This window comes from Nonomuraea sp. NPDC059007, assembly GCF_042740555.1.
GTDB lineage: Bacteria > Actinomycetota > Actinomycetes > Streptosporangiales > Streptosporangiaceae > Nonomuraea.
This window is the reverse complement of record NZ_JBHYJD010000032.1, coordinates 36,438-92,031: the sequence shown is the minus strand read 5'-3', so window position 1 is coordinate 92,031 and position 55,594 is coordinate 36,438. Positions and strand designations below refer to the sequence as shown.

At 68.1% G+C, this 55,594-nt stretch carries 55 protein-coding genes, 2 tRNA genes and 2 pseudogenes (1 of these 59 running past the window's edge); 30 read left to right on the top strand and 29 right to left on the bottom strand.

Translation table 11 applies throughout. The annotated features are described in order from the left end of the window. From ACFWY5_RS39145 to ACFWY5_RS39130, 4 genes and pseudogenes are all read left to right on the top strand, one after another. Nucleotides 1–297: the final stretch of a helix-turn-helix domain-containing protein gene (locus tag ACFWY5_RS39145; protein ID WP_379637797.1), read on the top strand. The gene continues 1,155 nt to the left of window position 1, outside the view; the window shows 297 of its 1,452 coding nt (coding positions 1,156–1,452); its start codon lies beyond the left edge, outside the window; it ends in the stop codon at nt 295–297. A 16-nt stretch (nt 298–313) separates the two neighbouring features. Further along, the gene (locus tag ACFWY5_RS39140) at nt 314–1,207 is read left to right on the top strand and encodes a phosphotransferase (RefSeq protein WP_379637796.1); all 894 of its coding nucleotides are present in this window, start codon (nt 314–316) and stop codon (nt 1,205–1,207) included. A 444-nt stretch (nt 1,208–1,651) separates the two neighbouring features. Further along, nucleotides 1,652–2,005: a hypothetical protein gene (locus tag ACFWY5_RS39135; protein WP_379637795.1), complete on the top strand. Its 354-nt coding sequence runs from the start codon at nt 1,652–1,654 to the stop codon at nt 2,003–2,005. Then, nucleotides 1,924–2,910 (top strand): annotated as a pseudogene (locus ACFWY5_RS39130) (recombinase family protein); the annotation flags it as partial. The gene ACFWY5_RS39135 and the pseudogene ACFWY5_RS39130, both read left to right, overlap by 82 nt. Nucleotides 2,911–3,754: 844 nt before the next feature. Here the strand turns inward: ACFWY5_RS39130 and ACFWY5_RS39125 are convergent. Further along, a tRNA-Arg gene (locus ACFWY5_RS39125) sits at nt 3,755–3,827 on the bottom strand. Between the two features lie 940 nt (nt 3,828–4,767). Between ACFWY5_RS39125 and ACFWY5_RS39120 the strand changes: the two genes are divergently transcribed. Beyond that, nucleotides 4,768–5,871, top strand: a complete 1,104-nt coding sequence (locus tag ACFWY5_RS39120; protein WP_379637794.1) for a D-alanyl-D-alanine carboxypeptidase family protein — start codon at nt 4,768–4,770, stop codon at nt 5,869–5,871. Here the strand turns inward: ACFWY5_RS39120 and mscL are convergent. From mscL to ACFWY5_RS39105, 3 genes are read right to left on the bottom strand one after another with little or no spacing between them, the layout of a single operon-like run. Continuing rightward, nucleotides 5,868–6,266 (bottom strand): large conductance mechanosensitive channel protein MscL, encoded by a 399-nt coding sequence (gene mscL, locus ACFWY5_RS39115; protein ID WP_379637793.1) that lies wholly within the window; start codon nt 6,264–6,266, stop codon nt 5,868–5,870. The genes ACFWY5_RS39120 and mscL overlap by 4 nt on opposite strands. Nucleotides 6,267–6,289: 23 nt before the next feature. Continuing rightward, the gene (locus ACFWY5_RS39110; protein WP_379622258.1) at nt 6,290–6,832 is read right to left on the bottom strand and encodes an SAF domain-containing protein; all 543 of its coding nucleotides are present in this window, start codon (nt 6,830–6,832) and stop codon (nt 6,290–6,292) included. Continuing rightward, nucleotides 6,829–7,629 carry an S-methyl-5'-thioadenosine phosphorylase gene (locus ACFWY5_RS39105; RefSeq protein WP_379637791.1) on the bottom strand — a complete coding sequence of 267 codons (801 nt, stop codon included), beginning with the start codon at nt 7,627–7,629 and terminating at the stop codon, nt 6,829–6,831. Before ACFWY5_RS39105 ends, ACFWY5_RS39110 begins: the two co-directional genes overlap by 4 nt. A 129-nt stretch (nt 7,630–7,758) precedes the next feature. On the opposite strand from ACFWY5_RS39105, the gene ACFWY5_RS39100 reads away from it, so the two are divergent. Further along, nucleotides 7,759–9,726, top strand: coding sequence for an MFS transporter (locus tag ACFWY5_RS39100; protein ID WP_379637790.1), 1,968 nt, complete (start codon nt 7,759–7,761; stop codon nt 9,724–9,726). On the opposite strand, the gene ACFWY5_RS39095 is transcribed toward ACFWY5_RS39100, so the two are convergent. The 3 genes from ACFWY5_RS39095 to ACFWY5_RS39085 form a co-directional block, all read right to left on the bottom strand. Next, a complete protein-coding gene (locus ACFWY5_RS39095) occupies nt 9,727–10,023 on the bottom strand; it encodes an FmdB family zinc ribbon protein (protein ID WP_379637789.1) in 297 nt (98 codons plus the stop codon). 66 nt (nt 10,024–10,089) lie between these two features. Continuing rightward, entirely contained in the window at nt 10,090–11,595 is a 1,506-nt protein-coding gene (locus ACFWY5_RS39090) for a potassium/proton antiporter (RefSeq protein ID WP_379622266.1), read from the bottom strand. 22 nt (nt 11,596–11,617) lie between these two features. Next, nucleotides 11,618–12,187 (bottom strand): 5-formyltetrahydrofolate cyclo-ligase, encoded by a 570-nt coding sequence (locus tag ACFWY5_RS39085; protein WP_379637788.1) that lies wholly within the window; start codon nt 12,185–12,187, stop codon nt 11,618–11,620. 24 nt (nt 12,188–12,211) lie between these two features. On the opposite strand from ACFWY5_RS39085, the gene galU reads away from it, so the two are divergent. The 8 genes from galU to ACFWY5_RS39045 all read left to right on the top strand — a co-directional run bounded on the left by galU (nt 12,212) and on the right by ACFWY5_RS39045 (nt 17,130). Next, on the top strand, nt 12,212–13,114 hold the full coding sequence (gene galU, locus ACFWY5_RS39080) for a UTP--glucose-1-phosphate uridylyltransferase GalU (protein ID WP_379622268.1): 903 nt from the start codon (nt 12,212–12,214) through the stop codon (nt 13,112–13,114). Then, on the top strand, nt 13,101–14,288 hold the full coding sequence (glp, locus tag ACFWY5_RS39075) for a gephyrin-like molybdotransferase Glp (RefSeq protein ID WP_379637787.1): 1,188 nt from the start codon (nt 13,101–13,103) through the stop codon (nt 14,286–14,288). The genes galU and glp overlap by 14 nt, the downstream gene beginning before the upstream one ends. Beyond that, nucleotides 14,285–14,752: a cyclic pyranopterin monophosphate synthase MoaC gene (gene moaC / locus ACFWY5_RS39070; protein WP_379622270.1), complete on the top strand. Its 468-nt coding sequence runs from the start codon at nt 14,285–14,287 to the stop codon at nt 14,750–14,752. The genes glp and moaC overlap by 4 nt, the downstream gene beginning before the upstream one ends. After that, nucleotides 14,749–15,225, top strand: coding sequence for a molybdenum cofactor biosynthesis protein B (locus tag ACFWY5_RS39065; protein ID WP_379637786.1), 477 nt, complete (start codon nt 14,749–14,751; stop codon nt 15,223–15,225). Before moaC ends, ACFWY5_RS39065 begins: the two co-directional genes overlap by 4 nt. Before the next feature lie 40 nt (nt 15,226–15,265). Next, nucleotides 15,266–15,910: a GNAT family N-acetyltransferase gene (locus ACFWY5_RS39060; protein WP_379622274.1), complete on the top strand. Its 645-nt coding sequence runs from the start codon at nt 15,266–15,268 to the stop codon at nt 15,908–15,910. Nucleotides 15,911–16,046: 136 nt separating this feature from the next. Beyond that, nucleotides 16,047–16,649 carry a hypothetical protein gene (locus tag ACFWY5_RS39055; protein ID WP_379622276.1) on the top strand — a complete coding sequence of 201 codons (603 nt, stop codon included), beginning with the start codon at nt 16,047–16,049 and terminating at the stop codon, nt 16,647–16,649. 49 nt (nt 16,650–16,698) lie between these two features. Continuing rightward, nucleotides 16,699–16,772, top strand: a tRNA-Ala gene (locus tag ACFWY5_RS39050). Nucleotides 16,773–16,830: 58 nt separating this feature from the next. Further along, nucleotides 16,831–17,130 (top strand): hypothetical protein, encoded by a 300-nt coding sequence (locus tag ACFWY5_RS39045; protein WP_379637785.1) that lies wholly within the window; start codon nt 16,831–16,833, stop codon nt 17,128–17,130. A gap of 261 nt (nt 17,131–17,391) precedes the next feature. Here the strand turns inward: ACFWY5_RS39045 and ACFWY5_RS39040 are convergent. The 7 genes and pseudogenes from ACFWY5_RS39040 to ACFWY5_RS39010 form a co-directional block, all read right to left on the bottom strand. After that, nucleotides 17,392–18,333, bottom strand: a pseudogene (locus ACFWY5_RS39040) (recombinase family protein); the annotation flags it as partial. 62 nt (nt 18,334–18,395) lie between these two features. Beyond that, nucleotides 18,396–18,722 carry a helix-turn-helix domain-containing protein gene (locus ACFWY5_RS39035; protein WP_379637784.1) on the bottom strand — a complete coding sequence of 109 codons (327 nt, stop codon included), beginning with the start codon at nt 18,720–18,722 and terminating at the stop codon, nt 18,396–18,398. Nucleotides 18,723–19,057: 335 nt separating this feature from the next. After that, complete coding sequence (locus ACFWY5_RS39030) at nt 19,058–20,686, bottom strand: cell division protein FtsK (RefSeq protein WP_379637783.1); 1,629 nt, start codon at nt 20,684–20,686, stop codon at nt 19,058–19,060. A 154-nt stretch (nt 20,687–20,840) separates the two neighbouring features. After that, nucleotides 20,841–21,182 (bottom strand): hypothetical protein, encoded by a 342-nt coding sequence (locus tag ACFWY5_RS39025; RefSeq protein ID WP_379637782.1) that lies wholly within the window; start codon nt 21,180–21,182, stop codon nt 20,841–20,843. Between the two features lie 19 nt (nt 21,183–21,201). Next, nucleotides 21,202–21,390, bottom strand: coding sequence for a hypothetical protein (locus ACFWY5_RS39020; RefSeq protein WP_379637781.1), 189 nt, complete (start codon nt 21,388–21,390; stop codon nt 21,202–21,204). A gap of 164 nt (nt 21,391–21,554) precedes the next feature. Then, nucleotides 21,555–21,767: a hypothetical protein gene (locus ACFWY5_RS39015; RefSeq protein ID WP_379637780.1), complete on the bottom strand. Its 213-nt coding sequence runs from the start codon at nt 21,765–21,767 to the stop codon at nt 21,555–21,557. A gap of 7 nt (nt 21,768–21,774) precedes the next feature. After that, a complete protein-coding gene (locus ACFWY5_RS39010; protein WP_379637779.1) occupies nt 21,775–22,125 on the bottom strand; it encodes a hypothetical protein in 351 nt (116 codons plus the stop codon). Nucleotides 22,126–22,294: 169 nt separating this feature from the next. On the opposite strand from ACFWY5_RS39010, the gene ACFWY5_RS39005 reads away from it, so the two are divergent. Further along, the gene (locus tag ACFWY5_RS39005; RefSeq protein ID WP_379637817.1) at nt 22,295–23,050 is read left to right on the top strand and encodes a GntR family transcriptional regulator; all 756 of its coding nucleotides are present in this window, start codon (nt 22,295–22,297) and stop codon (nt 23,048–23,050) included. Nucleotides 23,051–23,278: 228 nt separating this feature from the next. Here ACFWY5_RS39005 and ACFWY5_RS39000 read toward each other — a convergent pair whose 3' ends face one another. The 4 genes from ACFWY5_RS39000 to ACFWY5_RS38985 form a co-directional block, all read right to left on the bottom strand. Further along, the gene (locus ACFWY5_RS39000; protein ID WP_379637778.1) at nt 23,279–23,542 is read right to left on the bottom strand and encodes a hypothetical protein; all 264 of its coding nucleotides are present in this window, start codon (nt 23,540–23,542) and stop codon (nt 23,279–23,281) included. A gap of 53 nt (nt 23,543–23,595) precedes the next feature. Beyond that, on the bottom strand, nt 23,596–23,892 hold the full coding sequence (locus tag ACFWY5_RS38995) for a hypothetical protein (RefSeq protein WP_379637777.1): 297 nt from the start codon (nt 23,890–23,892) through the stop codon (nt 23,596–23,598). Further along, the gene (locus ACFWY5_RS38990; protein ID WP_379637776.1) at nt 23,885–24,400 is read right to left on the bottom strand and encodes an ATP-binding protein; all 516 of its coding nucleotides are present in this window, start codon (nt 24,398–24,400) and stop codon (nt 23,885–23,887) included. Before ACFWY5_RS38990 ends, ACFWY5_RS38995 begins: the two co-directional genes overlap by 8 nt. A gap of 108 nt (nt 24,401–24,508) precedes the next feature. Beyond that, complete coding sequence (locus ACFWY5_RS38985) at nt 24,509–25,717, bottom strand: helix-turn-helix domain-containing protein (RefSeq protein WP_379637775.1); 1,209 nt, start codon at nt 25,715–25,717, stop codon at nt 24,509–24,511. Between the two features lie 124 nt (nt 25,718–25,841). On the opposite strand from ACFWY5_RS38985, the gene ACFWY5_RS38980 reads away from it, so the two are divergent. Next, nucleotides 25,842–26,564 carry an HAD family hydrolase gene (locus tag ACFWY5_RS38980; RefSeq protein WP_379637774.1) on the top strand — a complete coding sequence of 241 codons (723 nt, stop codon included), beginning with the start codon at nt 25,842–25,844 and terminating at the stop codon, nt 26,562–26,564. Nucleotides 26,565–26,575: 11 nt separating this feature from the next. On the opposite strand, the gene cutA is transcribed toward ACFWY5_RS38980, so the two are convergent. Next, nucleotides 26,576–26,845 carry a divalent cation tolerance protein CutA gene (cutA, locus tag ACFWY5_RS38975; protein WP_379637773.1) on the bottom strand — a complete coding sequence of 90 codons (270 nt, stop codon included), beginning with the start codon at nt 26,843–26,845 and terminating at the stop codon, nt 26,576–26,578. Between the two features lie 529 nt (nt 26,846–27,374). After that, on the bottom strand, nt 27,375–29,303 hold the full coding sequence (locus ACFWY5_RS38970) for a hypothetical protein (RefSeq protein ID WP_379637772.1): 1,929 nt from the start codon (nt 29,301–29,303) through the stop codon (nt 27,375–27,377). Between the two features lie 457 nt (nt 29,304–29,760). Between ACFWY5_RS38970 and ACFWY5_RS38965 the strand changes: the two genes are divergently transcribed. Then, nucleotides 29,761–30,069: a hypothetical protein gene (locus tag ACFWY5_RS38965; RefSeq protein ID WP_379637771.1), complete on the top strand. Its 309-nt coding sequence runs from the start codon at nt 29,761–29,763 to the stop codon at nt 30,067–30,069. Here the strand turns inward: ACFWY5_RS38965 and ACFWY5_RS38960 are convergent. Then, the gene (locus tag ACFWY5_RS38960) at nt 30,036–30,287 is read right to left on the bottom strand and encodes a hypothetical protein (protein ID WP_379637770.1); all 252 of its coding nucleotides are present in this window, start codon (nt 30,285–30,287) and stop codon (nt 30,036–30,038) included. The two genes, ACFWY5_RS38965 and ACFWY5_RS38960, sit on opposite strands and share 34 nt — an antisense overlap. A gap of 136 nt (nt 30,288–30,423) precedes the next feature. On the opposite strand from ACFWY5_RS38960, the gene ACFWY5_RS38955 reads away from it, so the two are divergent. The 5 genes from ACFWY5_RS38955 to ACFWY5_RS38935 all read left to right on the top strand — a co-directional run bounded on the left by ACFWY5_RS38955 (nt 30,424) and on the right by ACFWY5_RS38935 (nt 34,369). Next, entirely contained in the window at nt 30,424–30,954 is a 531-nt protein-coding gene (locus ACFWY5_RS38955; protein ID WP_379637769.1) for a hypothetical protein, read from the top strand. Nucleotides 30,955–31,017: 63 nt separating this feature from the next. After that, entirely contained in the window at nt 31,018–31,362 is a 345-nt protein-coding gene (locus ACFWY5_RS38950; protein WP_379637768.1) for a hypothetical protein, read from the top strand. Between the two features lie 249 nt (nt 31,363–31,611). Further along, the gene (locus ACFWY5_RS38945) at nt 31,612–32,337 is read left to right on the top strand and encodes an ABC transporter ATP-binding protein (RefSeq protein WP_379637767.1); all 726 of its coding nucleotides are present in this window, start codon (nt 31,612–31,614) and stop codon (nt 32,335–32,337) included. After that, complete coding sequence (locus tag ACFWY5_RS38940; protein ID WP_379637766.1) at nt 32,334–33,650, top strand: FtsX-like permease family protein; 1,317 nt, start codon at nt 32,334–32,336, stop codon at nt 33,648–33,650. Before ACFWY5_RS38945 ends, ACFWY5_RS38940 begins: the two co-directional genes overlap by 4 nt. Nucleotides 33,651–33,760: 110 nt before the next feature. Next, on the top strand, nt 33,761–34,369 hold the full coding sequence (locus tag ACFWY5_RS38935) for a dihydrofolate reductase family protein (protein WP_379637765.1): 609 nt from the start codon (nt 33,761–33,763) through the stop codon (nt 34,367–34,369). Nucleotides 34,370–34,528: 159 nt separating this feature from the next. Here ACFWY5_RS38935 and ACFWY5_RS38930 read toward each other — a convergent pair whose 3' ends face one another. Continuing rightward, nucleotides 34,529–35,365 (bottom strand): acyl-CoA thioester hydrolase/BAAT C-terminal domain-containing protein, encoded by an 837-nt coding sequence (locus ACFWY5_RS38930; RefSeq protein ID WP_379637763.1) that lies wholly within the window; start codon nt 35,363–35,365, stop codon nt 34,529–34,531. A 54-nt stretch (nt 35,366–35,419) separates the two neighbouring features. Here ACFWY5_RS38930 and ACFWY5_RS38925 point away from each other — a divergent pair, with 54 nt between their 5' ends. After that, nucleotides 35,420–36,517: a winged helix DNA-binding domain-containing protein gene (locus ACFWY5_RS38925; protein ID WP_379637762.1), complete on the top strand. Its 1,098-nt coding sequence runs from the start codon at nt 35,420–35,422 to the stop codon at nt 36,515–36,517. On the opposite strand, the gene ACFWY5_RS38920 is transcribed toward ACFWY5_RS38925, so the two are convergent. Then, the gene (locus tag ACFWY5_RS38920; protein ID WP_379637761.1) at nt 36,504–37,685 is read right to left on the bottom strand and encodes a hypothetical protein; all 1,182 of its coding nucleotides are present in this window, start codon (nt 37,683–37,685) and stop codon (nt 36,504–36,506) included. The two genes, ACFWY5_RS38925 and ACFWY5_RS38920, sit on opposite strands and share 14 nt — an antisense overlap. A gap of 101 nt (nt 37,686–37,786) precedes the next feature. After that, a complete protein-coding gene (locus ACFWY5_RS38915) occupies nt 37,787–39,403 on the bottom strand; it encodes a dolichyl-phosphate-mannose--protein mannosyltransferase (protein ID WP_379622294.1) in 1,617 nt (538 codons plus the stop codon). A 78-nt stretch (nt 39,404–39,481) separates the two neighbouring features. Here ACFWY5_RS38915 and rsmI point away from each other — a divergent pair, with 78 nt between their 5' ends. Both rsmI and ACFWY5_RS38905 read left to right on the top strand, forming a co-directional pair. Continuing rightward, the gene (gene rsmI / locus ACFWY5_RS38910; protein WP_379622296.1) at nt 39,482–40,330 is read left to right on the top strand and encodes a 16S rRNA (cytidine(1402)-2'-O)-methyltransferase; all 849 of its coding nucleotides are present in this window, start codon (nt 39,482–39,484) and stop codon (nt 40,328–40,330) included. 10 nt (nt 40,331–40,340) lie between these two features. Then, nucleotides 40,341–41,912, top strand: a complete 1,572-nt coding sequence (locus tag ACFWY5_RS38905; RefSeq protein ID WP_379622298.1) for a dolichyl-phosphate-mannose--protein mannosyltransferase — start codon at nt 40,341–40,343, stop codon at nt 41,910–41,912. Here ACFWY5_RS38905 and ACFWY5_RS38900 read toward each other — a convergent pair. Then, nucleotides 41,863–43,383 carry a hypothetical protein gene (locus ACFWY5_RS38900; protein WP_379622300.1) on the bottom strand — a complete coding sequence of 507 codons (1,521 nt, stop codon included), beginning with the start codon at nt 43,381–43,383 and terminating at the stop codon, nt 41,863–41,865. The genes ACFWY5_RS38905 and ACFWY5_RS38900 overlap by 50 nt on opposite strands. Nucleotides 43,384–43,483: 100 nt before the next feature. Here ACFWY5_RS38900 and ACFWY5_RS38895 point away from each other — a divergent pair, with 100 nt between their 5' ends. The 3 genes from ACFWY5_RS38895 (at nt 43,484) to ACFWY5_RS38885 (ending at nt 46,684) form a co-directional block, all read left to right on the top strand. Continuing rightward, nucleotides 43,484–44,707 carry a glycosyltransferase family 2 protein gene (locus ACFWY5_RS38895; protein ID WP_379622378.1) on the top strand — a complete coding sequence of 408 codons (1,224 nt, stop codon included), beginning with the start codon at nt 43,484–43,486 and terminating at the stop codon, nt 44,705–44,707. A gap of 88 nt (nt 44,708–44,795) precedes the next feature. Continuing rightward, nucleotides 44,796–45,488, top strand: a complete 693-nt coding sequence (cseB, locus tag ACFWY5_RS38890) for a two-component system response regulator CseB (protein ID WP_379637760.1) — start codon at nt 44,796–44,798, stop codon at nt 45,486–45,488. Next, on the top strand, nt 45,485–46,684 hold the full coding sequence (locus ACFWY5_RS38885) for an ATP-binding protein (protein ID WP_379637759.1): 1,200 nt from the start codon (nt 45,485–45,487) through the stop codon (nt 46,682–46,684). The genes cseB and ACFWY5_RS38885 overlap by 4 nt, the downstream gene beginning before the upstream one ends. 2 nt (nt 46,685–46,686) lie before the next feature. On the opposite strand, the gene ACFWY5_RS38880 is transcribed toward ACFWY5_RS38885, so the two are convergent. Continuing rightward, nucleotides 46,687–47,859 (bottom strand): Cmx/CmrA family chloramphenicol efflux MFS transporter, encoded by a 1,173-nt coding sequence (locus ACFWY5_RS38880; protein WP_379637758.1) that lies wholly within the window; start codon nt 47,857–47,859, stop codon nt 46,687–46,689. Between the two features lie 50 nt (nt 47,860–47,909). Further along, a complete protein-coding gene (locus tag ACFWY5_RS38875) occupies nt 47,910–48,482 on the bottom strand; it encodes a TetR/AcrR family transcriptional regulator (RefSeq protein WP_379637757.1) in 573 nt (190 codons plus the stop codon). A 72-nt stretch (nt 48,483–48,554) separates the two neighbouring features. Between ACFWY5_RS38875 and metG the strand changes: the two genes are divergently transcribed. Then, nucleotides 48,555–50,345 carry a methionine--tRNA ligase gene (gene metG, locus ACFWY5_RS38870; protein ID WP_379622310.1) on the top strand — a complete coding sequence of 597 codons (1,791 nt, stop codon included), beginning with the start codon at nt 48,555–48,557 and terminating at the stop codon, nt 50,343–50,345. Here the strand turns inward: metG and ACFWY5_RS38865 are convergent. Next, entirely contained in the window at nt 50,281–51,489 is a 1,209-nt protein-coding gene (locus tag ACFWY5_RS38865) for an FAD-dependent monooxygenase (RefSeq protein WP_379637756.1), read from the bottom strand. The genes metG and ACFWY5_RS38865 overlap by 65 nt on opposite strands. A gap of 24 nt (nt 51,490–51,513) precedes the next feature. Continuing rightward, nucleotides 51,514–54,561, bottom strand: a complete 3,048-nt coding sequence (locus ACFWY5_RS38860) for an ATP-binding protein (RefSeq protein ID WP_379637755.1) — start codon at nt 54,559–54,561, stop codon at nt 51,514–51,516. Here ACFWY5_RS38860 and ACFWY5_RS38855 point away from each other — a divergent pair. Next, nucleotides 54,560–55,444 carry a TatD family hydrolase gene (locus ACFWY5_RS38855; protein WP_379637754.1) on the top strand — a complete coding sequence of 295 codons (885 nt, stop codon included), beginning with the start codon at nt 54,560–54,562 and terminating at the stop codon, nt 55,442–55,444. The genes ACFWY5_RS38860 and ACFWY5_RS38855 overlap by 2 nt on opposite strands. The last annotated feature ends 150 nt before the right edge of the window (nt 55,445–55,594 follow it).

The window sequence follows — 55,594 nt, the reverse complement described above, 5'->3', positions numbered from 1 at the left end:
GTAGGCGAACACCGCAAAGCTGCCGACCTCGCCGAACAGGCATTGGCCGGATTCGGCACCAGCTACGCACGTTCCACCCAGTTCAACCGCGTGCACGCCGCCCAGGCCTACCTAGATCTCGGCGACCTCGACCACGCACTCGACCTAGCCACCCCAGCCATCCCCGCGGCCAAAGAACTCACCTCCGCCCGCGCCGTCGCCCACATCCGCGACTTCGCCGACCGGCTCACCCCGCACGCCCACCAGGCAGCCGTCCGGGACTTCAACGAGATGCTGCACGACAGCCTGGCCAGCTAGCCGACCACGAACAGACATGACCCCGGCCAAGACGCCACCCGCCGAGGCGGCATGCCGGCTGCTGGGCCTGGACAGCACCGGCATGCGGCTGCTGCATCTGCGTGCCAACGCCGTCTTCCACCTGCCCGGACCCAACGCGGTGCTACGGCTACGGCACGCGCCCGGCAACACCACGGTCACCGCCCGGCTGCACATCGCCATCACCGTCACCCGCTGGCTCGCCCAGCAAGGCTTTCCCACCATCACTCCGCTAGAGGTGGACCAACCGGTCAGCATCGACGGCTGGCTTGCCACCGCCTGGCACTACGTCACCCAACCCACTCAAGCCGCACCCACACCCGAAGATCTCGGCGCGATCATGCGTGACCTTCATCGGATGCCCCGGCCGCCGGTCCCGCTTGCGCCTGTTCATCCGCTGGGGAGTCTGCAGGCTGACCTTCTCAGCCTTGACCCGTCCTGCTCACCGGTTGACCCAGAGCAACGGACCTGGCTGCTGAACCGATGCGCCCTCATCGAGGGCGCCCTACCCCCACTGATCATCGGGCTGGACCACGGCCTGCTCCACGGCGACCTTCACACCGGAAACCTCTTCGGCAGTCCCGGCCGCTGGCAACTCGGCGACTGGGACTCCATCAGCTACGGCCCCTACCTTCAAGACGCCATCCCCACCCTCATCGGGCACCACCGCTTCGGCCGCCCCCGCCACCGCTGGCACCGCTTCTGCCGCACCTACGGCCTCGACCCCGACATCGAAAGCACCCCCGCCGCCCGCCTCCTGCTCGCGGCCAGGGAACTACGCTCCCTCGCCGCCTACATCCGCGCCGCCGACCACCCCGCCATCCGCGCAGAACTACACCGCCGCCTGCACTCACTCATAGACAACGAACCCCACATCTGGAAGCCCATCTGAACATGCCCGACGGCTAACCTGGCACGGGCGACATCGAGGCAATGCCCGAAACGCATGCGCGCCGCCATCACCTCGGCCAAGACCTCAACCCCAACAGGCCAGCCAGGCCCACGCCTACCGTCGTTTGATCCAGACGGCCGACTCCATCAGCCACGGCAAAATGATCATGGATAGCTTGGCGTGCCTAACGGCTTGCAAGGCTCAGCCTCCTTCCCGCTCCGGTGCCCGCCGCCGGATTGCGAGGAAAGCATCAATCATTGCCATATCTGGCAGTCGTATCTTCCTATACAGGATGCCCCTAGCAATCTAAAACCTCTTCAATTTCCGTGACGGTGGCTGTCCGATCTTGGGCCTCTCGGCAGGTATTTAGATAAGTGACAGGGTCAATTTCCTAGCACGCAGGAGTGCCTTGAACGCACAGCTCCGACGCACGACATATACGGCATGAGCGCGGCCAACGAGAGGCTTGACATCCCGGCCGGAGGTGGGGATCGATCATCCCTATCCCTGACGGCCTGGGAATCCCGCGCCAAACGCTGTGAACGCGCGGCCCACCAGGACCTCGTGGCGGAGAAAAGGGCCTCGGCCTCCCAGAACGCATCTCGCCGAAAGCCGACGTCTCTGCTGCGAACCGTCATCCAGTTCGACCTGGTCGAGGGAGAAGCCGGTGACCGGCTTCACCGCCACCAGGCAATCGTGATCATGGAGGTTCTGGAATGCCTGGCGGCACGCAACGTTCTGCACCCTTCCCTCTCGACGACCTCAGAGCCGGATCCCGAGGGCGAGCTGCCCGCCTGAGCGGGCAACTCGATGGCCCCCTGCTGGTCGCCTTCGCCGGCCGTACCTCCACCGAGGACCAGCAGGACCCCACACTGTCCATCCCGCGCCAACTGAGCGCCTGCCGTTCTGCACTACCAGAGCAGGCGATCATCGTCGCGCACTTCTACGACGTGGAGTCCGGCCGTTTGGACCTCAGCGCCCGAGGTCAAGGTCGCGGACATGAGCGCTTCTCCATCCCGGTCCCGCGCGATGGCGGCATCCAGGACCTGCTGGCCGAGGCCGCCCGGCCCGACCGCCGGTTCAACGCGGTGATCTGTGAATCCATCGAACGCATCGCCCGCCGTACCTACATCACCACTCAGATCGAGAACCAGCTCGAACAACTCGGCGTCCACCTGATGTGCTCGGACGAACCCATCATCCTGGGCGGCAAGCGCGCATCGCAGATCCTCACGCGCCGCGTTAAGCAGGGCGTTGCCGAGTGGTACGTCCTGGAACTGCTGGAGAAGTCCTGGGGCGGTTTCGAGACCCACACCGAACAGGGTTTCAACGTCGGCAAGCCCTGCTACGGCTACGCCGCCGACAGGATCCCCCACCCTGTCCCGGCCCGTCGCGCCGAGGGTCGGACCAAACACCGCCTCATCCCGGACCCCGTGTGTGGTCCCGTGGTCACCTACATCTTCCACTTGCGGGTGGTTGAGCGGCTCGCTTACAAGCAGATCGCCGAGCGGCTCAACCAGGATCTTGACCGCTACCCGCCGCCCACCCCGGTCGACCCCGCCCGAGCTCGCGGCTACTGGGCGGTCAGTTCCGTCCGCGAGATCCTTATCAACCCCAAGTACACCGGTTACATGGTGTGGAATCGCCGGGCGACCAAGAAGGGCGGATCCTGCAACCCTCCCGAGGCGTGGGTGTGGTCTCCGCATCCGACGCATGAGCCGCTCGTCACCAAGGAAACCTTTCTGGCCGCGCAGAAGGTCGCCGCCACCAAGGAGCGTTCTCGAAGCGCCGCGGGGCCCAATACTGCTCACCCGCTGGCCCGCCGGTCCTACCCCTTGCGCTCCCATGTCTTCTGCAATGCCTGCAGGCGCCGCATGTTCGGCAAGACACGAACGCCCTACAGCTACTTCGCCTGCGCACCCGCGCCGGGGTATCGCCCGGAGGGGCACCCTGCCACGATCTATGTTCGCGAAGAGCTGCTCCTGGACGGCGTCAGCGACTTCTTCGCCAGACGGATCTTCGGTTCCGCCCGCGCGGTCTACCTCGACCGTGCCCGAACCGACCACGAAGACTCCGCCGCCGCTGAGCATCAGGCCAAGATCGACGCGCTCAGTCGCTCGGTCGCCGAGATCGACACCCGTCGGACGCGTCTCGTCCGCACCTTGGAAATGACCGATGACCCTACCGGCACCCTTGTCCATGACGTTCAGACCCGGGCCGCCGAACTCGCTGAGGAGCGGGCAGCCAAGCAGCGAGAACTCCACGACCTCGAACTGACCCGACCGACGCGAAGCGAACCGGCGTTGCTCGATGAGATCCCAGTCGGAGCGATCGACCTGTCCTTGATGCCGGAGGCCATCATGCGACGCCTGTTCGACGCGTTCCGGCTGGAGATCTACTACGACAAACCGACCAACACCGCGACGTGCAAGGTAGCGATCACCAGCGACACCTTGGCTGCGATACAGCACGCTGCAGGCGTTGCTCTCGCGGACGGAGGGAACAACAAAGAGGCACCACCCCCGATGGAGATGCCCATGTGCGATGTGCCCCCGGCAGGATTCGAACCTGCGGCACCCGCTTTAGGAGAGCGGTGCTCTATCCCCTGAGCTACGGAGGCGGACGCGACAAGCCTAGCGAAGTCTGGGAGCGCGTGGGTCGCCCGGCCGAGGGTGAGTTGCCGGGGCGGGCGGAGTCAGTACTCCGGTGGGGTGGGGTAAAGGGATCGCCAGCGATCCCCTGGCCGATCATGGCGCATGGATAGCGTCGGGCGGGTGACGAACAGGGGACGTAAACAGAGGCCAACTGTGCTGGTGGCCGCGTTGCTCGCGCCGGCGATTCTCGCTGGAGGGCTGATGGTGGGGGAGGGCGTCGGATACGACGGGGAGCGTATCGCCGTGGACGGGGTGCCGCCGGGGGTGGGGTTGGCGTTTGAGCCGGTCTATGTGCCTGCGCCGGCTCGGGCGGATCTGGTCTACGAGGGGAGTTTGCCTGCGCCTCGCAAGCAGGAGGAGGTGAGGGTGCGGGTGGTGGATGTGCCTGCGGTGCCTCCTGCCGGGGAATCGGTGGTGCGGCGGGAGGCGCCGGCGCCGGTCCGGGGGGAGCGGGAGCGAGAGCAGGGGAGTGGGTGTCCGGGGGAGTGGGAGGAGACCTGGCTCTGGGAGTTGTGCCGGGAGCGGGAGCGGGCTCCTGCCTGACGGATCGACGGTGCGATTCTGCCCGACGAGCTGGCCGCGCTTGCCCGCCTGACCAACTGATGGCGCGGTTCCGGCCTGGCGGACTGACCGTGTGGTTCCGGCCTGACGAACGAACGGGCTGGCGGTGTGCCTGTGAAGGCTCCGGGTGGAGAGTGTGGGGGTGGGCAGGGGGCTCCAGGTTTGGTAGATGGGGGCGGTGGTTGGGTCAAGCGGGTTGAGGGCTGGGTGGACGGCTAGTGAACTGTGAGGGGCGGGGTGGGGATGCGGGTTAAAAACCCTAAACGGGATATAGCGGCTCTCCGGAGTTGGGTCCGGGCACTCGGGGGGCTGTAGTAACGTGCGTGCCTGACCAAGGTAACGAGTGTGCAAACGGAGGAGTCGAGCGTGCCAACTCCTCGATCAGCGGGTCTGATCGCGGTCGTCGTGGCGATGGCTTCACTGTTCGCACCCCCGGTTCGTGCCGAGGCTCCAACCAACGTTCCCCCTGCCGCCGCTGTAGTGGATCCTGGCAGTCTTACGGAGCTTCGCAAGGAAGCCGAGAAGTCGGCCAAGGAGCTTGAGGACGCCACCAAGGCGCTGGAGCAGCGGCGATCGAAGGTCGCTGCCCAGGAGAAGGAGCTCAAGACCAAGCTTCGCGCCCTTGATGAGGCCGAGAGCCGGCTGGCGGAGATTCGTAAGCCGGTCTCGCGGCTGGCCGAGCTGTTCTATCAGCAGCCCATCGGTGGCGATGGGATCATCCCGTTCCTGTCGGGGGACGCCGGGGTCGGGACGCTCCGGGCCATGAGCGATGCCAGTCAGATCGTCGCCGTCCGGCAACTGGCTGTTGAGCAGACCAGCCGCCTCTACAAGGAGACGGAACGGCTGGCGGCCGAGGCTCAGGAACTGCGGGCCGGGAACCTGCTGGCCGAGGCGCAGATGGCGGCGGAGATCGACACCCTGCGGCTGCGGTCGGACAAGATCGTGAAGTCGCTGACCGCGGCGCTGGTGAAGATGGGCATCAAGATTGACAAGGTGGGGCGGGCAGCCCTGGCCTGTAATCCGTTGCGGATCACGGCGGCCGACGCCTATCCGAACGGGCTCATTCCGCGGACGTTGCTCTGCCCGCTGCAGCAGCGCGGGCACATGTTGCGGGCGGACGCGGCCATCGCGTTCGTCAGCCTCAACGAGGCCTATCGCAAGCAGTTCGGGCGCCAGATCTGCGTGACCGACGCCTATCGCAGTCTCTCCGAGCAGCAGTCCGTCTACTATCGGCGGCCGGGGTTCGCGGCGGTGCCGGGGCGGAGTAATCACGGGTTCGGACTGGCGGTCGACCTGTGCGGAGGGGTGGAGCGCTTCCGGTCGGCCGAGTTCAACTGGCTGGAGAAGAACGGCAAGCGATACGGGTGGTTCCACCCCGACTGGGCTTACAGCAGTCCGTTCGAGCCCTGGCACTGGGAGTACGATCCCAAGATCGACTCGCTCACCTAGGCAGGGGTGAGCTCCGAGGTGCAGGCCGGGCAGCGCGTGGCGGCCTTCGGGATCTCCGTGAGGCACTGCGGGCACTCGTGGTGCGTCGCCTCCTCGCCGGCGGCCAGGCGGTCCTTGTACGAGGTGTACGGCCGGACGATCAGGAAGTAGACGACCCCGGCGACCAGCAGGAACGAGATCAGCGCGTTGACGAAGTTGCCGTAGTTGAAGCTGGACTGCCCGATCGTGAACTTCAGCGAGGAGAAGTCGGGCATGCCGCCGAAGGCGGAGATCAGCGGGGTCAGCAGGTCGGCCACGAACGAGTTGACGATGGCGGTGAAGGCCGCGCCGATGACGACCGCGACGGCCAGATCGATCACGTTCCCCTGCATGAGGAACTTCTTGAATCCACTCATGCGCAGAGATCGTAGTCTAATGATTACACAGGGTGAGGCTTAAGGATAACGGAGAGCCGCCCGCCCGACTGGGCCGCGGCGAGCTGGGCGGCCTGTGTCGTCGTGGTGGCCAGTACGAGGAGGGCGCCCTGGTCGTCTTCTGTCCTGGGGGTCGAAAGGACCGTGACGTCGTCGGCCACGAGCTGGGCGGACTGGCTCTCCCATGCCGCCAGTACGCCGATCGTCGAGCCGGGTTTGACGAGCTTGGCGGCGTCCGGGTCGGCGATGCGGACGGGTGCGGCCACCAGGCCGGGCGCCAGCCGTACCGGATGGAGGAGGCGGACGTCCGTGAGGGGCTCGCCGCGGCGCATCGGCGCGGCGAGCACGCCACCAGCGGGCGGCGCGCGCAGGGCGCCGTCGGGGGGTGCGTTGAGCGGGGCGAGGCGCAGATCGCCTGGGCGCAGCGTGCCGGGGGTCAGGTCGCGGGCGGCCACGACCACGGGGGTGCCGGGCTCGGGGAGTACGGCCAGCAGGGCGGCGAGGGTCGCGGTGGCGGCCAGGACGGCCGCGATCAGGCGGCGTTTCATGGCAGGTCGAAGGGGAGCTTGATGCCGTCGAGGGTGGAGCCGCAGGGGCAGGTGCGCTCCTCGGGCAGGGCCTTGACCGTGTCGGCCACCAGCGTGCGCATGCGGGCGACGTTCTGCGCGAAGAAGGCCAGAACCTCGTCGTGGGTGACGCCCTCGCCCGTCTCCACGCCGGCGTCCAGGTCGGTGACCAGCGACAGCGAGGTGTAGCAGAGGGCGAGCTCTCTGGCCAGGATGGATTCGGGGAAGCCGGTCATGCCGACGATCGTCCAGCCGTTGGCGGCGAACCACTGCGACTCGGCGCGTGAGGAGAAACGCGGGCCCTCGATGACGACGAGCGTGCCGCCGTCGACGGTGCTCCACTCGCCGGCGCGGGCGGAGGACACCGCCACCGCGCGGCCGGACGGGCAGTAGGGGTCGGCGAAGGAGACGTGCACGGCCCCGCCCATGTCGTAATACGTCTGCACGCGGCCAGAGGTCCGGTCGACGATCTGGTCGGGGACCACGATCGTGCCGGGGCCGTGCTCGGCCTTCAGCGAGCCGACGGCGCTCGGCGCGAGGACCTGGCGCACCCCCAGCGCGCGCAGCGCCCAGAGGTTGGCGCGGTACGGGATGCGGTGGGGCGGGAAGCGGTGGTCACGCCCGTGCCTGGGGATGAACGCGACCGATCGCGAGCCGATGCGGCCGACGGTGACGACGTCGCTGGGTGGCCCGTAGGGGGTGGTGAGGGTGATCTCCTCCGCGTCGTCGAGCAGGGAGTAGAAGCCGGAACCGCCGATGACGCCGATGTCTGCACGCATGCCGCAGAGATTAGCGGGCGGGGTTGGGGGGTGGGTGGGGCAGAGCGGCGTTCTGTGGACAGTGGGGTGGCTGTGGATAGAGGAGACTCCGAAAAGTAGTCGAAAGACTACGCACAGTACGATCGGGATATGCGGCAAAAGGGGCTGGGCCTCATCATCATCGCGCTCATGCTGGGCATGCTGCTGGCGGCGCTCGACCAGACGATCGTGTCCACCGCGCTGCCGACGATCGTGAGCGACCTCGGCGGGCTGGAGCAACTGTCGTGGGTGGTCACGGGGTACCTGCTGGCCAGCACGGTCTCCACGCCGCTGTGGGGCAAGCTCGGGGATCAGTACGGCCGCAGAGGGCTGTTCATCGGGGCGATCGTCATCTTCCTCATCGGATCGGCGCTCTGCGGGCTCAGTCAGAACATGGGCCAGCTCATCCTGTTCCGCTCCATTCAGGGCCTCGGCGGCGGCGGGCTCATGGTGCTGGCCCAGGCGATCGTGGGCGACGTCGTGCCGGCCCGCGAGCGCGGCAGGTACCAGGGCTTCTTCGGGGCGGTCTTCGCCGTCTCCAGCATCGTCGGCCCCCTGCTCGGCGGCCTGTTCGTGGACCACCTGTCCTGGCACTGGGTCTTCTACATCAACCTGCCGGTCGGCGCGGTGGCGCTGTTCGTGATCATCGCGGTCCTGCCCGGCCACGAGAGCAGGACCAGACACAAGATCGACTACGCGGGCGTGGTGACGATCGGCGGCGCCACCAGCTGCCTGGTCCTGATCGCCACGTGGGCGGGCACCACGTACGCGTGGGCGAGTCCGCAGATTGTAGGACTCGGCCTCGCCGCCGTCGCGCTCCTCATAGCGGCATATTTCGCGGAACGGCGGGCGGCCGAGCCCATCATGCCCCTCAAGCTGTTCAAGCTCAGAGCGTTCTCGATGACGTCGATCGTGGGCTTCGTGGTGGGGTTCGGCATGTTCGGCGCCCTCACCTACCTGCCGCTCTACCTGCAGACGGTCCATGGCGTCAGCGCCACGTTGTCCGGCGTCCATCTGCTCCCGATGATGGCCGGCATGCTGACCATGTCCATCGTCAGCGGCCAGATCATCTCCCGCACCGGCAAGTACCGATTTTTCCCGATCGCGGGCACCTTCATCGCCACCATCGGCATGTTCATGCTCTCCCGCCTGACGGAGACGAGCAGCACTCTGGTCATGAGCATCGACCTGCTCGTCCTGGGCGTCGGCCTGGGCATGACCATGCAGGTCCTGGTCATCGTGGTACAGAACGCCGTCGACTTCGAGGACCTCGGCGTGGCCACCTCGGGCGCCACGTTCTTCCGCTCGATCGGCGGTTCCTTCGGCGTCGCCACGCTGGGCGCGGTCTTCACCGGCAGGCTCAACGCCGACATGGCGGAACTGGTGGCCAGAACCCCTGTACCGCCCGGCGTAGACCCCGCGAACATCCAGAAGGACCCCACACTCATCCAGAAGCTCCCGGAGCCCCTGGCTCAGGACTTTCTCCACGTCTACGCCGACGCGATCGCCACCGTCTTCCTGGTGGGCACGCCCATCCTGTTCGTCGCGTTCCTGCTGTCCTGGTTCATCCCGGAACAGCGCCTGCGCGAGACCACCAAGGCCATGGACTACGGCGAGGGCCTGGGCGCGACCTCCGCCGAGCGCTCCTCCCTCGCGGAGGTGGAAAGAGGTCTGGTACGGCTGGCCGACGCCGACCTGCGCAAGGACTACTACGTACGCCTCGGCCAGCTCGCGGGCCTGTCCGGCCTGCCTCCCCAGAGCGTGTGGGTCATCGCCAGGCTGGGCGGGAAAGGCTGGGTCAAGGCCGCCGACCTGGCGGAACGGGCCAACGTCAGCAGGCAGGAGGGCCGGCCGTACGTGGACAGGCTCACCGAGCGCGGACTCGTCACGCGCTCGCCCGACGGCGACTCGCTACGGCTGACCGAGCAGGGCGACGCGGCAGCCGAGCGGCTCCTTGAGCAGGCCAAGGCCGGGCTGGGCAGACTGGTGGCGGATTGGGGGCCGAGTCCGCAGCTGCTGCGGCTGTGCGAGCGGATCGCGCCCGAACTGCTCGGCGCGGACGCCGACCGGCCGGGCTGATCAGCTGGAGGCCGCGGCGGGGGTGGAGGACTTCTCCGACGACGAAGACGAGGTCGTCGATGGTGTGGCGGTCTTCTCCGGGGTGGAGGACGCGGGCGTCGTGGTGGCGCTCGTGGACGACGAACGGTTGTCGGTCTTGTAGAAGCCCGACCCCTTGAACACGATCGCCGCTGCCGAGAACACCTTGCGCAGTTTGCCCTCACAGCTTGGGCAGACGGTCAGCGCGTCATCGGAGAACTTCTGAACGACCTCGAGAGGCTGCCCGCAGTCGTTGCAGACGTACTGGTACGTGGGCACGCATTCCTCCTCTGGGTTGGCACTCGACCGTGGCGACTGCTAATGCTAACCGATGGGGTCAAACTTTCATTCCAGGCCCCGCTCGCCGTACCACCCGGCCAGCTTGCCGCGGCGGCTGACCGCCCGCAGCCGCAGCTCGACCTGTTCGCGGCAACTCGCGGTGGTCACGACGAGCAACTGGTCTTCCGCCCTGATCCGGGTGGTCGTGGCCGGAACGAACGATCTGCCCTCGCGCACGATCAGCGTGACGTTGGCCCCGGCGGGCAGCCGTAGCTCGAAGATCTCCACGCCGTGCAGCAGGGAGCCCGGCGGCACCTTGACCTGCAGAAGGTCGGCGTTGAGCTCCTCCAGCGGGGCCGCCTCCACCTCCAGGTCGTGCACCTCGCCCGGCGCGCTCACGCCCAGAAGCCTGGCCACGAACGGCAGCGTGGGCCCCTGCAGCAGCGTGAACACCATCACGATGACGAACACCTGGTTGAAGATGTCCTCCGACCCCTTGACCTCGGCCGCCCAAGGGATGGTCGCGAGCACGATCGGCACCGCCCCGCGCAGTCCCGCCCAGGACAGGAAGGCCTGTTCGCGCAGACCGGTCCTGCCCATGCGCGCCATCCGGGCCAGAAGCGCCGAGACCATGACCGAGATCGGCCTGGCCAGCAGCACCAGGACCGTTCCCGCGATGAGGCCGGGGATCACCGCCTTGGGCATCTCGCCGGGGCTGGCCAGCAGCCCGAGCATGACGAACAGAAGGATCTGCGCCAGCCACGCGGCGCCCTCCGCGAAGCCCCTGGTGGCGGCCCTGTGGGGGAGCCGGGCGTTGCCGAGGATCAGCGCCGTCAGGTAGACGGCCAAAAACCCGGAACCATGCAGGTGTACGGCACCGCCGTACGCCAAGAAGGTGAGGGAGAGGACCGCGAGCGGATAGAGGCCGGAGGCGGCCAGCGCGACGTGGCGCAGCGCCAAGGCCCCGAGCGGGCCGACGGCCAGTGCCACGACGGCGCCGATGAGCAGTTCCGCGCCGGTTTTCAGGACGAACTCGCCGAGGCCGGGGATGGGGTCGGCGACGCTGCTCAGCAGGACGACCGCGATGACGGTGGGGGCGTCGTTGAAGCCGGACTCGGCCTCCAGGATGCCCGCCAGGCGCGGTGGCAGGGGCAGGCGGCGCAGGACGGAGAAGACGGCGGCGGCGTCGGTGGAGGCCAGGACGGCGCCGAGGATCAGCGCGGCCCGCCACTCGTAGCCGAGCAGGCCGGCGACGGCGAGCGCGACGACCAGGATGCTCACGGCCACGCCCACCGTGGCCAGGATCAGCGCGAGGGGCACGGCCCGGCGAACGTGGTTCCAGTTGGTGGTCAGGCCACCTTCGGCCAGGATCACCGCCAGCGCCGTGAGGCCGATGTGCTTGGCCAGGTTCGGGTCGTCGAACTGGATGCCGAAGCCGCTCTCGCCCAGCAACAGCCCGAAGCCGAGGAACAGAAGCAGGCTCGGCAGCCCGCTGCGGTGGGCGATGCGGACGGAGGCGATGGCGGCGATGAAGACCGCGCCACCAAGAAGGAGCCAGAACTCGACGGTCACCTGGCCCCCTCTCTCTTTGTAGTCACATAAGCCTAGTGAGTCCCGTAGGAGTCACCGCATAACGGACCCGCTCGTCGTGGGCCTCGGCGGGGACGCCGTCGATCAGCTCGCCGTCGTGCAGCAAGGCGACCACGGGGACGTTCGGGCCGACCCTGGCCAGGGCCCGGTCGTAGGAGCCGCCGCCGCGCCCGAGCCGGACGCCGGTGCGGGCGTCGACGGCGAGGGCCGGGACGATCACCAGTGCGGCGGTACGGATCGCGTTCACGCCGCGCCGGGTGTCGATGGGCTCCATGATCCCGGATCGTCCAGGTGCGAGGGTATCTGGCCCGTCGTATACCGCCCAGTCCAGATCGTCATCATCTTTGTGCACAGGCAAGATCACTGTGGCCCCGTGTTTCCACAGGGCGAAGACAAGCCCGTGCGTCTCCGGCTCGCTTCCGATAGACCAGTAGCACGCCACCAGCCCCGCCATCTGGACCCACGGCTGATCAAGGAGGGTTTCCCGGATGCTTGTCGCGTTTGCCCTGCGTTGCTCGGGGGAGAGCGAGGTACGCGCCTCGATCAGCTCCCGGCGCAGCTTCATCTTGTCCACAGGTACCTCCACTAGGGTCTACTCATGGCTGACTTCGACCCTGTGACGAAAGCCGTCGTGCCCGCCGCGGGTCTGGGCACCCGGTTCCTCCCGGCGACCAAGGCGACACCCAAAGAGATGCTGCCCATCGTCGACAAGCCCGCGATCCAGTATGTCGTCGAGGAGGCCGCCTCCGCCGGGCTCCTCGACGTCCTCATGGTCACGGGGAAGAACAAGCGGTCGATAGAAGATCACTTCGACCGCGCCTTCGAACTGGAGGAGGTGCTCGAAGCCAAGGGCGACGAGCACAAGCTGTCCCAGGTCCGCGAACCCGCCGCGCTGGCGACCCTGCACTACGTACGGCAGGGCCAGCCGAAGGGGCTCGGCCACGCCGTGCTCTGCGCCAAGCAGCACGTCGGCGACCACCCCTTCGCCTGCCTGCTGGGCGACGACCTGATCGACTACCGCGACGAGCTGCTCAAACGCATGATCGAAGTGCGCGGCACCTACGGCGGCAGCGTGATCGCGCTCATGGAGGTCCCCAAGGAGCAGGTCTCCCTGTACGGCGTCGCCACCATCCAGGCCACCGGCGAGGACGACGTGGTCAGGGTGACCGACCTGGTCGAGAAGCCCCCGGTCGAGGAGGCGCCGTCCAACTGGGCGATCATCGGCCGCTACGTCATCGACCCGGCCGTCTTCGAGGTGCTGGAGAACACCCCGCCGGGCCGCGGCGGCGAGATCCAGCTGACCGACGCCCTGCGCACGCTGGCCGGGCGGTCGAGCTCGGAGGGCGGGCCGGTGCACGGCGTGCTGTTCCGCGGGCGCCGCTACGACACCGGCGACAAGCTCGACTATCTGCGCACCGTGGTGAAGTTCGCCGCCGACCGCCCCGACCTGGCCCCCGAGTTCGTTCCGTGGTTGCGGGAGTTCCTTCGTGAAATCGGTTGACGCGCACCTGGCCGAGATCCTGGCCACGGTGCGTACGCTGGCGCCGCTCGAGCTCGAGCTCGAGCGGTCGCTGGGCACCACGCTGGCCGAGGAGGTCGGCTCCCCGGTGCCGTTGCCGCCGTTCGACAACTCGGCCATGGACGGCTATGCCGTACGCGCCGCCGACCTCGCGGCGATTCCCGTCACGTTGCCGGTGATCGACGACGTGGCGGCCGGATCCGACGAGCTGCGCGCCGTCGGGCCCGGTCACGCGGTACGCATCATGACCGGTGCGCCCGTTCCGGCCGGCGCCGACACCGTCGTCCCGGTGGAGTGGACCGACGGCGGCACCGTCACGGTCACGATCAACCAGGCCGCGCCCCTGGGCAACGCCATCCGCCGGGCGGGTGAGGACGTGCGGGCGGGCGAGGTCGTGCTCCGCCCCGGCACGGTGATCGGCCCCGCCCAGCTCGGCATCGTGGCCGGCGTCGGCCGCCGCCGGGTGTGGGTGCGCCCGCGCCCGCGCGTGGTCGTGCTCTCCACCGGCGCCGAACTGGTCGAACCCGGACTCCCGCTCGGCCCCGGCCAGATCTGGGACTCCAACAGCTTCACCCTCACCGCCGCCGTCCGTGAGAGCGGCGGCGACGGCTACCGCGCCGCGACCGTGGGCGACGACCCGGCCACGTTCCTGGAGCAGCTCGACGCCCAGCTCGTGCGGGCCGACGCCATCATCACCAGCGGCGGCGTCTCGATGGGCGCCTACGAGCCGGTCAAGGAGGCGCTCGCGCCGCTCGGCACGGTTCGCTTCGAGAAGGTCGCGATGCAGCCGGGCATGCCGCAGGGCTTCGGCGTGGTCGGCGAGGACCAGGTGCCGATCTTCGCGCTGCCCGGCAATCCGGTCTCGTCCTTCGTCTCCTTCATGTTGTTCGTACGGCCGGCGCTGCGGAAGATGCGCGGACTGCCCGCCGGAGTACCGGAGACGTTGACGGCCCATGTCGCCGGGCCGCTGCGCTCGCCCCTGGGCCGGCGTTCCTACCTGCGCGGCGTGCTGTCGGACGACGGCGTCGTGACCCCGGTACGCGGCCAGGGTTCCCATCAGCTCGCGGCGCTGGCCTCGGCCAACGCCCTCATCTTGGTGCCCGAGGACGTCACCGACGTACCGGCGGGCGCTTCTGTGCAGGTGATCAGACTGTGAGCTTCACCCATCTCGACGAGTCCGGCGCCGCCCGCATGGTCGACGTCTCCGCCAAGGACGTCGGCGCGCGCACCGCCACCGCGACCGGCCGCGTCCTGCTGTCGGAGGAGGCCGTGGCGCTGCTGCGCTCCGGCGAGGTGCCGAAGGGCGACGCGCTGGGCGTGGCCAGGATCGCCGGCATCATGGGCGCCAAGCGCACGCCCGACCTCATCCCGCTGTGCCACCCGATCGCGCTGCACGGGGTGAAGGTCACGCTCGACATCGTCGACGAGGGCGTGGACATCACCTGCGTCGTCAAGACGGCCGACCGCACGGGCGTGGAGATGGAGGCGCTCACCGCGGTGTCGGTGGCGGCGCTGGCGCTGATCGACATGGTGAAGGCGGTTGACCCGGCCGCGGTGATCACCGATGTACGGGTGGAGGAGAAGACCGGCGGCAAGACCGGCCATTGGACGCGGCCATGATCCGCGCATTGGTGATCACGGTTTCCAACCGCGCCTCCGCTGGGATTTACGCCGACAAATCCGGACCGCTTCTGGTTTCGCTGCTCGGTGAGGCGGGGTGTGAAGTGGACGGTCCCGTGGTGGTGCCCGACGGCGATCCGGTCGAGGCAGCGCTGCGCGACGGCATCGCGGGCGGATACGAAGTGATCATCACTACCGGCGGCACCGGGCTCACGCCAATGGATCTCACGCCGGAAATGACCGCCCGGGTAATTTCCCGGGAAATTCCGGGTATTGCGGAGGCCGTCCGGCAGGCGAATCGCGAAAAAGTGCCGACCTCGATTCTGTCGCGAGGTCTGGCCGGCCAGGCGGGCGACACCCTCATCGTCAACCTGCCCGGCTCCAGCGGTGGCGTGCGGGACGGCGTGGCCGTACTCGCGCCCATCCTTCAGCACGCGGTCGAGCAGATCCGCGGCGGCGACCACCCGCGCTGATGCGTGGCGACATGACGTCCGATGGGGGGATGATGAGGGTGTGGATCGACTTCGTGGCTGGCCGGCGACTCTGAGCGAAGGGCCAGTGAGTCTGCGGCCGCTGCGGCTGGGAGACGTACGGGTGTGGCGCGAGACCCGCCTGCGCAACGCCGAATGGCTGCGCCCATGGGAGCCGAGCAACCCGGAGACGCCGCTGTTCAGGACCGGTCTCGGCCCGTACGTGTCCATGGTCGGCACGCTGCGCAGGGAAGCCCGGCAGGGCATGGCGCTGCCCTGGGTCATCACCTACCAGGGGCGGTTCGCCGGACAGCTCACCATCGGCGCGATCGTGTGGGGATCCGCCCGTTCCGCGCAGGTCGGCTACTGGGTCGACGGGGCGCTCGCCGGGCGCGGCATCACGCCGACGGCGCTCGCCCTGGCCGTCGACCACTGCTTCTTCACCACCGGACTGCACCGCATCGAAGCCAACATCCGGCCGGAAAATCACGCGAGCAGAAGAGTGGTTGAGAAGCTCGGTTTCAGGGAAGAAGGCATTCGGCGTCGCCAACTCCACATCGACGGAGCCTGGCGCGACCACATCTGCTACGCGTTGACCGTCGAGGACGTTCCCGGCGGTCTACTCGTGCAGTGGCGTCGCGCGCGTGAGTCAGCCGCTCACGGTGGGTCTCCGGTAGAAGAGGTTTGACGATCTCGCGACACACCGCATCGAATGCTCGTCAATTAGTGACACGCGGTCTTACGGTGCGTGACGTGAGCACATCGAAGACGCCAAGAACACACAGGCGTTTTCATGCTGCCCTTATTCGTGTCCGGAGGTGGTCGTGAGCAGCGTCCTCCTCTATCTCGCCATCGTCGTCATGTGGTTGTGCGTCCTTGTCCCGATGTGGCTGCGCAGGGACAAGACCAACCTCGCCGAGCTGGCCGAGCTCGAAGAGGAGTACTACACGGGCGAGCACCAGCTGCCGGACCTGGAGCAGGTGCAGGGCGCCTCGCTGATGGACCAGCCGGACACCGGCGAGTACTCCATCGAGGAACCCGCCGCGCCCGTGGTGGACCCTCGGCAGTTCCGTGCGCGGCGTCGGGCGATCATCGTGGCCCGGCGGCGGCGGTTGCTGTTCTTCACGTCGTTGCTGGTGATCGCCTCGTTGGTGACAGCGGCGGTGCAGATGATGCCGTGGTGGGGGGTTGCTCCTTCTATCGTGGTGATGGCGGCTTATCTTGGGTTCCTGCGCATTGCCGTACAGGTGGATCGGGAACGGCGGCGGCGCGCCGCCCAGTCCCGTGCCGAACGGCGACGGCGGGTGCGCGAGCAGCGGCGGCTGGAGGCCGAGCGGGAAGCCGAGATCATCGAGTTCACGGCACGGCAGCCGGACGTCCTGTTCGACCAGTACGCGGAACCGCCTCGGCGGGCGGTCGGGGACTGAATGTGTGGCGCGAGGACCCCTGGGAGTTTGCTAATCTGGTCGAGTCCTTGGGGATGTAGCGCAGTCCGGTAGCGCACTTCGTTCGCATCGAAGGGGTCAGGGGTTCGAATCCCCTCATCTCCACCCAAGATGTGTTACTCGAACACTCTCCTTCGAGGGCGGTAGCGAGTAGCGCGGAGGTTTGATCAACGGCGGTGTCCTTCGGGACACCGCCGTTTTTGCGTTGGACGTGGAGCAAGGGCGCGAAGGGTGCTGTTGGGGCGTCACTTGCTACGCCGTCGGTGTCGAGGTAGAGGCGTTGGAAGAACGCCTGGTTCAGGAGACGGCGGTTGGCTTCGTCTGCGAGCGCGTACAGGTCGTGTGGGCGTGTGAGGAGGTCGAGAACGGTCTCCAGGGCGGTGCGGCCCATGTCGAGATCGGGCTGTTGTGTGCGGCTGAGTTGTGCTTCCAGTCGGGATCGCTCGTCACGGATGCCGCGTAGGCGCTTGGCGATCTTCTCTTTCGGCCAGTCGGGGTCGCTGACCAGGTCGAGGTAGGTGTCTTCCTGGCGATCGAGGTCGGCCAGGTGTTTCTTGATCTCGCGGGCGAGTGCCTTGCTGGTTACGGCGTTGCCGGCCATGGTCGCGTCGAGGCCGGCGGTGATGCGGTCGCGCAGGCTCGCGGGCAGCGTGATCGTGGCGTAGTGGGCTTCGATGGCCTTCTCGACGTCGAGGACGGGGAGGTACGGCAGGTCGCACATGCGTTGCTGCCGGCCGCGGCACATGAAGTAGAAGTAGACCGTCCCCGTCTTGCTCCTGCCGGGCGAGATGATGAGCCTGGCCTTGCAGCGATGGCACCACAGAGAGCCCTTGAGGTAGTGGTGGTGCTTGCGGGCTCGGGTGCCGGCGCCACGTTGGAGGAACAGGACCTCTTGTACGCGGTGGAAGAGTTCCTCGCTGATCAAGGCTTCGTGTCTGCCGCGGTACTCGATGCCCTGGTGGGTGACGAAGCCCAGGTAGTAGCGGTCTCGGAGCATGTCTCCGACCTTGTGGATGGAGATCAGGGCGCCTGTGGGGTGTCGCTTGGTGGGCTTCATGCGGAAGCCTGCGTCGGTGAGGGCGTCGGCGATGTCCTCGAAGCCGTGCCGTCCGGTGGCGTACAGCTCGAACGCCATTTTGACCAAGGGGGCGCGGTCGGGGTCGAGGGCGATCGTGCGGATCTCCCGGCCTTCATGGCGTTCGCGCACGTTGAGGTATCCGATGGGGGCGCGTCCGATGCTGCCGCCGTTGATGACCTTCTGACCCATCTTGTAGGCGATGTCCGCGCCCTGGGCTTTGGACTGGTACTCGTTCACGGCGTCGATCACGTTGCCGACCAGGTCACCGACCGCGTTGTCCTCGGTGTAGTCCATGACGGAGATGAGGTGCACGCCTGCGGCGCGTAGGTCGCGCTTGGTGATCGCCGAGTCGATGGTGTTGCGGTGCATGCGGGAGCGGGCGTAGACGATGATGCAGTCCACGTCCTTTCGCGCTTTGATCCGCGCCATCATCGTGCGGAACGCGGGGCGGTTGTCGGTGGTGGTGGCGGTGCGGGGTTCCTCGACGTACTCGTCGACGATCTCGATGCCGAGTTCCGCGGCCTTACGGTGGCCTGCGGCGCGTTGGGCGGGGACGGAGTTTCCCTCGGGGTCGTAGTCGGTGTCCATCTGGCCACGTGAGGAGACGCGCAGGTAGAGAAGGCCGCGCTTGGGAGGGGCTGGTTTCGGGGTCATGGCTTTTCTCCCTTCTGGCGGTCGGCGTCGATGATCGCGTGTATCTCGGCGATGGCCTGGTCGGATAGGCCGTACTCGGCACGCAGGAGGGTGTCGAGATCGGCAAGTCCGGTGATGCCCGCACGGGCGAAGACCTCGGAGACCGGAAGGTCGAGGGCACGAGCGAGAGCCGCGAGGTTGGCGGCGGAGGGGCGCTCTACTTCGTCGTTGAGGATGCGGTAGAGGGAGGAGAACGACAGGCCGGTGGCGCGGGCCAGGTGGCGCAGGCTGTGTCCGGCTTGAACGCGGGCGGCTTCGAGGTAGCGGCCCAAGCTCTCGGTCATGCGGTGCTCCGTGGCATGGGTGGATCTCCACCATACGCCTTCTGATCCGATTTTGGAGCAGCCCTGTGTGGCTGGGTTTCGAGGTCCTCGATGATCGCGGCGAGTGCTTGCGTCAGGAGATCGATGTCGATGCTTCGGCGTTGCCGGCCGTGAACGCGGATGCGTGCCAGGGCTCACCACCTCCTCAGGTTCGGGCCAAGGGCGGTCCTTTCGTCTTGTTGCGATCTGTGGTCGAAACTACGGATTGTGATTGTCCGCCGTTTGTCCGTCCGTGCGTCTGTCGCGCTTATCTACGCGCAGACGCGCGGACGGACGTGGACGGCGGACGTGGATGATTACTGAGCGTGCTTCTCGGGAGTGGCTCGCCAGAACCCTCGGCTGACCTGTTCGGCTTGCTGCGTTCGGGCCAGGTCCTGGAGTCGCTGATAGACCCAGGTACGGCGCATCCGTGTCGCGCGCATCAGATCGTTGATCCGGACGCCTTCTGGGGGAGCTTGCCGGAGGGCGACTACGAGGACCTTCTCGGCTTCCCGAGGAGGGGGCGGTGCGTCTTCTGTGATGGGCATCTCGGCCGCGCGTTCGAGGGCTTGAGCGGAGACGGCATCGAGGGAGGGGCGGTGGGCGGAATGGCGCTCGGCGGTGGCGTGCACCCCGTGGTCGTCGAGGAGATAGGTGCGGGCTCGGCGGGGGATGTCGTGGTCGGGTGAGGAGATCAGGAACTTGCCGGGGGCGTCGAGCTTGTGGGCGTGCCATCCGGTCTTGACCATGCCCTGTCCGAGGATCAGGTCCGCGTCTCGGGCTTCGCGAACTCGGAAGCACACCCGGATGTCCATCTGTGAGCGGACCGCGCTCTTGCCCATGGCGTCCTTGGACGGGCGTTGCGTGGCGGCCACGAGTTGCACGGCGACGGCGCGTCCCCGGCGTGCGATCGAGTCGGCATGGTCAATCGCTTGAGGCGCCTCGCCGGCCAGCTCGGCGTACTCGTCGATGATGATCACGAGTGCCGGACGGGCGGGGGAGGGGTCCCAGACGCGTTTGCCCCGTTGGGCGAGATCGTCGGCGCGTCCGTCCAGAACGATCACCGCATCCCGCAGGAGCGCTTCTGCCTCCTGCGGGGTCGTCGCCAACCGATCGATGCATGAGGCCCACGGTTGGAGTTCCATGCCGCGCTTGAGGTCGATGCCCCACAGAATCACGTCAGGGCAGGCCGTCAGCTCTCCGAGCAGGACGTTCACGCCTCCGGACTTGCCGGCTCCCGACACTCCGCCAAACAGGCCGTGTCGCCGTAACAGAGGGACTCGGACGGGTGCGCCGTCTTCGAAGAGTCCCAGCTTGGCGGGTTGGGTGATGGAGGTGATCGATGGGCCTGGCCAGGTGATGGCGTTGGCGTGTGGGTCGGTTTCGATCACGCGTACGTCGGCGCGGTTGGCCTTCTTGCTGGCAACGGGCTGCACGCGGACCCCGCCGCGGGTGGAGCCGAGCGCGGATTCGAGGCGGGGTACGGCGGCGACGGCGTCTTCCACGGTCTGCCCGAGTCCGAGCCCGAGACGGAAGCGGTAGCCCCACAGGTCCACGATTGCGGACTGTACGCGGGAGCCTGCCAGACCTGCGGCTTGGGCGATGTCGGGCCATGCGGCCAAGGTGCGTTCGACGCGTACACGGGCACGGCGCCGTCGATGTGCCCACCAGGGCACGGCCAGCACCACGCATCCGATCGCGAGCACGAGCGGCAACGGCTTGATGAACGGCCCGTGGGCGGTGGCGGCGGTGAGCCATCCGCCGGCGAACGCCGTGGCGGTGGCGGCGTAGGCCCGTTCGATTGGGCGAGTGAGGTTGACCCATCGGCCTGCGTAGAGCAGCAGGCCCGCTACGAGTGTCGTGATCCCCGCGACGGTAGGCCACCAAAGCCGATAGGAGCCGTGCAGGATCGTCCCTGCCCCGATGAGCAGCGCGAGCATCGTCACGGCGCCAGTTCGGAGCGGTAGCGCCACAGCAGCCGGCCCACGCTGGTGATGAGCAGGGGCGCGATGTCGAGGTCATCGGTGATGGAGGCGACGGGTTGGATGCCGTATCGCCGCATACGGCGAGCGTTTCTGCGTAGCTGATAGCGGCGGTGGCTCATTTGGCCTCACCCGCCCCGCGCGGAAGGGACTGGTGGGCGAGTTCGTCTCGGAGGTACCACAGCGGGTCGTGTTCGCCCTCACGATGGGCGGCAAGCGTTGCCTCTGCTGCGGCGATCAGGTTGGCGCGCTCGTAGCGGACGCCGTCCAGTTCGGTGCGAAGCCGGCCGAGGCCGTCGGCCAGTGTGCGTGCGTCGCTGAGGGCGGTGGTCAGGTGCTCCCAGATGGGCGCGTTGGTGGGGTTGGCTCGCGCGAGCGTACTCACGAGGTGGACGGCGGTGTGGTTGCGGGAGAGAACCTCCTGAAGATCAGCGTGCGGATAGGGGTGTCTGTGGGTCATAGGCGATCGCCTCCTTGGGTCATCGGTTGGTGGCCAGGTCCAGCAGGCCAGTGAGTACGTGGCGGATGTCGGGAGCCAGCGCGGTTGCGGCCAGCAGGAACCCGAACAGCGTGCAGACGATGGCCTGCCACAGGCGTAGCCCGAGATACCGCAGGGCGATGAACACGGCTACGCCCATGAGCAGGACCAGCGGAACGGATACCGACACGGCGCATCACCTCCTTTCCTGGTCGAGACGGGTTCAGATGCTGTCGTGATGGGCCTTGCGCCGTCGCCAGCGGTAGCGGGCGCGGCACTTCACGCACGAGCGGTTTCCGGGGAGTACGGCAGCGCCGCACGGGCATTCGCCAACGAGCGATCGGGGGAGGGGCTTCAAGGGCATTCACCTCCTCTCCGGGCGGACGGTACGGAGGTGTAGGCGCCGACCAGACGTCGTGTGATCCGCTCGGCGTGACTCGCCTGTGCGCTGTCGAGGCAGCGACGACCGTCCTCGGCGCGGATGGCGATCACCACGATCAGGAACAGCACGAACGTGGCGACGGCCAGAACCAGGGCGGCGAGGACGATTAAGAGAGGGATGTCCATGTACGGCTCACGCCCCCGAGCCGTTGTGGAGGCGGAAGTTGGAGCGGTAGGACTGGTGGGCGTCGTAGGCGTCCTCGGCCTCCTGCTCGATGGCCACGATCGAGTACTCGACGCTGCCGAGCACGAGGGTGGCGAAGTGCTGGCCGGAGCGCCTGCGCACCGGAAGGCCGTGGAGCGCCGCGACCCGCTCGACCTCGGCGATCGCCTCGGCGTCGGTGTCGGAGATCGGGTTGAAGCTGAGGCTGACGACGCCGTACTGCGAGACGGGCAACGCGGGGTGTTCTTCCAGATACCTGGCGAACTGGCGTAGATCCGCGATGAGCTGAGCGCGGTGTGCCGTGTTCTGAGTGTCGTTCATGGGGATCAGCTCCCTTCGCGAGCGGAGCGCGGACCCGATTAGGCCAACGTAGTACGTTGAACGTTTACAACTGTACGGCTAACGTAGTACGTTGTGTCAACGGGTTCAGGGACCCAAACCGCAGAATTTCTCCGGGGCGCCGCGAAGCCCCAGGTAGGAGCCACTCGTGATGGAGATCAAAGCGCCGGTCTCCCGGTGGAAGCAGGTCGCCGAATACCTCCGGGAACGCATCCTCGATGGCACCTTCCCCGCCGGACAGGCTCTCCCATCCGAACAGCAGCTAGCCGAAGAGTTCGGCCTCTCCCGCCCGACGATCCGTAACGCCATCAACGAGCTGAAGGCCGCGGGCCTGGTCGAGGTACAGCGCCCGAAGGGGACATTCGTCCGCTCGCTCTCCGCGCGTCCGGCCCGAGTCGACCACCGCGGCCTCACCCGAACAGCCGCAGGCGGATACGAAGACAGCGATCAAGCTGCCTGGCGAGAAGTGGATTCGCCGTCTCACCTGCGCATCAACGCCGCACTTCCCCAGGCCGAACTCCTCGCCATCCCTCCAGGGGAACCGATGCTCGTGCGGATGGCGCTGGAGAGAGCCGAAGGGGTGACGCGCATGCGCCGGCTCAGCGTGCCGTTCAGCGTCGCTCAGGACACCCCATGGGCCGACGACCCCGCCCTTCCAGCTCCCTCAGAGGTCTACGGCCACTTCGACCAGCATGGCCGTCTGAGCTGGCAAGAGTACGTGCGGGCACGCATGCCGCTCCCGGATGAGGCGGAGTCGTTGAAGGCCATGCCAGGAACGCCGGTCCTTCACATCACCCGCGTCGCGATCCTGGACAAGCGACCGGTCGCAATGGAAGAGGTGGTGGTGTGTGGGGACGCGCTAGAGGCCGTTTACACCATCACCGCGTCGAAACCGCGGAGTCGATGACGCGTCCCTGGATCAGTGGTGGAGTGGGCTGCTCGTCGCATTGCCGCAGGCGAGCGTATGCGCACGCTCTGAGATACATGCCATACAGAGTCCGGGCCTCGGATACGTCCAGGCCGAAGTAGTCGAGAAACTCGACTCTGGTCATGCTCGCTGATTCACGGGTGTGCGCCCAGGCGAGTGCTTCAAGCTGGTCGGCAACTCGTTGGGCGGTTCTGATGCTTCGATGACTCATCTGGCCCTGCTCTGCGGCTTGGTGCGGGCCAGGGCGTACTGTCGAGCGACGCGTCGAGCGGCTCTTGGCGGGTCGATGGCCGGATGCCAGGCGTAGACGGCGCAGTGGAATCTGTCGTTCCACGCAGTGCGCCACCAGAAGCGATGGCCGTTGCACCACACGACCAGACCGGTGTCGATGAAGGCGAGCGCCAAGCCGTAGCCGGCATGCACTTCGGCGGTGATCCCCTCGCGCTCCAGGGCCTGTAGGAGCGCCTTCACTGCCAGTATCTCGGTAGCGTTTCCCACGGGGCTATTCACGGCAACGCCCCTGCTCAGGCCGCACACTCGTCGTCAACCGACCGACGCGCGGCGATCTCGGCGAGGGCCTGTGCGATCAGCGCCGCAGTCTGGGGCGTCACCCGCCCCAGCTCGACGAACCCGGTGCCGAACTCGTTGACGTCCGCTCGCAGGTACGGCATAGCGTCCGGAGAGCCGATGGCCGTGAGCGCCTCCTTGACGCTGGCCACGGAATGCTGTGCTCGCGCCCACTCACGGACGTAGCCGACTCCCTCTTCCAGCAGAAAGGCCGGATCTCCCTCTGCCCAGCGCGCCTCAGAAAGCTCACCCATGAGAACCGCCCCTTTCCGTCGTCAGATCGGAGCGGGAGAAGGGAGCGTCGCTGCGGAGGTCGATCTCGCACCACACGGCTTTGCTGGCATCGGTAACCCGCACGCCGTACCGGTCGGCCAAGCCGTGGACGAGCTGCATGCCGTACCCGAACGTGGCCAGTTCCTCGGGCACGCGCAGGACCGGAAGGTTGCGCGCGTCGGGGTCGCGTACCTCGATGCGCAGGGTACGCGCCGCATAGATGACCAGGAGCCGTACCGGTAAGGCTTCGTCGCTCCATCCGATGGCGTGGCGGACCGCGTTGCTGACCAATTCGGCGGTGATCAATGCCGCGGGTTCAACAAGGTCTGGAAGGCGCCAGAGGAGGAGCAGATCCGACATGCAGTGCCGCGCCGTACGCGATGACTCGGAGGTGAGCGGCAGCAGATAGGCGCGCGTCCGATAGTCGTCCGGTAGTTGCGAGAACGGCAGTACCTCACGGTCGCCGACGACCCTGAACTTGTGTCCCATCTGGTGCTTCACCTCCCTTCCCTTCACCCGGTGTCGAGTGCACTCGACACTAAGTGGGGGTGGAGGCGGTTACCCGCGCTGTGAGCGCGGGTTAGCAGGTAGCGCGGGTCATTCGAGGAGGCCGACGCGGCGGGCGAGAGCGCGTACCTGAGGCTGGAACGTGGGGCGAGCGCGCTTCAGCAGAGACCGCACGAGATCGCGGGCAAGGGTGTTGTACCGCAAGTCCTCCGGTCCGCTGGCCTCGGCGTTCATCAGATGCAGGATCACCGCCGCATCCTCTTGCCGCTGGTCATAGCAACGCGCGACTTCCAGCGCGAACGTCATCCGGCGTTCCAGCGAAGGGGAGCGGTTCACGTCGAGCTGGTCGGCGATGTACAGCGCTTCGGCAACCTCGCCGGCCTCCATCTCGACACTCACCAGATGAAGCCCGACGTTCAACGACCCAAACACCGTCCAGAAGACGTTGCCCTCACCGGCCTCACGAGCGGCCTCGGTCGCCGGCCCTTGAATACGTTCCCTCGCGGTCCAATGGTCATGGCGGCGACCAGATGCAATAGCGGCCACCAGCCACAACGCGCCCTCAAGGGCTGCCTGATCGGGTTGGCGCTCGGGAACCTCGCGGCGTAGGTCTTCGATGGAGCGAATCGCTACGTCCTCGGCTCCTTCAGGCTCGCCCTGGGACAGGAGAATCTGGCCCAGGTTCCACTTGGCAGCAGCGATCCTCAGCGGGTCATCCGCGTTCTCCGAGGCCGTCACGGCACGGTCGGCCACCATGAGCGAGAGGTCTGTCCGTCCGACGCGTTTCGTGAAGGTCCTGAGCAGGAAGTACAGGTCAGCCGAGACCTGGTACGCCTCTCTCCGTGAGGTGGCGTCGGTCGACGTGCGGAGTGCGCGCACGGCGCCCTGGACATCGCGAGTGAGGTCCGGGATGAGCGTGCTCACCTCGGTGAAGCGGTTCGTGGAGCCCTGCCACAGACCCCATGCGCTCTCGACCCGCGCTCGCAGCGCGGGCAGGTCCGGGCTGGCATCCGGAGGGGCTTCGTAGGCGGTCAGTACGCGTTGCAGTTGGCCGGCGACCGGGTGAAGCACACTGTCACCGTCCAAGGACGGCTCACCGATCAGCACCGCCACGGGAACGTCCAGCACTCGGGCTAGTTGGTGAAGCAGGGCGATAGTCGGCGTGCGGAGCCCGCGCTCGATCTGGCTCAGGTAGTTCTCGCTCATGCCGGCTAGGCCGGCGACCACGGCTTGGGTCTTGTTGCGTGCCGTGCGATAGAAGCGAATCCGCTCACCGATAGGGATCTCCGCCGAACCCACGGGGCCTCCTGCACATCCGTCGTCACCAGCGTGCCCGCGAACCACCGCTCTCCACCGTAGGCCGGAATGCCGAATCTCGTGAGAGTCTTGGCATGCGCAATCTCGTCAGGGGAAGGGCGGATCTGTGACCACTCACCGGCTCGTGCTCTGGGACATCGATCACACCCTGATCGAGACGGGGGGAGTCGGGCGCGAGGTGTTCGCCGCGGCCTTCGAGCAGACAACCGGCGTCCCCATGAAGGACATGGCCGACCCCAGCGGCCGAACCGAACTGGTCATCTTCGGCGAAACCCTCGACCTGCACGAGATCCCACGCTCGGACGAGTACTTCCAACGCTTCATCGAACTCCAGGCCCGCGGGTACGAGGAGCGGGCGCATGAGATGCGGCTACGAGGGCGCGTGCTGCCCGGTGCGGTGACCGCCCTTCAATCGGTGGGTCGGCTGCCAGGAGTTGCCCAATCGGTCCTCACGGGGAACACCAGACTCTCAGCAAAGGCCAAGCTTCGCATCTTCGAGCTGCACCATCTCGTCGATCTTGAGATCGGGAGCTATGGCGAGGACGATCCGGTCCGGGCCAAGCTGGTGCGCATCGCGCAGGAGCGGGCCGAACGCAAGCTTGGCCGCAGGTTCACGAGCGAGACGACGATTCTGATCGGGGATACGCCGCAAGACGTGACCGCAGGGCACGAAGGCGGAGCCCATGTGATCGCTGTTGCCTCAGGGAAAAGCACAGCGACAGATTTAAAAGATGCCGGCGCCGAAACTGTCATGCCAGATCTGACTGATGGCATGGCGCTGGCTAAGGCGATCGAAGTCCGCGGCACCTCGGCTGGCCACGTTGACTGAGTGACCTGGACCTACTCAGCATCTCCACCGAGAACCGGAACCACGACAAACTCCGATGCGGAGACGACCTCCCGCACCGCACTCACCTGAGCAGTGGTTGTCTGCAAGACGAGTTGCCATTGCTGCGCCTCCACCATGGCGCTGCCTTGCATGAAGATCGACACAATCGGCCCAGCGACCTGGACACTTGTCGCTAGCTGGTCACTGATGAGGCTGTGAGCGAGCGCGTAGGCGTCTTCACGACTTTCGGCCGTGGTGAGGATCTGGACATGGTCCGCCATCAGCCATCCTGCCGGTTGGTTGGGAGATCTCTGCTGATGTGATGCTACGCCGCGTCGGCTTCACGAGCCTGCTGATTGATCAACATGATGCCCAGATCGTCAGTGCCACCATCCGTTCTCAAGGTCTTCGGCGAGCTTCTTCAGCTTGCCCTTGCCCTTGCGATTGGGGCAGTTGCGGCGTACATAGTTGCCCTCGCACGGCGTGACGATCGTCGCCACAGCACCCTGATAATCCCGAGTTCGGGCCTGCCGTGGCCACGGCACAGAAGGCCGTGGCCAATCTGCGAGAAGACCGCCTGATCTACACCGAGCCGGGGCTGGGGTCCTTCGTGGCCGAACGCGGCGAGAAAGAACCCGAACGGCAGTAGTTATCAGGGAGGCCCAGCTTCGATGCTCGGGGCGGCCTATTCGCGATTTCGGGATGTGTACTCTGCCGCAATACTCATGCTGCGTGATGAAGACGCGGCGGTAGTCCGGGGGCTGGCACACTGCCACAGTGGTCAGTTCGTTTGCCCTGCTTGACCTAGGGTTAGTCCAGACCTTGTGAGTTTCGGTTAGACTTGGCTCGATTTATCGCACTGATAAGCTTCTCAAGCTTCGTTTTATCTTTCGGGGAAATTTCATGATGGTGTGCAAGGCTCCGAAAGAGAGTCTCATCGAACGTAGCCACTTCCTTAGATGTGATGATCTCGCTCAAAGCTGTTTCAGCCGTGCTAGAGTGGCAGCTTGCCAGAAGATATTGAAGAATCATATGCTCGATAGCGGCACTCGCGGTGAGACGGTCCTTTCTAATGTTCATAAGTGTGTCGTGGGCTTCCAAGATCTTCCCTTGACCCCACCTAACTGCTGCTAGATTTATGCGATCACTCTCTATGTTTGATTGTGCAAACCATTCTGCAGACTTATCTAGCGCCCCGCCGTGACAGAGGTTGAGAATTCCCGCAAACGAAGCAATGCCAGCTTTCGTGGCCCGCGTCGAACGGGCTAGCTTGGCATGCAGCACGTCAGCACTATCTAGCCGATTGGCGACCAGGCTCAGATGAAGTGTGGATGCGGTGAGACTTGTATCCTTCTCGAATTTCGAGGCGTGCTTCACTAGCATCTCCCAAGCGGCATTCGAATCATGATCGAGGTGCCAGATGCAATATGCCTTTGTGAGGACGGCCCAGAGAATATTCTGATCCATTTGTAGCGATGCCTCCGCAAGGCTCCTTGCCTCCCTGATCAATTCTGGTTTATATTGAAGTAGAAACCATGAATATTTAGCGGCGATCAATGGCAAGAATTCTCCGGCCATTGCTTTGCGAAAGGCCTCGTGAGCGCGCTTAATGTCGCCCTCGAATAGTAGCAACGATTCGGCCAGAACTGTGAACGTCTCACGTCGCCGATTAGGTTCTGGGTCCGTCAGGGCAATATCAAATAGACGTCTCGCTTCTTCGGGATTGTCGCCCATTTCCCAGAGTAGCCAGCCCATGTTTCGAGCCGCTAGATGGTTCCCTGAATCGAGGTCCAAGGCTTTTTGGAAGGCGGCACGGGCTGACTCTTGTCGCCCGTGATGATTCTCGTAAGCACCAAAGTTATTCCAAAGCTGAGAATCTTTGGGACGAAGCTTCAGCTGTTCCTGAAAGTATTTTGGGGATGGGGAGTAGCTAACGGAGGTGGCGCTCCTTATCTGTATCGATGCAGGCGATCCGTCGGGGAGTGTTCCTCTGTTTATCTTAATTCCAAATCTGTTAAACATCTCTTGAACATCGGGAGGAATGAAGTCGCCCGTTTGTTCGATGAGAAAGGCCTCGGATGCTCCGTGTCCAGAAGCGAAGATGCTGGCTGAATTACAGCCCTGACTCACTGTGTGAGTGCGTCCTGCAATCTTCTTATTCAATGAGGCAAGTCTGCCCCTTAGAAGCTCCGGCTCTATATCGGCACGCAGGCTTCTCTCAAGTGTCTTACGTTCATCCTTTCTGATCGTATATGCGTCGCCCGCTGCGAAGAGGGTGGGCTTGCTGGGTCTTGTTACGCTGAGTTGTAGAGTGCTAGCAGGAACTGTTTGATCAGCAAGGAATATCCCTCTCAGGTTTTGAAAGTTCGACATTATAGCGACCACGGTCTGAGAACCTTGAATGGCACCTATGACAAATGTTATGCGTCTGAACCGCCAAAGCGCCTTCGGTACTTTCTCAAGCTCCGCAGTAGCATCATGAAGTGTTGCAATAAGCATGTCCAGACTCGCCTTTTGAGGGAGCCCTGCGGTCTTCTCGGCGAGCCAGACGCCAACCGGGGTTTTATCGAAATTGGCAATCCCTGTGAATCCAATAATTGCTTGGATGGTTGGTCGCTGAATGGTAACCAATTTGTGGGCATTGTAGGTCAGTGGTTTGCCGTTCCTTCCGTCCGTTAGTTTGAAGTCGCAGGTCATGTGGAGTTGATGTTCTGATGCGAGCGCTAGAACGAGAGTCATCCGCTAAGCCTAAGGCCTTGTGCTTGCCTGGGAGAGGAGAATTGGGAGATGGGGTGCTTTGTGGAGCCATGTCTGTCATCGGCCATATGATGGATCTTCAGTACCGTACGTCTGGATATCCCCGTAATGATCACGCGGATATTGTGACCTGCTGTACGGCATGGGCACGTTGGTAAAGCTGCCCGGCTGTGAAGCTAGCGAGGGTGGGTTTGGTTGGACTCGATCATGTCCCGCAACTTCGTCACCACGGGCGGAGTGTTCGAGTAAGCGGTGATTAGGTCCACCCAGGGCCGTTCTTGAAACGGCCGGACTGAAGTTGACGAATCCCGTCTGATCTTGACGATCGGGCGGGATTTCGTCGTTTCAAGGAGGTTCCGAGCCGGATTCGGCTGGGGTTGGACCTCAAGATTCGGCGGGGTGGGACGCTCTGGTGTCTTCGCGCTGGCGTTGTCGCGCGGTGAACGGCCTGGCGGGCATGGCAAAGCCGCTGGGTGGCGCAGAGTTGGGTGTCGATGGTCGGGTTTGTGGCTTAGGTGTCGGGTGGCGGCGTGGCGAAGGCCTCGGCGGTTACCTCGATGGTGGCGAGGTCGTTGGTGGTCTGTGTTGTCTCGGGTTCATGCTCAGGCTGGTGGATGTGGCGCCAATGGTCGAGGAAGTGGTCGTTGGCGATGAGCAGCGCGACCAGGATGGTTTGGGCGACGTGGCCGTGAGCGAGCCGGTTTTTCGGGTCACTCAGGTCCAGCTCATGGCCCGGGCAGATTTGTAGGTCTCCACCCGGGTGGGGCTGAGGTAGGGCAGGTCTTGGCGGAGCTTGTCGAGATGGCCGAGGTCGCCGGTGCCGACGGTGATGGTGTGCTGGCGGCAGATCTTCGGCAGCTCACCGGCCAGCCGCGCAAACGGCTGAGTTGGGCTGGCGAATACGGCGGGCTGGCCTTCTTGGGGGCTTTCATCGGCGGCGGCGCTTGCTCGCCGCGCTCCAGCCACGCGAGGGTGGCTCGCATGTGAGGCCATCCGCACCGAGATCGACGCCTGTTCACCCAGGGCCGTGATCTGCGGGTTATCTTCCCGGCACTGATGGCGGGCCGAGGCGCTTGGTCCTGGTATCGGGCAAGATCGCCCCATGCACCTGACACGCAACCCCCTCGCCCTGCTCTTCACCGGGGCCATCGGACTCGCCTCGCTCCTGACGCTCTTTGAGGTGAGCGCTCCCGGCCTGTCCTACTGGGCATTGCTACTGGTGCTGTACTGGCTGGCGCTCGCCATCACCTGGTCCGTATTGCTTGCTCCTCGCCCGGGGCGGCGGGCGTGGCCGCCCTGGATGTACGTCCCACTCGTACTGGTGCTGGGCACCGTACTGCTGGTCACGGTCGACGCGCCCCTGCACGCGCGCTTCGCACTGTCGGAATCGAGCCTGGAGCGCTACGCCCGGTCGGTGCGTGACGACGACGAGGGCCGTGGTCGGTGGCGGGGCCTGTATCAGGTGGGCTACACGGAGAAGATCCCGGGAGGGGCGCAGTTCATGGTCACCTCGGTCACCTGGAATTGGAAGACGCACGGCTTCGCCTACATCCCGGATCGGGTACCGGGTCCGGACGAGGTCTGGTACGAGCATTTCAAGGGCCCTTGGTACATCTGGACCGATGGGCCCTGAACCCCATGAGGTATGACCTCCCGTTGCTGGGTGGCTCTCCGCTCAGGTGCGACGATGGCTGACATGTCGCGGATCGAGTTCGCCTACGGGGCGCCCAGGAATGGATGGGCCGTCGTCACCATTGGGTGCGAGGGTCGCGAAGCGCGGATGGTCGTGTCCTATGTGACGGATGCGCTCAGGGATCTCCTGTATAGCCTGGTGCGGGTTACTCAGGGGGATGACGTTCGCTTTTCCTGGGATGACGAGCCCACCGAGTATCGATGGGTCTTCACCCACGAGGACGGTGGGATACGGCTGCGCATCCTCACGTTCCCTGACCGGATGAGGCCTGAACCGGATGAGGCCGGGCGGGAGGAGTTCACGCTTCTGAGTGAGGTGCGTCCGCTCGTAGCGGCGGCTGCTCGCTGATGTGGGGGAGGAGGAGTACGCGCGGCAGTGGAACGGCGAGAGCTTTCCCCTGCGTGAGCTGAACGCTTTGGAATCCTGGCTCAAAGATCACTGACCTGGGTCGAAGGTGCGAGCCTGCCGCCTGCTCGTCGTGCCGAAGGACGTGGTGTGTGCCTCGATCCGCGCCGAGCAGGGTGGGTGGAGCCTCAGGGGCCGATCGGGGGGATGCCTGATGGGCGGTGACGGGCCTCTTCCGGCACGCTGCTGATCATGAGTGATCATGCAGTTGTCCTTGAGGAAGTGACCAGGACCTATGGGAAGGGCGCCACCGAGGTGGCGGCGCTTGGGCAGGTCAGCGTCGGGTTTGCGCGTGGGAGTTTCACGGCCGTGATGGGGCCGTCGGGATCGGGGAAGAGCACGCTGCTGCAGTGCGCGGCGGGGCTGGACCGGCCGGACTCGGGGGCGGTTCGTATCGGCGGGCAGGACATCTCCCGGTTGGGGGAGAAGGAGCTGGCGGTCCTGCGTCGTGACCGGGTCGGCGTCATCTTTCAGGCTTTCAACCTGGTCCAGTCGTTGACCGCCTGGCAGAACGTGATCCTGCCCAGCAGGCTGGCCAGGCGGCGGCCTGATCCGGCGCGTGTGCGGGAACTGCTGCATCGGGTCGGGCTGGCCGGGCGGGAAGGGCATCGTCCTTCGCAGCTGTCCGGTGGGCAGCAGCAGCGGGTGGCGATCGCTCGCGCTCTGCTGGGCAGGCCGGAGGTGTTGTTCGCCGACGAGCCTACGGGGGCGCTTGACCGTCGTAGCGGGCACGAGGTGCTGGCCCTGCTTCGGGAGGCGGTCGATGCGTTCGGGCAGACGGTGGTGATGGTCACGCACGATCCGGAGGCGGCGGCAGGGGCCGACAGCGTGCTGTTTCTGACCGACGGGCGGATCGTTGACATGCTGCACAAGCCCTCGGCCGACCAGATCGGCATGCGGCTGGGTGGTCGGCGATGACGCTCGTGCTCGCCTGGAACAACGTCCGGACCAATCGGATGGGCTTCGCCGCTGCGTTCGCGGCGGTGCTGCTGGCTGTGATGCTGGTGGGCGGCAGCGGCATGGTGGTCGCCGGGGCCGGAGCGCGCGACGAGCTGAACGGCGTCATGGGGTTGCTGGTGCTGTCGGCCGCGGTGTCGGGGTTCGTGTCGGTCTTCGTGGTCGCGGGCATGCTCAGCCTGTACGTGCTGCGCCAGCGCAGGACCTGGGCGCTGCTGCGGTCGATCGGCATGACGCCGCGGCAGGTGAGCCGGCTCGTCACGGCGGAGGCGATGGTCGTGGCCGTGCTGGCGAGCGTGGCGGGCTGCTTGCTGGCCGTCCCGTACGCGGCGGCGATGGCGGCGTTCATGCGGATGACCGGGCTGGCGCCGACGGGGATCCCGGTGAAGGTGACGGCGGGGCCGTTCATCATGGCGCTGGTGGTGGGGTTGGTGGTGACGCTGCTGGCGGCTCGGGCCGCGGCGCGCAAGGCGGTGGGTGTGGGGCCGCTGGAGGTGCTGCGGGAGAGCGCGGCGCAGCGGCGGTTGCTGGCCTGGCCCAGGGCGGTCTTCGGCGGGGTGGCGCTGGCCGGGGGCATCGTGCTGCTGTACCTGGTGCCGCAGGTGAAGGCGTCGGCCGCGGTGCCGGCCGGGCTGGCGGCGACGATGGCGCTGTGCGTGGGCGCGTCCGCGCTGGGACCCGTCGCGCTGCGGGGGCTGGGGTGGCTGTTCGGAGCGGTGGTGGTCCGGCTTGATCCGGGCGCGGGGATGCTGGCCAGGTCCTCGCTGGTCACCCAGCCGCGCCGGGCGATGGCGGCCGCGTCCCCGGTGATGCTGACCATCGCGCTCGCCTGCACCTTCCTGTTCGCCGTCGCGACCACCGACGCGGCGGCGGACGTCACCCGCACGGGGCCGGCGGCGTGGGCGGCACCGGTGCTGGTGGGATCGGCGGTGGCCTACACCGTGATCTCGGTGCTCAACGCGACGGCCATGACGATGGCCGAGCGGACCGAGGAGATCCGGCTGCTGCGTACCGTGGGGACCAAGCCGCGGCAGCTCACCAGGATGGTGTGCTGGGAGACGCTGACCGTGACGTGCGCCGGGACGCTGCTCGGAACGGGCATCGCCGCCGCATCGCTCACCGCGCTCGGCAAGGCCGCGACCGGGCAGGCGTGGTTCGCCTACTCCGTGCCGCAGTACGCCGGGCTGGTGCTGGTCTGCGTGGTGAGCGGCCTGGCCGGAGCGCTGGTCTCCACCCGGAAGGCGCGGCGCGGGTCGCTCCGGCCCGATGACTGACCTTCAGGGCGTGGGCGCTGTGGAAGTAGGGGAATCGTAGGGAGACCTTAAGCCGCTCCCGGCACGCTGTGGGCACAGAGAGAGCAGGAAGAAACAGAGGGAGCGGGAAGATGGCGAGCAAGCTGATCGTCGGGACGTTCGTGTCGCTGGACGGCGTCATGCAGGGGCCCGGCGGCCCGACCGAGGACGAGTCCAACGGGTTCACGCGGGGCGGGTGGTTGCCTGCCCACCTTGACCAGGACTTCAACGAGATCATGGCGGACGTTCTCGACCGGGCGGACGGGATGCTGCTGGGGCGCAGGTCCTACGACATTCTCGCCGCGTACTGGCCGGACGTGTCGGACGAGGACGGCGGCGCCAAGATCAACAGCATGGCCAAGTACGTCACCACTCGCTCGCCCAAGGAGGTGACGTGGAACAACAGCCACGTGCTTCGGGGCGAGGCCGCGCAGACGGTCGCCGAGCTCAAGAAGAGCACCGACGGGGTCATTCTCGTGCAGGGAAGCAGCGACCTGCTGCGCACCCTTCAGGAGGCCGAGCTGGTGGACGAGTACCACCTGCTGGTCTTCCCCGTGGTGGTCGGGGAGGGGAAGCGGCTGTTCTCCGAGGGGACGGTGCCCGCGGGGCTCAAGCTGGCCTCGTCGCGGGTGACCAGCACCGGGGTGGTGCACCTGGTGTACGAGTGGGCCGGGGCGCCGCTCTACGGGACGGTCGCCTAGCCGGGAATGTTCTTGGCCGGGGGGTGGTTACACAACCCGTAGCCGGTGTGTCCAGTGTCCCAGGGCCTCATCTACCGCCTTCGCGGACTACCGTTCGGCTGGAGCCGCGTTGTGCATTTCGCCGATAGGCGACCTGCGCACCGTCTACTGAAGAAGGGCCTACGCCTCGCGTGGGCCCTTCTTCATGTCCGCCCGCGGAATGCCCGCTCGCGAAATGTCCGGCCTCGAAGTGCCTCGCCCTCGAAGTGCCCTGAGGATCTCGGGCCAGGCCTTTTCACCCAGTTCGGCGTCGGCGTGCGGGGCTCCGCCGTACACATAGGAGGAGGACGGCGCGGGGGCGGGCTCGCCGGGCAGGCGCGGGCGGTGGCCGGCCCGCGGGTGCGAGATGAGGCGGACGTCGCGCCGCGCGGCCAGGGCGTGCGCGAACGTCAGCGACGGCCACATCTGGTCGTCGCCCCCGGCCACGAGGACCACGTCGGCGCGGGAGCGTTCCAGGGGGATGGCGGACTCGGCGGGCGCCAGCGCGAGACCACGCTCGTAGAACGCGCGGAACGAGGTGGGCGGCCCGCCGGCGGGCCAGTCCGGCGGATAGGGGGCGAAGGGCAGCGGACGGCCGCGCCAGGTCCACGAGGACCGGCCAGGCGCGCCGAACCCGGCCCAGACCACCGAGGACGGCGACAGCGCGACGACGGCCTCCACGCGCGGCTCCACACAGGCAAGGGAAAGGGCCGCCTCAGCGCCCTTGGACAGCCCGAGAACGGTCAGGCGCCGCGCGCCCGCCTCGGCCAGCATGTCGAGTCCGGCGACGAACGTCTCCAGCGGAATCTCGCGGATTCCGGGCGACTGTCCCGCTCCGCCGAACCAGCGGATGGACAGAGCCGTCAGACCGTGTGCGGCCAGCAGGTCGCATCGGGCGGAGTCGATCCGGCCGCTGGATCCGGCCAGGACGAGGACGCCGACCTCGCCCGCACCGGCCAGGTGACTTTCCATGGTCATGGATCTTATGAGGTGGATAGTGTCGGTTCGGGCAGAGAGGACGCGGGCGGGTTCATGAACGTCGAACGAGAGCAGGTCATCGCCTTCCGGCTGCGCCGGCACCAGCTGGACGAGCGGGGCACGCTGGCCGGCGCCGCGGCCACGGCGCCGCAGAACACGCCGCCGGGTTCGGCGCAGCTCGCGTTGCGGGCCAGGGCCGAGGTGAGCGCCGCCGAGGTGGAGGCGGCGATCGCCAAGCGGCGCACGTTGGTTCAGACGTGGAGCCTGCGGGGTTCGCCGTGTCTGGTGAGCAGCGCGGAGCTGCCGCTGTTCACCCGTGGGCTGCTGCCCGACGACGAGGAGTCGTGGCGGGCGCAGATGGCCGGGTTCCTGCCGATGCTCGATCAGATGGGCAGGAGCGCCAGCGCGACCATGGAGCGGGTGATCGAGGCCACCAGGGACGCGCTGGACGGTCGTTCGCTCACCAAGCGGGAGCTGGGCAGCGCGCTGGCTCCGCGGCTGCCGGCGGAGTTCGCGCCGTGGATGGAGCCGGACATGTTCTCGTCGTTCAGCGCCATTCTCACGCGGGCGGCCGCGCTGACGGGGGAGTTCGCGATCGCGTCCCGGGTCGGCAACGAGGCGTCGTTGATGCGGGTGGATCAGTGGCTGGCCGGGGTGCCGGTGGACAAGGACGCGCGGGCCGGGCTGGTGCGGCGGTATCTGCGGCTCTACGGGCCCAGCACGGCCGATGACTTCGCCTCCTGGGCCGGGGTCAGCGTCTACTATGCGGCGCGTTCCTGGGCGAAGGTCGCGGGGGAGATGGCCGAGGTGGGCGCGGGGTTCGTGCTGGCCGAGGATCTGGCCGAGCTCAAGGGGGCCGAGCGGCCCAAGGGGATGCGGTTGCTGCCGCCGTACGAGCCGTTTCTGCAGTTGCGTGATCGGGGCACGCTGGCGCCGGACCCGGGGCTGCGGCCGCGGATCTGGCGGAAGACCGGCAACCCCGGGGTGATTCTTCTGGACGGCGAGCTGGCGGGTTTGTGGCGGCAGCAGAAGAAGGGCGGCAAGCTGGTGGTCACGGTCGAGGGGGATGCCGATCGGGACGCGGTCGCGGCCGAGGCCGCGCCCTACGCGGAGTTCCGCGGGTGCACGGAAGTGCAGGTCATCCTGGGCTGACGTATTGGCGTGGGCGGAGCGCGTGCGACCGTAGCGCGGCCAGGGCGGCCAGGTGGCCGGTGGGCGTCAGCCGTACCACCAGCTCGTCGCCGAAGGCGAGGTCGAGCGCGGTGAGTTGTCCGACGAGGTCGGACAGCGGGCGGGAGATGTCCTCGCGGCCGGTCGCCGGGTGCCAGCCCTCGCCCCCGACGATCTCGGCCACGCGGGTGTTCAGCTCCTGCGGCGACATGACGCTGCCGTCGGCGAGCAGCATGAGCGCGGCCTCCCGGACCGAGAGGTCGAACTCGTGGTCCACGCGGGAGAGCAGCAGCCCGGCGGCGGTCGCCCACATCTGCTCCGGTGAGCGCAGCAGGCGCCGGCCCTCCTCGGTGATGGTCAGCTTGGAACCGTCGCGCAGCAGCGCTCCGAGGTCGTGCTCGGCCACCTCGCGCAGGCGCAGCGCCTCCGGGGATGGCGCCAGGCGCAGCGGGAGGCTTTCCGAGGCGGCCAGGGTGAGCAGCCGGTGCAGCGCGGGCAGCGGCTGGTGGGGGATGGGGGCGTGCAGGCGCACCTCGAACGGCTGCGCCAGCTCGCGCCTGGCCGGGCCGCGGCCCAGGACCCAGCGGTTGAGGCGCTCGCCGTGCACGCGGTTGAGCCAGCTGTCGCCGCCGAGCTCGGTGCGCGGCTCGGTGAGCCAGCGGCGGGTCAGCGCGACGCGGTCGATCTCCTCGCCGGACAGGATGGCCAGTTCGAGCGCGGCGGAGCTGGCCACGTGGGCGCCCAGCTCCTCCGGGCCCATGATCATGCTCCAGCGCAGGTCCGGGACGTCGGGAGGGAGCACGCCCGTGGCTTCGAGCGCCTCCTGGTAGGCGGCGGTGCCGGCGTCCTCGCCGTCGCGGGCGTAGGTGCGCAGGATCTGGGTGGTCGTGGGGGAGTCGCACAGGGCGGCGTAGCGCTCCAGGCCGCCGATGGCCAGGAGCCTGCCGAGGGAGCGGGCCAGCCGCTCGTGGTCGCCGCCCACCTTCAGCGGAAGCGTGTACCAGAGAAACTCGCATACATCGAGCTGGGTCACCGTCTCCAACGGCTCCCCGCCCGTCAGCCACTCGACTGCGGTCCTGGCATCCTCGGCCAGGTCCGGCTCGGAGCGCTCCAACTCCGTGAGAAGCGCTGTGACATCCGGTGCACTCATGCCTCGAAGTTTGCCGTATGGACCCCAGGCCTGACGATGACCGAATCCGGTGCGTATTGGGTCGTGCACAGTCGCTACCCTATGAATTCATGTGGTGACGGTCAGATCCAGCGTTTGTCGAAGAGCATGCGTGCCTTCCACTCCGCGTAGGGGATCAGATCAGCGGTCAGGATGGGGTGCAACCACCAGAAATTCACCAGAGCCAGCAAGGCGAACGCGCCGACCGCGGCGGCCCCGACGGTACGCCGCATCGGCAGCGGACTGCCCGGAGGCGCCGCGGGGCCGATCAGCAAACCGGCACAGAGCGTGATGGCCAGCACCATGAAGGGAATCATAGGGATCGCGTAAAACAGGAACATCGTCCGGTTGTCCGCGATCGCGTAGTAGAACCACGGCAGCCAGCCCACCGCGTACGCCAGCAGCACCGCCCCCGCCCGCCAGTCCCGCGAGGCGACATACCAGGCGATCAACGCCACCAGCGCGGCCAGCGCCCCGAACCAGATCACCGGCGTGCCCACGCCGAGCACCGCCTCCGAGCAGTCCTTGACGCCGCAGCCGGTCTGCTTGCCCTCGTAGTAGAAGGCGACCGGGCGCAGCAGCAGCGGCCACTGCCACGGCTCCGACTGGTAGGGATGCGTGGACTCCAGGCCGGTGTGGAAGCCGAGCACCTGCACCTGGTAGGCGAACCACGACTTGACCGAGTCGATGACGAAGAAGACGGGCCCCGACGAGGTCGCCTGTGCCCAGTTACGGCCGTAGCCGTCGGCGCTGGCGAACCAGCCCGCCCAGGTGGCGACGTACGTGAGCGCGGGCACCAGCGCCACCGCGCCCAGCCAGGTCGGCGCGTCCTTGCCGAAGGCCCCCGCGTACGGCTTGCGCAGCCCGACCGCCCGGCGCGCCCCCATGTCCCAGATCAGCGACATGATCCCGAACGCGATCAGGAAGAAGATGCCCGACCACTTGACCGCGCACGCGGCGCCCAGGCACACCCCGGCGGCGATCCGCCACGGCCGCCAGCCCAGCCACGGGCCCTCCGGCGTCATCGGCGAGGTCTCGTACCAGTCGACCAGCCGCCCGCGCATCCTGTCCCGGTCGACCACCAGGCAGGCGAACCCGGCCAGCACCCAGAACATGAGGAAGATGTCCAGCAGCGCGGTGCGCGAGAGCACGAAGTGCAGGCCGTCGAGTGCCAGCAGCAGTCCGGCGAAGCAGCCGAGCAGCGTCGAGCGCGTCATCCGGCGCGCCAGCCGGGCGATGACCAGGATCGACAGGGTGCCGACGATGGCGGCGGCGACGCGCCAGCCGTACGGGTTCATGCCGAACAGCCACTCGCCGAAGCCGATCATCCATTTGCCGAGCGGCGGGTGCACGACGTAGGAGGCGCATTTGTCGAGTGCGTCCTGGGTGCATTTCTGCCAGATGTCGGTGTTGCCGGCGAGCAGCGCCTTGTCGGCGTCCTTGATCGCGACCTTCTCGACGCCCCAGGTGATCAGCGAGAAGGAGTCCTTGGCGTAATAGGTCTCGTCGAAGACGACGGCCTTCGGATGGCCGAGGTTGATGAAACGCAGCACCCCGCCGAACACCGCGATCAGAAGCGGGCCCACCCAGCCCCAGAGCACGCTGCCGCCCATCGGCGGGACCAGCCGGTCACGCACCGATCGTGGCTGCGGCTTGTTCGGATCGTCCACGGCCTGGTACTGGAAATCGGTCACGGCCATTCGGACATCGTACGGGCCCCAAGCCGTGGAATAGATAAGAAACACGGTGCAATTGGGGTGCCCTGCGACAATGGCCGGGTGACACAAGACGGCAAGTTGGTGCTGGCAGGAGCCCCGATCGGGCAAGCGGGAGATGTCTCCCCCCGGCTGAGACAGGCGCTCGAAAGCGCGGACGTGATCGCGGCCGAGGACACCAGAAGGCTGCGCAGGCTGGCGCATGACATCGGCGCGGAGATCACCGGCCGCGTGGTGTCGTACTACGACGCCAACGAGGCCGGGCGCGCCCAGGAGCTCGTCGAGACGCTCAAGGAGGGCCGCACCGTCGTCGTGATCACCGACGCCGGGATGCCGGGCGTGTCCGACCCCGGCTACCGCCTCACGCTCCTGGCCGTCGAGGCGGGCGTCGCGGTCACCGCGCTGCCCGGCCCGTCCGCGGTCACGACCGCGCTGGCGATCTCCGGGCTGCCCAGCGACCGCTTCTGCTTCGAGGGCTTCCCGCCGCGCAAGGGCGGCGAGCGGGCGCGCCGCCTGGGCGCGCTGGCCGCGGAGGAGCGCACGATGGTCTTCTTCGAGGCGCCGCACCGCCTGGCCGGCTCGCTGGCCGCGATGGCCGCCGCCTTCGGCGCCGACCGTCCCGCCGCGGTCTGCCGCGAGCTCACCAAGACCTATGAGGAGGTACGGCGCGGCGGCCTGGCCGAGCTGGCGGCCTGGGCAGAGGCCGGCGTCAAGGGCGAGATCACGGTCGTCGTGGCAGGTCACACGGCCGGGGCGGGCGAACAGGACATCGAGGCGCTCGTCGCCGAGGTCGACCGCAGGGCCGAGGCGGGAACCCAGCGTAAGCAGGCCGTCGCGGACGTCGCCAAGGAGGCCGGGATTCCCAAACGAGAGCTGTACGACGCGGTTCACAGGAGATCCCCAACGCCATAGGGTGCGCATCGTGAAGAACTGGGGGGTTTCCGCACAGCGGCTGGTTCCGCCGATGCAGGAAGGCGCGCTGTGGGGGTGGCTCGGCCCCGCCCTCGTCGCCGCCTTCGGCGCGATCCTGCGGTTCTTCCGGCTGGGCGAGCCGCACTCCGTGGTCTTCGACGAGACCTACTACGTCAAGGACGCCTACTCGCTCCTCAAGTACGGCGTCGAGCGGACCTTCCTCGGCGATACCAAGAACCCCATCGCCGACCAGCGCCTGATCACCGGCAACCTGGACATCTTCAAGCAGTGCGCCGAATCGGCGGAGTGCGCCAGCTACGTCGCCCACCCGCCGCTCGGCAAGTGGATGATCGCCGCCGGCGAGTGGCTGTTCGGCATGACGCCGTTCGGCTGGCGCTTCGTGGCCGCCGTCGCCGGCACGCTGTCCATCCTGATCCTGGCCCGCGTCACCCGCCGGATGACCCGCTCGACGCTGCTGGGCTGCCTGGCCGGGCTCCTGCTGGCGCTGGACGGGCTGCACCTGGTGCTCTCGCGCACCGCGCTGCTGGACATCTTCCTCATGTTCTGGGTGCTGGCCGGGTTCGCCTGCCTGGTGACCGACCGGGACCACGCGCGGCGGCGGCTGGCCGACTGGTACGAGCGCTCGCGGCTGTCGGACCAAGGGCCGCGGCTCGGGTGGCGGCCGTGGCGGATCGCCGCCGGGGTGTGCCTGGGCGCCGCGTGCGCGGTCAAGTGGTCGGGCATCTTCTTCCTGATCGCGTTCGGGATCATGTCGCTGATCTGGGACATGGGGGCCAGGCGGGCGGTGGGGCTGCGGCAGCCGTACAGGGGGGCCTTCTCGCTCGATCTCCCGCCCGCGATGGGCGCGCTCGCCGCGGTGCCGGCGGCGGTCTTCACGCTCTCGTGGACGGGCTGGTTCGTCTCCGCGCACGGGTGGGGGCGCAACTGGGAACAGGCGACCTCGTCGGGGCCCGTCTTCTTCGTGCTGGACTCGGTGCGGTCGTGGGTGAAGTACCAGCTACAGGTGCTCGGCTATCACACCGGGCTGGTCGAGGGGCATGCCTACCAGTCGAAGCCGTGGGAGTGGCTGGTGCTCAAACGGCCCGTCTCCTTCCACTACGAGGGCGATCTGCCGCCGGCGGGGTGCGGGGCCGACAAGTGCTCGCAGGCCGTGCTCGGGGTCGGCACGCCCGCGCTCTGGTACGCGGCGCTGTTCGCGCTCGTCGCGCTCGTCGTCTGGTACGTGGCCACGCGCGACTGGCGGGCGGGGGCGGTGCTGCTGGCGTACGCGGCCGGGTGGCTGCCCTGGGTGTACTACTGGCTGGCAGACAAGCGCACCATGTACCTGTTCTACATGGTGCCGCTGGTGCCGTTCATGGCCATGGCGCTCGCGCTGGTCGGCGGGCTCGTGCTCGGCAAGCAGAACGCGCCGCCCATGCGGCGGGCCGGGGGCGGCGCCGCCGTCGGGGCGTTCACGCTGGTCGTGCTGATCAACTTCTGGTGGCTGTATCCGGTCCTGTCGTCGGAGACGATCACGCACGCTCAGTGGTGGGCTCGGATGCTGATGCGCTCGTGGGTGTGACCTTCCTCTTGATGCCGTGCCGCAGCGTGATCGCCGCCGCGACGCACGCGAGGGGTACGGCCGGCAGCACGTACCGGTAGTCGAACTCGGCCGTGGCGGCCGGGGCCAGGAGCAGTCCGAACGCCGCCAGCCACGGCAGCGCCACCGGGCCGCCCCAGGTGCGCCAGCGGACGGCCACGCCGTACAGGCCGATCAGGAGGATGCCGCCGAGCATGATGCCGCGCAGGTAGAACACCTTCTGGTAGCCGCTCATGATGTCGGCCCAGGGGCTGACGATGCGGGTCTCCGGCGGGCCCTGCTCGTAGGCGTAGGCGTCGGTGTCGGTACGGCCCTGCGCGTGGGAGGGCCAGGTGGGCAGGCGTTTCGGCTTGCCGTTGACGAGCTCGTAGTAGGGCCGGAACTCGTACATGTTGTAGGTGGAGGCGTCAGGGAAGCGCGGGCGGCCCCAGTGGAAGGAGCGCAGGAAGTCGCGGCCCACGACCTGGAGGTAGTCGCCGGGCTGGGACAGGATCGCGCGCATGGCGAACTTGCTGGCCGCGTCGTTCTTGACCGACTCGAACGTCTTGCCGCCCAGGCGGTGCAGCGGCTGGCCGTACTCGGAGCGCCACAGGTACCACTGCGCGTACTCGGGACGCTGGCTCACCGGCTCCTCGATGCACAGCAGCGCGATGTCGAGTTCCTTGCGCGGATCGATGTTCATCTTCGAGCAGTCGGCGAAGATGGCGGTGCGCATGTAGAGGATGAGCCCGTCGCTGTTGGTCATCGCGAATTTACCGAAACTTGTGGAGAACCACGCCATGTAGCAAAGCACCGGAACCGCGCACGCAGTGATCATCGCGACAATCGGCCGCCAGCCCACCCGCTTCACCAGCAGGTACGCCACGACCAGCGCCAGGATCGGCAACCCGATCGAACGCGTCAGCCAGGTCAGCGCCAGCAGCACCCCCACCAGCGCGCCGATCTTCCACGACATCCGCCGGTTCCACAGCACCAGCGTGATCACGCCCACGACCAGCAGCGTGAACATGGCGTCCGACATGATCAGCTGCTCGAGCTGGATCTGGTACGCGTCGAACAGCACCGGCGCCGCCGCCAGCGTCGCGCCCCACGTCGGCAGGCCGAACTTGCGCCGGAGCAGCGCGTAGATCAACGCGGCCGTGGCCAGGCCCATGACGTGCTGCGTGAAGGTGACCAGGGCGAAGCTGTGGAACGGCTTCAGCGCCAGCAGCCAGAATCCGTAGCCGTCCGGCCTGATCGGGTGCGGCCTCGGGTGCAGGGCGACCGAGACGTACTCGTAGGAGTCGTTGAACCACATCGCCGGGCCGTACCCGAGCATGGTGATGAGCCGCAGCAACCCGCCCACGGCGAGCGCGACGGCGAACACCCGATGACGGCGCAGGAACGAGCGCAGACGCGCGGTTCGGCCACGGGCGGAGTCGTCCACTGTGGTTATCTCCGCGACGCTCACCATGGCAACAAGAATGCCAGGCGTTTTTCGGACTTGACCCGAGCATGGGTGGGCAGACGGCATGATGGTGTGCTGGATGTGCCGTGACTGGAAGGGCTACGACGTGGAACTGACGGTGGTCATGCCTTGCCTCAACGAGGCGGAGACCGTGGAAGTCTGTGTCCGCAAGGCGCTTGCGTGCATGGAGGAGCACGGGATCGAGGGCGAGGTGCTCATCGCCGACAACGGCAGCACCGACGGTTCCCAGCAACTGGCCAGGGACGCCGGCGCCCGTGTGGTCCACGTTGACGCGAAGGGCTACGGCAACGCGTTGATGGGCGGCATCAGGGCCGCGCGTGGCAAGTACGTCATCATGGGCGACGCCGACGACTCCTATGACTTCACCGGCCTGCTGCCCTTCGTCGAGCAACTGCGCGAGGGCGCCGACCTCGTCATGGGCAACCGGTTCAAGGGTGGCATCGCCCCCGGCGCCATGCCCCCGCTCCACCGCTACCTCGGCAACCCCGTCCTGTCGTTCGTCGGCAGGCTGTTCTTCCCGAGCGCCATCGGCGACTTCCACTGCGGCCTGCGCGGGTTCCGCCGCGATTCGATCCTGCGCCTCGGGCTGCAGACCGGCGGCATGGAGTTCGCCAGCGAGATGGTCGTCAAGTCCACGCTCCAGGGGCTCGACGTCCGCGAGGTCCCGACCACGCTCTCGCCCGACGGCCGCTCCCGCCCGCCGCACCTGCGCTCCTGGCGCGACGGCTGGCGCCACCTGCGCTTCCTGCTTCTCTACAGCCCGAAGTGGCTGTTCTTCATCCCCGGGCTCGCGCTCATGCTCGTCGGCCTGATCGCCGGCACCGCGCTGACCTTCGGCCCGGTCCGGATCGGCGAGCTCGCCTTCGACGTCGACACCCTCGTCGGGGCGTCGGCCATGGTGGTGATCGGCTTCCAGGCGGCGTTGTTCGCGCTGTTCACGAAGGTGTACGCGGCGGAGGAGGGCTTCCTGCCCGAATCGCCACGGGTCCGCAAGCTGATCAGCATCGTGACCCTGGAGAAGGGCCTCGTGGTCGGTGGCCTGCTGGCCCTGGCCGGTCTGATCGGGCTGGTCATGTCGCTGGTGCACTGGCAGGTGCGCAGCTTCGGCGAACTGGACCCGCGCGAGTCCCTGCGCCTCGTGGTGCCGGCGGCGACGGCGTTCATCATGAGCTTCCAGACCATCTTCGCCTCGCTGTTCATCAGCATCCTGGGCATCCGGCGCAGCCGCGAGACCCCGGTCGACTACGCGGCCAAGGCCGCCGAGGAGGCCGCGGAGGCGGTCACCCGCGAGGACTCCACCACCCACTGACCGCCTGCCTGATGCACGGCTGATACACGGCCGAGGCGGAGCGGACGTGCGCGTACGGCACCATGGAGGTGTCGACGTTAGGGGTGGAATGTCTGGTTTGCGGGGAGAGGATCCCGTCAGGGTGCTGCTCGTCGAGGACGACGAGGTGATCCGCAAGTCGGTCGCCATGGCGCTGGAGCGCTACGGCTACCGCGTGAGCACCGCCGAGGACGGCCTCACCGGACTGGAGATGTCCCGGGAAGGCGGCCACGACCTGCTGCTTCTTGACGTGATGCTGCCCGGCCTCGACGGCATCGGCCTGTGCAGGAAGGTCAGGGAGACCAGCCTCGCCCCGATCCTGATGATGTCGGCCCGCGGCGACTCGCTCGACGTGGTGTCCGGGCTGGAGGCGGGCGCCGACGACTATGTGGTGAAACCGATCGACACCGCCGTGCTCGTGGCGAGGATCCGGTCGCTGCTGCGGCGGGCCGCCCCGGCCCCGGAGTCCGCAGAGGCCGGGGCGCTCGTGTTCGGCGATCTGGCCATCGACCGGGACGGCCTGGAGGTGACCAGGGCCGGGGAGCCGGTCGCGCTGGCTCCCACCGAGTTGCGGCTGCTGCTGGAGTTCGCGGCCAATCCCGGGATCGTCCTGGACCGCCAGACGCTGCTGTCCAACGTCTGGGACTACGGCTGGAACGGCGACAGCCGCGTCGTCGACCTGTGCGTTCAGCGCCTGCGCAAGAAGATCGGCGCCGACCGGATCGAGACCGTGCGCGGCTTCGGCTACAAGCTGCGCCGGTGAGGTCGCTTCGCTGGCGGATCGCCGCTCTGGTGGCGCTGGCCTGCTGTGCGGTGGCCGTGGTCATCGGCGTGCTGGTCCACGGGGCCACGCTCGAACGTTCCCTGCAGGTGGGCAGGGAACGCGCGTACAACGCGCTGACCGAGGTGCGGCGGGAGGGGACGGGACAGGACAAGCCGACCGAGGAGATCCCGCCGCCGCTCCTGTCCCAGATGCTCGTGTCGGACGAACCGGTGTACTGGTTCGACGACCGTAAATCGGAGAGCCCCTGGATGTGGGGCGGGCAGCGGGTGGGCGACCAGATGCTGACCGTGCAGGTGGACATGGGCGTGCACATGCGGGCCCTGGTGGCCTTCGACCGGGACGTCGCCCAGGCCGCGCTCGCCGCGCTCGCCGTGATCGTCCCGCTGTCGTTGCTGCTGGCCGAGTTGCCCAACCGGCGGCTGCGGCGGGTGGCGGGGACCGCGCGGCGCATCGCGGAGGGCGACCTGGACGCCCGCATCGCCGGCCCCGTCCGCCGGGGCGACGAGATCGCCGAGATCTCCACGGCCGTCGACTCGATGGCCGACAGCCTCCAGAGCCGCCTCCAGAACGAACAGCGCTTCACCGCCGACGTCGCCCACGAACTGCGTACCCCGCTCATGGGCCTGGTCACCTCCGCCGAGCTGCTGCCGGAGGGGGAGGCGACCGACCTGGTCCGCGACCGGGTGCGCGTGCTGCGCGCCCTCGTCGAGGACCTGCTGGAGATCTCCCGCCTGGACGCGGGCGCCGAGCACGCCGACCTCAGGCCCGTGGCGCTCGCCGACGTCGTCGCGGCCTCCCTGGAGCGGACCGCCCTCCCGGTACGGCCGGCCGTCACCGCCCCGGGCACCGCCGAGACCGACCCCCGCCGCCTCGATCGCATCCTGGCCAACCTGGTCATCAACGCCCATCGCCACGGCGGCGCCCCCGTCGAGGTGACGGTGGACGGCACGACGATCGTGGTCCGCGACCACGGACCGGGTTTCCCCGCCGATCTGCTGGCCGACGGCCCGCAGCGCTTCCGTACCGGTGCCGCCGAGCGCGGCCGTGGGCACGGCCTGGGCCTGACGATCGCGACGGGCCAGGCCCGGGTCATCGGCGCCGTCCTCATCCTGGCCAACGCCCCGGACGGCGGCGCCGTCGCCACCCTTCGCCTGCCGCCGCCCCCGGCAGGGTGACTTCACACCGCGACGGGGACGGGGGCGGCGCGGCGGTGCAGCGCGTGGCCCAGCGCGCCCAGTCCGAGCGCGCCCGCGGCCATGGCGGCGCCCACCCAGCCCACGGACGAGTAGCCGAACCCGGCGCTGATGCCCAGTCCCGCCAGCCAGGGCGCGAGGGTGTTGCCGACGTTGAACGCCGAGACGTTCGTGGACCCGGCCAGCGTCGCGGCGGAGCCGGCCAGGGCGTACACGCGGACGCTGACCGCCGGGTTGGTGGCCATGCCGGCGACGCCCATCAGGAAGACCGTGACGACCATGGCCACCGGGGATGCGGCCAGGAGCGCGACGCCGGCCGAGGTGACGAGCACGCCGGCCATGCCGATGTAGAAGGTGGTGAACGGCCGGGCGTCCGCCGTACGGCCGCCGATGGTGATGCCGATGAGGCTGCCGAGCCCGAACAGGGCGAGGACCAGCGAGACCCATCCTTCGGACAGGCCGGTCGTGTCGGTCAGGAGCGCGCCGAGATAGCCGAAGCTGGCCATCATGGAGCTGAAGCTCAGCGAGACCGCGCCATAGGTGATCCACAGCCGCAGGTTGGCCATGGCCCGCAGCTCGTCGCGCAGGCGCGGTACGGCCGCCGCCGCGGCCCGCCCCGCGGGTACCAGGGCGAGGACGCCGGCGAAGGCCAGCGCGGTGAGCACGGCGACGGTCCAGAAGGCGGCGCGCCAGTCGGCGACCTGGCTGATGAGCGTGCCCGCGGGCACACCGAGGACGGTGGACAAAGTGATGCCGCCCACGACGACGGCCAGCGCCCTGGCCCTGGAGCCGACGAGCACCATGTCGGTCGCGGCGACGGCGGCCACGCCGAAGAACCCGGCGTAGACGAAGGCGCCGACGACGCGGGTGGCGAACAGCACCCCGTAGCCGGGCGCGAGCGCGCCCACCACGTGCATGGCCACGAAGACGGCGAGGAAGGCCAGCAACGTACGGCGGCGCGGCCACCGCAACGTGAGCGCGGCCAGGAGCGGCGCCCCGATCACCATCCCGATCGCGAACGCCGAGATCAGCAGCCCGGCGTCCGGGACGGAGACGCCCAGGTCGGCGGCCATCGCGGGCAACAGCCCGGCGAGCATGAACTCCGAGGTCCCCATGGCGAAGATCGCCAGTCCGAGGACATAGACGGCGAGGGGCATACGTCTCCTTGGTTTTAGATAGTTCGGTTCAAAATGAAGGCATGAAAACATCAGAAGGCGGCGAGCGCCGTTTTGATGATCGCCTGTGCCGCCGCGGGTTCCGCGCCCCCGCGCAGCGAGACCTGGATCCCGCTGATGGAGGCGATGACGAAGTGCGCGAGCGCGGTGGCGTTCTTGTCCGCGGCGAGTTCTCCCGAGATCTTGCCCGCCTCGATCGCCGCCTGCAGGGCCTCCAGGCGTCGCTCGTAGTCGCGCTTGAGCATCGCGGCCACCTCGGCGTCGTGCGGGGCCAGTTCGATCATCGTGTTCACCACCAGGCAGCCCCGGGGGAGTCCGTCGCGGGGCTCGACGGCCTGGCGCATCAGAGTCCCGATCTTCTCGCGGACCGGCGCCGGGCCCTCCAGCGTCTCGAGGACGCCCGCGGTCCTGATGTCCATGTAGTGCCGCAGGGACTTCTTGAACAGGTGGTGCTTGCTGGTGAAGGTGTTGTAGATGCTGCTGCGGCCCAGGCCGGTGGCGGTGCAGAGGTCCTGGGTCGAGGTCGCCTCGTACCCGGAGCCCAGGAACGCGCGCATCGCCGCGTCCACCGCGCGCGCCTCGTCGAACTGCCTCGGTCGTGCCATGGAGGCGACGGTAGCACGTTTTGGACTGATCCATCTATTACTCCGGGTGGCGGGAACCCGTAGGCTTAGGGCATGTCCCAGCACATCTTGACCGCTGTCGCGTGGCCCTACGCCAACGGCCCCCGCCACATCGGGCACGTCTCCGGGTTCGGCGTGCCGTCCGACGTCTTCAGTCGCTACCAGCGCATGGCGGGCAACAAGGTGCTGATGGTCTCCGGCACCGACGAGCACGGCACCCCCATCCAGGTCCAGGCGGACAAGGAGGGCGTCACGGCGCGCGAGCTGGCCGACCGCTACAACCGGGTCATCGCCGAAGACCTCACCGGCCTGGGGCTGTCCTACGACCTGTTCACCCGGACCACGACGAACAACCACTACGCCGTCACGCAGGAGATCTTCAAGGGTCTCTACGACAACGGCTACATCTTCCCGAAGACCACGATGGGCGCCATCTCCCCGTCCACCGGGCGCACGCTGCCCGACCGCTACATCGAGGGCACCTGCCCCATCTGCGGCTACGACGGAGCACGCGGCGACCAGTGCGACAACTGCGGCAACCAGCTCGACCCGATCCAGCTCATCAACCCCAAGAGCCGCATCAACGGCGAGACCCCCGTCTTCGCCGAGACCGAGCACTTCATGCTCGACCTGCCCGCCTTCGCCGAGGTGCTCGGCACCTACCTGCAGTCCAAGCAGGGCGAGTGGCGGCCCAACGTGCTCAAGTTCGCCCTCAACCTGCTCGGCGACCTGCAGCCCAGGGCGATCAGCCGCGACCTCGACTGGGGCGTGCCCATCCCGCTCGACGGCTGGAGCGAGCAGGCCAACAAGCGGCTCTACGTCTGGTTCGACGCGGTCATCGGCTACCTCAGCGCGAGCATCGAGTGGGCCAGGCGCAGCGGCGACCCCGACGCGTGGCGTCAGTGGTGGCAGAACCCCGACGCCAAGAGCTACTACTTCATGGGCAAGGACAACATCGTCTTCCACGCCGAGATCTGGCCGGCGATGTTGCTCGGCTACAGCGGCATCGGCGCCAGGGGCGGCAAGGCGGGCTCGCTGGGCGCGCTGAACGTGCCGTCCGAGGTGGTCTCCAGCGAGTTCCTGACGATGGAGGGCCGCAAGTTCTCCTCCTCGCGGCAGGTCGTCATCTACGTACGCGACTTCCTGGCCCGCTACGACGCCGACGCGCTGCGCTACTACATCGCGGTGGCGGGGCCGGAGAACCAGGACACCGACTTCACCTGGCAGGAGTTCGTCAACCGCAACAACGGCGAGCTCGTCGCCGCCTGGGGCAACCTGGTCAACCGCTCGATCTCGATGGCGGCCAAGAACTTCGGCGTCATCCCCGAGGCCGGCGAGCTGACCGACGCCGACCGGGCGCTGCTGGAGCGTTCGCGGGCGGCGTTCGGGCCGGTGGGCGCCGAGCTGAACCGCTCGCGGTTCAAGAACGCCATCACCGAGGCGCTCGACGTGGTCCGCGACGCCAACAAGTACCTGGCCGAGCAGGAGCCGTGGAAGCTCAAGGACGACGCGGAGCGGCAGAAGTCGATCCTGTTCACCGCCCTGCAGGTCGTCGACGACGCCAAGACGATGCTGACGCCGTTCCTGCCGTCGTCGTCCAACAAGGTTCACGCCATGCTCGGCGGCGAGGGCGTCTGGTCGGGCATGCCGGAGATCCGGGAGGTCGACGAGGACGGCGGCACGCCGTACCCGGTGATCACCGGCGACTACAAGGACGGCGCGCGGTGGGAGCACCGGCCGATCAAGCCGGGCACCCCGCTCGCGCCTCCGGTGCCGTTGTTCAAGAAGCTCGACCCGAAGGTCGTGGACGAAGAGCTCGCGCGCCTGGATACTCCGGCAGAGTGATGGCCTCGGCGGTCTTCCTGACCGACTTGGCCATGAGGCCCTTCCACGGCATGTAGGGCAGGAGCTTGTAGTTCTGGTTGATGAACCAGGCCATGAGCTTGTTGTCGGGGACCATGAACTTGCTGATCCCCACGGCCGACTTCTGCGCTCCGGCCACGTAGTCGCGCATGATCCGCTCGTAGGCGGGGAAGCCGTCGGCGTGGCCGTGGGTGGCGATCTCCCCGGCCAGCACGTACGCGCCGACCACCGACAGCCCGGTGCCCATTCCCGACAGCGGGGACGGGCACCAGGCCGCGTCACCGACGAGCGCGATCCGCCCGCGTGACCACCGGTCCATGTGGATCTGGCTGATCGAGTCGAAGTAGAACTCCTCCACCTCCCACATGTCCTTGAGCAGGCGCGGCACGATCCAGCCGACGTCCTTGAAGGCGTCGGCCAGCAGGCGCTTCTGCTCGTCGGTGTCGTGGCGGTCGTAGGTGAGCTCCGGCGAGCCGAAGAAGAACACCGCCTTGGCCTCGGTGTTGGCCCGCGAGCTGTAGGAGGACGCCACCTTGCCGGGCACGTTCAGGCCCTGGGCGCTGTAGTCGAGGTTGAGGTGGTTGGGCGTGGTGAAGACCGCGTTGTACAGCCCGAGGTAGGTGTGGAAGCGCGATTCCGGGCCGAAGGTCAGCGAGCGTACGTTGGAGTGCAGCCCGTCGGCGCCGATGACCAGGTCGAAGCGGCGGGTGGCGCCGCGCTGGAAGGTGACGGCCACGCCGTGGGCGTCCTCGTGGAGTTCGGCGATCGAGTCGCCGAAGATGTACTCCGTCTTCTCCCGGGTCCGCTCGTACAGGATGCGGCCGAGGTCGCCGCGCAGGATCTCGACGTCGCCGGCGAAGATGTCGTCGGGCATCTTGGCCAGCTTCTTGCCCGCCTCGTTGACGTTCCACAGGGCGCCCATGTTGGTCTGCTCGCGCTCGATGTCGGAGAGAATTCCCATCTTGCGCAGGACGCTCAGGTGCGCCTTGCCGCGGAAGTCGACGGCGTGGCCGCCTTCACGCAGCGCGGGGGCGCGTTCGACGATCGTCGTGCTGAAGCCGTAGGCGTTGAGCCAGTGGGCCAGGGCGGGACCGGCGATGCTCGCGCCGGAGATCAGGATGTCCATGGCAGCGAGCGTGCCCGGGGGAGCTCACCGGCGCCTCACCGGCGGCTCACCGGTCATCGCGGCGATCACGCCCAGCGGTGAGGCGTGGATGGCCTCGGCGCTGACGCCCGCGAGCGTGAGCGCCGCCTTCCTGCTCAGCTCCGCACCCGCCCGGTGCGCCGCCGCGAACTCCCGCTCGCCGAGCGCCGCACGGGCGCGCGCCTCCGCGGCCAGACGATCCTCGTCACCGGGTACGGCACAGCCGCGCAGCGCCACCGCCGCCCCGAGCAGCCTCGCGGCCTCGGCCGGTTCGGCCAGCCCGGCCAGCGCCTCCACGGCCCGCGCGCTCTCCGGGACGGCCCCGGTCGCGACGGCCACCTCGACGGCCTGCCGGTAGGCCTCGGCGGCGGCGACCGGATCGCCTTCCGCCTCGGCCATCCGCCCGACGCCGACCAGCACCCGCGTGTGGTTGCCCGAGCTCTTGATCCATCCGGCGTCGGAGCGGGCCAGCGCCTGCTGGTACAGCTCGCGGGCCGCGGGCAGGTCGCCCGCGATCCTCGCCAGGTCGCCCAGGCCGCGCAGGGCGGCGGCGAGGTAGGTGGGGATGCCCGAGCGCCTGGCCACCTCGGCCGCCAGCTCGTAGTCGGCCCGCGCGCCCGCCGGATCGTCGCGCTGGCGCAGGTCGCCCCGGTTGCACAGCAGGTCGGCGTGGTCCTCGTCGGCGCCCAGCAGCTCGGCCAGCTCCAGCGCCCGGCTGGTGTGGGCCAGCGCCGCCACCCGGTCGCCGGTGTTGGCGCCCAGCCAGCCCAGCGAGTCGAGTGCCAGCGCCGAGCCCCAGCGGTCGCCGAGCTCCTGGAAACCTTCCAGCGCGGCGATCAGGCCGGCGTGCGCGGCCTCGTACTCGCCGGCCGCCATGTCGGGGAAGGCCCAGATGATCCGGGACATCGCCCGCGCCCACGGATCGTCCCCGCTCTCGGCACGGCGCAGCACGCGCAGGACGAGCTCCGGATCGCCGCCGTTCGCCGTCATCAGCGGCCACAGGAACGTCAGCAGCGGATGGTGGTGCTCCCGGTCGATCAGGGCGGCGGCCCGCCGCAGGTAGCGCTCCTCGCCCGCGATCAGCGCGCACAGGGCGTAGCCGTCGCCGAGCGCGGGGTGCGGTCGCGGGCCCGCCGCCGCCAGCAGCGCCGTGGCCTCGGCCATGGCGGTGGTGCGGATGCCGCGCATCCACAGATAGTGGGCCTGCGCGCCGATCAGCCGCATGCCCAGCTCGACCGCTCCCGACTCGACGGCGAAGCGCAGCGCCTCACGCAGGTTGCCGTGCTCGGCGGCCAGCGCGTCCAGCCAGCGCAGTTGCTCGCCGCGGCGGAGGTGGGGGTCGGCCTCCAGGGCCAGGTCGAGGTAATAGGTCGCGTGCGCCTGCCGTACGGCGTGGGGGGCGTCGAGCTTTTCCGCGCAGAAGGCGCGGATCGTGGCGAGCATCCGGTAACGGCCGCCCGAGACCTCCACGAACGACTTGTCGGCCAGCGAGTCGAGCAGCGCTTCCGCGTCCGGCAGGCCGCTGACCCGCGCGGCGGCCGCGGCGCTCGCACCGCCGGCGAACACGGTCAGCCGCGCGGCCATCGCCCGCTCGTCGGCGCTCAGCAGCTCCCAGCTCCACGCGACGACCGCGCGCAGCGTGCGGTGCCTGGCCTCGGCGGTACGGCTGCCGCGCGACAACAGCGGAAACCGCTCGGACTCCAGGCGTTCGGCCAGCTCGGCGGCCTCGTGGGTACGCATGCGGGCGGCGGCCAGCTCGATCGCCAGCGGCAACCCGTCGAGCGCGAGGCAGATCGACTCCACGACCGCCTGCGCCGGGAAGTCCGGCCGCACCGCCCGCGCCCGGTCGGTGAACAGCTTGACCGCGTCGGCCGGCGGCAGCGGGCGCACCGGCCACAGGTGCTCGGCGGTCAGCCCCAGCGGCTCGCGGCTGGTCGCCAGGATGCGCAGGCCGGGGCAGGTGGTGAGCAGCCGCTCGGCGAGCGCGGCGACGTCGTCGATGATCTGCTCGCAGTTGTCGAGCACGAGCAGCAGCTCACGCCCGGACAGCGCCGCGACCAGGCGCACGGCCGGGTCGGCGGGTTCCTCGCGGTCTCCCGGCGGATGCAGGCCGCTGTCGCGGACGCCGAGCGCGGCCATCATGACCTGCGGCAACTGGCCGCCGTCGCGGATGGCGGCCAGCTCGACCACCTGCCGGTCCGGCTGCCCGCGCACCACCTCCGTGGCCAGCCTGGTCTTGCCGACCCCGCCGGGCCCGAGCAGCGTCACCAGCCTGGCCCGTGCCAGCAGCGCGCGTACCCGGGCCGCGTCCTGCTCGCGGCCGACGAAGCTGGTGAGCGGGAGCGCCTCCGGCGGGGCGGGCGGATCTTCCCCGCGCAACAGCTCCCGGTGGATCGCGGACAGCTCCGGAGAAGGGTCCGCGCCCAGCTCGTCGGCCAGGAGCCTGCGGGTGCGCTCGTAGACGACCAGGGCCTCGGCGGGCCGGCCGGCCGCGTGCAGGGCGCGCATGAGCTGCGCGCGCGGGCGCTCGCGCAGCGGGTGGCGCTCGACCAGCTCGCCGAGCGCGGCCAGGGCCGCGCGATGGTCGCCGCGCCGCAGGTCGGACTCGGCCAGGTCCTCCAGGGCGGCGAGGTGCCGCTCCTCCAGATGTACGGCCGGCGCCGGCGACGCCCACCACCCGAGCGCCTCCCGCAGCAGCTCGGCGGCCCGATCCGGGTCACCGGAGCCGAGCGCCTCGCGGCCCTGCTCGGCCAGGCGCAGGAAGCGGTGGACGTCGACGTCGTCCGGGTCCACGTTCAGCACGTATCCGGCCGCCACGCGCTCCACGGCGATGCCGTCGCGGCGCAGCCTGGACACCTGGGACTGCAGGGCGTGGTGCGCGTCCTTCGGGGGGCGCTCGCCGTACACCTCGTCGATGAGGCGCTCGGCGCCGACCGCGCGGCCGGGACTGAGCAGGAGCGCGGCCAGCAGCGCGCGCCGGGCCGGGCCGCCGAGCGAGACCTCGCCCCCGTCCGCCCGCCAGGCGCGGACCGCCCCGAGCACGCCGAACCGCATGGCAGCCACTATAGGGTTGGGTGACGTGAGCAAGAGTCCCGCTGTTCCCGAGCCTCTGGGCGCCGAGGTCTTCGACAGCCACTGCCACCTCGACATCATGGTCGGCAACCGGCAGGCCACGTCGGGCGACCCGGTGGCGCAGGCCGCGCAGGCGGCGGCGGCCTCGGTGGAGACGATCCTGGCCGAGGCGCGCTCGGTGGGGGTCACGAGCCTGGTGACGATCGGCTACGACCTGACCTCCTCGCAGTGGAACGCGCAGGTCGCCGCCGAGCACCACGGCATCTACGCGGGCGTGGCGATCCATCCCAACGAGGCCCACGCGTCCACGCCCGAGGTGCTGGCCGAGATCGAACGGCTCGCGCGGCGCGCGGAGGTGCGGGCCGTGGGCGAGACCGGGCTCGACTACTACCGCGACTGGGCATCGAAGGACGACCAGCACGAGAGCTTCCGCGCGCACATCGAGATCGCCAAGCGCACCGGCAAGGCGCTGGTGATCCACGACCGCGACGCGCACGACGACGTGCTGAAGGTGCTGGCCGCTGAGGGTGCGCCGGACGTCGTCGTCTTCCACAGCTTCTCCGGCGACGCCGAGATGGCCGCGAAGTGCGTCGAAGCCGGATATTTCATGTCGTTCTCCGGCCCGGTCACCTACAAGAACGCCGGCTACCTGCGCGAGGCGGCCGCCGTCGCGCCCGCCGAGCTGATGCTGGTCGAGACCGACGCCCCCTACCTCCCGCCGATGCCCCACCGGGGCAAGCCCAACGCCCCCTACCTGATCCCGCTCACTCTGCGCTGCCTCGCAGAGGTCAAGGGGGTCCAGCCGGAGGTGCTGTGCGAGGCGATCACCGCCAACGGGGCCACCGTCTTCGGCATCTTTTCGTGAACCGGTAGAGGCGGGCGCGGGGGCCGCGCCGGCGGGGGGGGGCGCCCCCCGAAACGGCGGAGGCCCGGGGGGGGAGGATCGGGGCCCCGCCCCCCCCCCCCCCCCCCCCCCCCCCCCCCCCCCCGGTGGAAGGGGAGGAGGCGCGGGGCG

Coding starts and splice junctions, on each gene's coding strand:
- ACFWY5_RS38970 (WP_379637772.1), bottom strand. CDS start 29,303: ATGACTCTCGTTCTAGCGCTCGCATCAGAACATCAACTCCACATGACC.
- galU (WP_379622268.1), top strand. CDS start 12,212: ATGGCTGACTTCGACCCTGTGACGAAAGCCGTCGTGCCCGCCGCGGGT.
- ACFWY5_RS39065 (WP_379637786.1), top strand. CDS start 14,749: ATGATCCGCGCATTGGTGATCACGGTTTCCAACCGCGCCTCCGCTGGG.
- ACFWY5_RS38855 (WP_379637754.1), top strand. CDS start 54,560: ATGGCAGCCACTATAGGGTTGGGTGACGTGAGCAAGAGTCCCGCTGTT.
- ACFWY5_RS39005 (WP_379637817.1), top strand. CDS start 22,295: ATGGAGATCAAAGCGCCGGTCTCCCGGTGGAAGCAGGTCGCCGAATAC.
- ACFWY5_RS38935 (WP_379637765.1), top strand. CDS start 33,761: ATGGCGAGCAAGCTGATCGTCGGGACGTTCGTGTCGCTGGACGGCGTC.
- ACFWY5_RS38860 (WP_379637755.1), bottom strand. CDS start 54,561: ATGCGGTTCGGCGTGCTCGGGGCGGTCCGCGCCTGGCGGGCGGACGGG.
- ACFWY5_RS39035 (WP_379637784.1), bottom strand. CDS start 18,722: ATGACCGAGAGCTTGGGCCGCTACCTCGAAGCCGCCCGCGTTCAAGCC.
- ACFWY5_RS38940 (WP_379637766.1), top strand. CDS start 32,334: ATGACGCTCGTGCTCGCCTGGAACAACGTCCGGACCAATCGGATGGGC.
- ACFWY5_RS38915 (WP_379622294.1), bottom strand. CDS start 39,403: ATGGCCGTGACCGATTTCCAGTACCAGGCCGTGGACGATCCGAACAAG.
- ACFWY5_RS39010 (WP_379637779.1), bottom strand. CDS start 22,125: ATGAACGACACTCAGAACACGGCACACCGCGCTCAGCTCATCGCGGAT.
- ACFWY5_RS38925 (WP_379637762.1), top strand. CDS start 35,420: ATGAACGTCGAACGAGAGCAGGTCATCGCCTTCCGGCTGCGCCGGCAC.
- ACFWY5_RS39110 (WP_379622258.1), bottom strand. CDS start 6,832: ATGAAACGCCGCCTGATCGCGGCCGTCCTGGCCGCCACCGCGACCCTC.
- ACFWY5_RS38880 (WP_379637758.1), bottom strand. CDS start 47,859: ATGCCCCTCGCCGTCTATGTCCTCGGACTGGCGATCTTCGCCATGGGG.
- ACFWY5_RS38990 (WP_379637776.1), bottom strand. CDS start 24,400: ATGGGACACAAGTTCAGGGTCGTCGGCGACCGTGAGGTACTGCCGTTC.
- ACFWY5_RS38875 (WP_379637757.1), bottom strand. CDS start 48,482: ATGGCACGACCGAGGCAGTTCGACGAGGCGCGCGCGGTGGACGCGGCG.
- ACFWY5_RS39015 (WP_379637780.1), bottom strand. CDS start 21,767: ATGGACATCCCTCTCTTAATCGTCCTCGCCGCCCTGGTTCTGGCCGTC.
- ACFWY5_RS38920 (WP_379637761.1), bottom strand. CDS start 37,685: ATGAGTGCACCGGATGTCACAGCGCTTCTCACGGAGTTGGAGCGCTCC.
- cseB (WP_379637760.1), top strand. CDS start 44,796: ATGTCTGGTTTGCGGGGAGAGGATCCCGTCAGGGTGCTGCTCGTCGAG.
- ACFWY5_RS39100 (WP_379637790.1), top strand. CDS start 7,759: ATGCGGCAAAAGGGGCTGGGCCTCATCATCATCGCGCTCATGCTGGGC.
- ACFWY5_RS38930 (WP_379637763.1), bottom strand. CDS start 35,365: ATGACCATGGAAAGTCACCTGGCCGGTGCGGGCGAGGTCGGCGTCCTC.
- ACFWY5_RS39140 (WP_379637796.1), top strand. CDS start 314: ATGACCCCGGCCAAGACGCCACCCGCCGAGGCGGCATGCCGGCTGCTG.
- metG (WP_379622310.1), top strand. CDS start 48,555: ATGTCCCAGCACATCTTGACCGCTGTCGCGTGGCCCTACGCCAACGGC.
- ACFWY5_RS38865 (WP_379637756.1), bottom strand. CDS start 51,489: ATGGACATCCTGATCTCCGGCGCGAGCATCGCCGGTCCCGCCCTGGCC.
- ACFWY5_RS38945 (WP_379637767.1), top strand. CDS start 31,612: ATGAGTGATCATGCAGTTGTCCTTGAGGAAGTGACCAGGACCTATGGG.
- ACFWY5_RS39105 (WP_379637791.1), bottom strand. CDS start 7,629: ATGCGTGCAGACATCGGCGTCATCGGCGGTTCCGGCTTCTACTCCCTG.
- ACFWY5_RS39025 (WP_379637782.1), bottom strand. CDS start 21,182: ATGACCCACAGACACCCCTATCCGCACGCTGATCTTCAGGAGGTTCTC.
- cutA (WP_379637773.1), bottom strand. CDS start 26,845: ATGGCGGACCATGTCCAGATCCTCACCACGGCCGAAAGTCGTGAAGAC.
- ACFWY5_RS38955 (WP_379637769.1), top strand. CDS start 30,424: ATGCACCTGACACGCAACCCCCTCGCCCTGCTCTTCACCGGGGCCATC.
- ACFWY5_RS38950 (WP_379637768.1), top strand. CDS start 31,018: ATGTCGCGGATCGAGTTCGCCTACGGGGCGCCCAGGAATGGATGGGCC.
- ACFWY5_RS38995 (WP_379637777.1), bottom strand. CDS start 23,892: ATGGGTGAGCTTTCTGAGGCGCGCTGGGCAGAGGGAGATCCGGCCTTT.
- ACFWY5_RS38900 (WP_379622300.1), bottom strand. CDS start 43,383: ATGGTGAGCGTCGCGGAGATAACCACAGTGGACGACTCCGCCCGTGGC.
- ACFWY5_RS39135 (WP_379637795.1), top strand. CDS start 1,652: ATGAGCGCGGCCAACGAGAGGCTTGACATCCCGGCCGGAGGTGGGGAT.
- mscL (WP_379637793.1), bottom strand. CDS start 6,266: ATGAGTGGATTCAAGAAGTTCCTCATGCAGGGGAACGTGATCGATCTG.